Origin of the sequence: Frigoribacterium sp. MCBA15_019 (assembly GCF_001864945.1) — a bacterium.
Classification (GTDB): domain Bacteria; phylum Actinomycetota; class Actinomycetes; order Actinomycetales; family Microbacteriaceae; genus Frigoribacterium.
Genome location: NZ_MJGS01000017.1, coordinates 68,801 through 124,171, shown reverse-complemented (window position 1 = coordinate 124,171; position 55,371 = coordinate 68,801). Strand labels below are relative to the sequence as shown.

Genomic DNA, 55,371 nt, shown 5'->3' with positions numbered 1-55,371 from the left:
CTCGTGCTCGACGAACCGACCTTCGGGCAGGACGCCCGCACCTGGCGAGAGCTCGTGGCCCTGCTCGCGGAGCTGCTCGACGAGGGCCGGGCGGTCGTCGCCGTGACCCACGACGCCGAGTTCGCGTCGACCCTCGCCGACGACGTGCTCGACCTGAGCGCACACGCTCGCCGCACCGACCCCGTCGTGGTGCGCCGATGAGCGTCCTCACCCCGGTTGTGGCGACCGGCGTGGTCGGGCGCGTGAACCCGGTCGCCAAGCTCCTCGCCGCCGTCGTGCTCGCGATCGCCCTGCTGCTCTCGATCGACTGGGTCTCGGCCGGCACCGCGCTGCTGCTCGAGGCCCTGCTGCTGCCTTTCGCCGGGTTGTCCGCCCGGCAGCTGCTCGCCCGCACGGCACCGCTCTGGATCGCCGCCCCGACGTCGGTCGTCGCCATCTCCCTCTACGGCCGCGACGGCGGGGCGTCGGTGGTCGAGTGGGGGTTTCTGTCGGTGACCGAGGGGTCGCTGGCCCTCGCCGGGGCGATCGGCCTGCGCATCCTCGCCGTCGGGGTGCCCGGCATCGTGCTGTTCGCGACGACCGACCCGACCGACCTCGCCGACGGTCTCGGTCAGGTGCTGCGACTGCCGGCACGCTTCGTGTTGGGGGGCCTCGCCGGGTTGCGTCTGGTCGGGCTGTTCATGGACGACTGGCGGCAGCTCGCCCTGGCCCGTCGCGCCCGGGGCGTCGCGGACTCGGGCGGGCCGATCGGGGCGCTGAAGCGGTTCGGACAGCAAGCGTTCTCGCTGCTCGTGCTGTCGGTCCGACGCGGCAGCAAGCTCGCCACCGCCATGGAGGCCAAGGGCTTCGGCGGCGACACACCGCGTACCTGGGCGCGTCCGTCGTCTTTCGGGCTGCGGGACGGCGTGCTCGTCGCCCTCGGCGTCGTCATCGCCGCCACGTCGGTGACCGCGGCCGTCCTGGCCGGCACGTGGGAGTTCGTCCTTGCCTGAGCGGGTCGCCGTCGACGACGCCGTCGGGGCCCTGCTGCGCCGAGCCGAGGAGGCGCGGGTCGGGTCGCGTCGCGTGGTCATGGTCATCGACGGCCGCTCGGGCTCGGGCAAGACCACGCTCGGCCGTGCGGTGGCCGCCGCGTGGCCCGCCGACCGGCTCGGACCCGTGCGCCTGGTGCACCTCGACGACGTCTACCCGGGGTGGCACGGCCTCGAGGCGGCGTCCCGCGTGGTCGAGACGTCGATCTTGTCGCCGGTCGCCCCGGGATGGCGGCGGTGGGACTGGGAGCACGCCCGCGCGGCGGCGTGGGAGGTGCTCGACCCGGCCGTCTCGCTGATCGTCGAAGGGGCCGGGGCGTTGACCCGCGCCTCCTCGTCGCTCGCCGACGTCCGGGTGTGGCTGGAGCTCGACGCCGTGGCCCGGCGTGCCCGCGCCTTGGCCCGCGACGGTGCGACGTACGAACCGTGGTGGGACGTGTGGGCCGAACAGGAGGACGCCCATCTGGCGGCGGAGGACCCGGCCTCGGTGGCGGACGTGGTGGTGGAGGGTCAGGCCCAGCCGAGTTCGTGCAGTTGGTCGTCGTCGATGCCGTAGAAGTGGGCGATCTCGTGGACGAGCGTGACGTGGATCTCGTCGGCGAGCTGCTCGAGGTCGTCGACGGCCGCGAGGTGCGGTTCACGGTAGAGGATGATGCGGTCGGGTAGCTCGCCGAAGCCGTACTGGCCGCGTTCGGTGAGGGCGACGCCGTCGTAGAGTCCGAGCAGGTCGAGCGTGCCGTCTTCGGGGCGGTCTTCCGTGACGAAGACGATGTTGTCGAGCCCGTCGACCATGTCGTCGGGCAGCAGATCGAGTTGGTCGACGACCATCGCGTCGAACGCCTCCGCGCTCACCTCCGACGGATCGATGCCCGCTGCCTGCCGTTCGTCGTCCACGTCTCCACCCTCCCACGCCGACGCCCCGGCCCCCTGAGTCGACGAGCGAAGCGACGCCTCACCCCGCAATGTCGCGACCGTGACGAGCGAAGCAATGTCGTGACCGTGACGAGCGAAGCGACGTCTCGACCGTGACGAGCGCAGCGACGTCTCGACGTTGACGAGCGCAGCGACGTCTTGACGGTGACGAGCGCAGCGACGTCTTGACCCTCGACGTCGTGGATGCGCTTGCGCATCCACGACCAGAAGGCGCCAGAGCCCGAAAAATCCCCTGCCCATCGGAGGGCAGGGGATTCCATTCGGGTGAGTAACGGGGCTTGAACCCGCGGCCTCCTAGACCACAACCAGGCGCTCTACCAGCTGAGCTATACCCACCATGCGCGACTGCCGAGGCGATCGCAACGAGAAGACTCTACTACAGCCTGGGGGCCCATTCGTCCACGACGGCCTTCGAGATCGCCTGGACGTCGTCGGTGGTGGGGCCGGGGTCGGCGACGAAGCCGGCGCGACGGTAGTACTCGAGTTCGCGAATGGATTCGAGGATGTCGGCGAGGGCGCGGTGGCCGCCGTGTTTCTGGGGGGCGTTGAAGTACACGCGGGGGAACCAGCGGCGGGCCAACTCTTTGATGGACGAGACGTCGACGCTGCGGTAGTGCAGGTGGCCGTCGACGCGGGGCATGTACTTCGCGAGGAAGGCCCGGTCGGTGCCGATGGTGTTGCCGGCGAGGGGGGCGTGCTGCTCGGTGGGGACGTACTTGAGGATGTACTCCAGCACCTCGAACTCGGCCTCGGCGAGGCTGACGCCGTTCGGGATCTCGTCGATGAGGCCCGACGAGCGGTGCATCTCGGTGACGAACTCGCCCATGTTGTCGAGGGCGGACTGGTCGGGTTTGATGACGATCGTGAAGCCCGGGTGCACGGGCGTCAGGTCGAAGTCCGTGACGACCACGGCCACCTCGACCAGTTCGTCGACCGAGAGGTCGAGCCCGGTCATCTCGCAGTCGATCCAGACCAGTCGGTCGTTGCTCGTAGCCATTCCGCGAGTCTAGTCCGGTGCCCTTCCGGCACCGCGCCTCCTGCCCCGGGCCCGTGCAGGAGGCGCGGTTCGGGTCGGTCAGATCGCCTCGCCGGCTCCGATGGCCTCCGCTTCGACCCGAGCAGGCTCGGGGCCGTCGTCGACCCGGCGCAGGGCCCCGCGCGCGGCCACCACCACCACGAAGGCGACGGCGACGCTCGAGGCCGCGAACACGTAGGCGGCGCTCGGGGCGATGGTGTCGGCGAGCAGGGTCGCGACGGGCGGGGCGACGGCGCCGCCGAGGAAGCGCACGCCCGAATACGCGCTGGACGCGACCGACCGGGGCAGGTCGGTGGCCTCCATGACGGACTCGGTCAGCACCGTGTTGAGCACGCCGAGCACGAGGCCGCCGACGACGACGCAGACCACGAGGGCGGCCGGCGTCGCGACGACGATCGCGGCGGCGACGAGGTCGAGCGCGAGCAGTGGAAGGGCGATGCGCAGGACGGTCGTCCGGCGCAGGCGTGCGGTCAGCAGCGGGGCGACCCAGACCGAGGTGATGGCGAGGCCGACGCCCCAGCCGAAGAACGTGAACCCGATGCCGAGTGCTCCGAAGCCGAGCGGGTACGGCGTGTAGGCGAGCAGGACGAAGAAGCCGATGTTGTAGAAGAGCGCGGTCGCGGCGAGGGCGCCGAGCGCCGGGTTGCCCAAGGCGCGGAACGGTGCCGAGAGCGCCGTCGGCGTGGGTTTCTCCGTCGCGCCGCCCTTGAGGAACAGCACGATCGCGATGAAGGCGATCGCCATCAGCGTGGTGACGCCGAAGAACGGGCCGCGCCAGCTGACCGAGCCGAGCAGGCCGCCGATCAGCGGACCGATGGCGATGCCGAGGCCGAGCGCCGCCTCGTAGAGGATGATCGCCGATGCCGTGCCGCCGGACGCCGCGCCCACGATGGTCGCGAGGGCGGTCGAGATGAACAGAGCGTTGCCGAGCCCCCACCCGGCGCGGAATCCGATGATCGACCAGACGTCGCCGCTGGTGGCGGCGAGCAGGGCGAAGACGACGATCAGTCCGAGCCCGATCAACAGGGTGCGCTTGGCGCCGAGTCGGCTCGACACCCAGCTGGTGAAGAACATCGCGACGCCCGTGACGGCGAGGTAGCTGGTGAAGAGCAGCTCGGTCTGCGTGGGGCTGGCCTTCAGGGACTCCGCGATGGCGGGGAGGATCGGGTCGACGAGGCCGATGCCCATGAAGGCGACGACGCAGGCGAAGGCGATGGCCCACACGGCCGTCGGCTGCTTCAGGATGCTCGGCTTCGGGGCGTGAGCACTGCCGGCCGAGGCGGGGGCAGGCGCGCTCACGCGAACACCGCCTCGGTGTCGGTGCGTTCGTCGGCACGGGTGCCGACCCGCGAGGCCAGCAGGCGGGTCGCGTGCTCGAGCACGGCCCATTCGTCGTCGTCGAGGTCGGCGAACAGGCCGCCGAGCGAGTCGGCGAGTTGCCCCCGCCATTCGGTGAGGGCCGCCGTGCCCTTGTCGGTGATGGCAATCAACCAGGCCCGGGAGTCGTCGGTGTCGGCGATGCGCCTGACCAGCTCGTCGTCGGCGAGCCCCCGCACGAGCTTGGTCATGGTCGGCTGCGAGACGCGGCTGGCCCGGGCCAGGTCGCCGACGCGCAGCTCGCCGTCCGTCGTCAGGATCGAGAGCGTCCGCCAGACGGCGGGCGAGGTGGTGCGGCCGGTCTCCTGCGCGGCGATGCGCGTCAGGCGATGGGTCGACGTCAGGAGGGATTCCAGGATGTCTGTCGGCTGGGAGGTCATCGGCCAAGTGTATAGCCAAGCTATATAGCTTGGCTATCCTTGTCGGGTGAGCGAAGCTGGGCGCCGACTCCGCGCCTCCTGGTAGACCTGTGGGCATGACAGACAGCAAGCCCACCGTGGCCGAGGGTTCCGAGTACGTCGTCTTCTTCGACGGCGGTCCGAGCGACGGCTCCACCGACACCCGCATCAGCACCGACGGTTCGTACGACGAGCAGATCACCGACTTCGTGTTGATCGACGGCATGGAGACCGGCATCGTCTACACCGCCACCGAGGCGAAGATGGTCGGCGAGCAGCTGCAGGTGCACTACTCGCTCGACGCGAAGGACAGCGACCCCGTCGACGACCCGGAAGACCGCAACGACGACCGCGACAACTGACGTCGGCGGCTCCGGCCGCGACGACGCACGAGACCGCAGGAGGCGCGGGGGAAGTTTCCCCCGCGCCTCCTCGTTGTCCTCGGCATGATGCTGGAGCTGTACACGTCCGCCTTCTGCGGTCCCTGCCACGCGGCCAGGGCGGTCGTGGCCGAGGCGAGCGGGCTCGTGCCCTCCCTCGTCGTCGACGAGGCCGACGTCGCCGCCCGGCCGGAGGCTGCCGAGAGGCGCGACGTCCGCAGCACGCCGACCATCGTGATCATGCGGGACGACGGCGAGGTCGTCTTCCGCTCGCCGGGAGTGCCGACGCTGGACCACCTGCTCGGGGCCCTCTCCCTCGCGATCTGATCACCGCGCACCCGTCATGGAAGGCTCATAGGGTCTCTGCGGCGTCGCCATCGACCGGTGCAAGGCCGCTGATGGGGTGGCGATCGATCGTGGTCCCATGCCCGATACCGACATCCTGCGTCTCGACATCGTGGTGCCCGTCTTCGACGAGGCCACCACCCTCGAGGCCAGCATCACGAGCCTCCATCACCATCTGACCCGCCACGTCACCGAGACCTGGCGCATCACCGTGGCCGACAACGCCAGCACCGACGGCACGCCGGCCCTCGCCGACGACCTCGCCCGACGCCTGCGGGGCGTGACCGTCGTCCACCTCGCCGAGAACGGCCGAGGTCGTGCCCTCAAGCAGGTCTGGGCGGCCTCGCCCGCCGACGTGCTGGTGTACCTCGACGAGGACCTCTCCACCGACCTCTCGGCGCTCGGTCCACTCGTGGCGCCGTTGCTCTCCGGCCACTCCGACCTCGCGATCGGCACCCGGCTGAGCCGGTCGTCGCGGGTCGTGCGGGGCGGCAAGCGGGAGTTCGTCTCGCGCAGCTACAACTTCTTGCTGCGTCGGACGATGGGGGTGGGGTTCAGCGACGCCCAGTGCGGCTTCAAGGCGATCCGGCGCGAGGCTGCCGAGCGACTGTTGCCCCTCGTCGAGGACACCGGGTGGTTCTTCGACACCGAGCTGCTGATCCTCGCCGAACGCTCGGGCCTGCGCATCCACGAGGTCCCGGTCGACTGGGTCGACGACCCCGACAGCTCGGTCGACATCGTCTCCACGGCCGCCGCCGACCTCAGGGGGATGCTGCGGGTGGGCACGGGCATCGCCCGGGGCGCGATCCCGGTCCAGGCGGTGTACGACGCGATCGGGAGGCGTCCGTTCGAGCCGCCCGCGCCTCCCACGTTCTTCTCGCAGGTCGTGCGGTTCGGTGTCGTCGGGGTCGCCTCGACCGCCGCGTACGCGCTGCTCTACCTCGTCGCGCAGCAGGTGATGCCGGCCCAAGCGGCGAACTTTGTGTCGTTGCTCGTGACGGCCGTGTTCAACACGGCCGCCAACCGGCGGTTCACGTTCGGGGTGAGGGGAGCGTCTGGCGTGGCGCGACACCAGCTGCAAGGGCTGATGGTCTTCGTGCTCGCCTGGGTGCTGACCTCGGGGTCGCTCGTCGTGCTGCACGCCGCGGCACCCGCGGCAGGAGCCCAGGCCGAGCTGCTCGTGTTGACGGCCGCGAACCTCGTCGCCACCGTGCTGCGCTTCGTGCTGTTGCGCGTCTGGGTGTTCCGGTCGCAGGCGACGCACGTCACGCCGGGACCGGCCGACGAGCGGGTCGGTGCCACCGACCCCGTGTCCGACCTCACCACCCGCGTCGACGCCGTGGCCGGCGACGACGACGTCACGGCGGTCCGTCGATGAGCGCCGGGACGACGCCGGTGCCGCTGACCGATCGACGCTCGCCGTCCGGGTCGGCCGGCCAGCGCCTCCGTTCGCTCGCTCACCGTCTGGTGCGCGGGCGCGAGGACGCGGCACGGTGGGAGCGACCGGCGTTCCTCGCGCTGCTGGTCGCCACGGGGGCGTTCTACCTGGTGAACCTGTCGGCGAACGGCTGGGCGAACTCGTTCTACTCGGCCGCGGTGCAGGCCGGTTCGCAGAACTGGGAGGCGTTCCTCTACGGCTCGTCCGACGCCGCGAACTCGATCACGGTCGACAAGCCGCCCGCGAGCCTGTGGGTCATGGCCCTGTCGGTCCGGGTGTTCGGGCTGTCGTCGTTCAGCATCCTGCTGCCCGAGGCCCTGATGGGCGTCGCGACCGTCGGACTCGTCTGGGCCACGGTGCGGCGCCACTTCTCGGCCGTCGCCGCGTTCGTCGCCGGCGGAGCCCTGGCGCTGACCCCCGTCGCCGTGTTGATGTTCCGCTTCAACAACCCCGACGCACTGCTCGTGCTGCTGCTGACCCTCGCCACGTACCTGACCCTGCGCGGCGTCGAGACGGGCCGCGTCCGCTGGGTCGTCTGGGCCGGCGTGGCGATCGGCTTCGGCTTCCTGACCAAGCAACTCCAGGCGTTCGTCATCCTGCCCGTGCTGGCCGGGGTGTACCTCGTCGCGGCGCCCGTCCTGCTGCGCAAGCGGGTGCTGCACCTGCTGGCCGCGCTCGGTGCGGTCGTGGTGTCGGCCGGCTGGTGGGTCGCCCTCGTCGAGCTGGTGCCCGCGAGCATGCGGCCGTACGTCGGTGGCTCGCAGACGAACTCGTTCCTCGAGTTGACCTTCGGCTACAACGGCCTCGGACGGCTCACGGGCGACGAGACGGGCAGCGTGACGGGCGGGGGCGGCGGCACCGGCGCGGCCACCACGGGCATGTGGGGTGAGACCGGCATCACCCGGCTCTTCACGGGCGAGTTCGGTGGCCAGATCACCTGGCTGCTGCCGGCCGCACTGGTCCTGGGAGTCTCGGCCCTCGTGCTGTTCGGCTGGCGGCACCGCACCTCGGCCCGTCGAGCCACACTGCTGCTGTTCGGCGGCTGGACGGTGCTCACGGCGCTGGTCTTCAGTTTCATGTCGGGGATCTTCCACGCGTACTACACAGTGGCCCTCGCGCCGGCGATCGCGGTGACCCTCGGGGTCGCGGCCGACGTGCTGTGGCGGCGACGGGCCCGGCTGTGGGTGCGGATCGTGCTGGCGGCGTCGGCTCTGCTCACGGGCGTCTGGGCCTGGGTGCTGCTCGGACGGGCGGAGGCCTGGCACCCCTGGCTCCGGTACGTCGTCGTCGCGCTCGCCGTGGTGGGCGCCGTGCTCGTGCTGCTGCCGCGACGGGGTCGGGCGCTCACGGCGGCGACGCTCGCCGTGCTGGTCGCGGGCGGTTTGCTGGCTCCGGCGGCCTACTCGGTCGAGACCGTGTCGACCGCCCACACCGGCTCGATCGTCACGGCCGGGCCGACCGTCTCGGGCGGCACGGGCGGGTTCGGCGGTGGTGGCGCCGGCGGGTTCGGCGGTGGCGGTGGCCGTGGCGGTGGGGCGGCTGGTGGCGGGCCCGGTGGTACGGCTGGCGGCACGCCCCCGCAGCTGCCAGGCGGCACCGGCGGGGGAGCGGGCACCGCGTTCGGTCCCGGCGCCGGCACCGGCGCCGGCGCGGGAACCGCAGGAGGCGCGGGTACGGCCACGCGCGGATTCCCCGGTGGCGGGGGCGGAGCCGGCTCGTTGCTCGGCTCGGGCTCGGTCAGTGACGAGCTCGCCGCCGTGGTCGGCGCGGACGCGGACCGGTACACCTGGGTCGCCGCAGCCGTCGGGTCGAACACCGCGGCGGGCTACCAGCTCGCGACCGGCGACCCGGTCATGGCGGTCGGCGGGTTCAACGGCAGCGACCCGTCACCGACCCTGGAGCAGTTCGAGCAGTACGTCACCGACGGGCAGATCCACTGGTTCGTCGGAGGGACCGTCGGGCAGTCGAACGGCGGCAGCTCGTCCTCGAGCGAGATCGCGGCGTGGGTCGAGGCGAACTTCAGCCCGACCGAGGTCGACGGGGTCACGCTGTACGACCTGACCAGCCCGCTGGGCTGACCGGCCGGACGACGCGACCGGTCCGCCCGGCCGCCCCGCGCCTCGGGACGCGCGAGTCACTGCATTTCGTGCACCGCACCGCGACTCCTCGGGGTGTGGTGCACGAAACGCGGTGCGGAGCCTGGCTGGACCGCTACCGGGACGGAGGAGCGGGCACGGTATCGTGGACGGGTCCGCCCCCGTAGCTCAGCGGATAGAGCAGGAGCCTTCTAATCTCTTGGTCGCAGGTTCGATTCCTGCCGGGGGCACCACGCCACCGATGATCTACGCGGTGCTTCTCATCTCTTGGTCGCAGGTTCACTGTGGTGATGACGCTGGCTGCCGGGGGCACCAAGCCTCACCCCCCACGACGACGCGCCCCCGACCGAGGTCGGGGGCGCGTCGTCGTCCACGGGATCAGTCGTCCGCGCGTTCGGGTGCCGTGCGGCGGCGGACCTGGCTCGCACTGACCGGCTGTTCGTAGCGCTCGTCGTCCATCGGGTCGTCGCGGGTGTCGTCGTGGGACGCCTCACCCGACGTGACGGCCGGTGCCTCGGGCGCGGAAACCGGCGAGGGGCCCGCCAGCGGGGCGGGAGCCGTGGGTGCCCGGTAGGCCTCGTCGCCACCCCGGACCGGGGCATCGTCGAGGGCCGCGGGGCGGAGCGCTGCCGAGGGTGCGGCACCCGAGGGCGCGGAGGCATCGGTGCGTCGCTTCTCGGTCGCCGACGCGGCGCGCTGCTCGGCCTCCCAGGCCTTCTGCTTCGCGGCCGTGTCGCGGTCGACGTCGGCCTCTTCGTACTTCCAGCGGGCGAGATCGTCGCGGAAGAGCTTCTTGGCTCGCCCGGGACGTTTCTGCCACTCGACGAGACGGTCGCGGAGTTCACCCAGCGTCTGCTCGGACTGGAAGCTGAAGGACGCCGAGTTGCGCTTGATCTCGGCCAGTTCGTGAGCGGCCCAGTCGGCGGCGAGGGTGCTGCCGGTCGCGGGCAGCAACCGCAGGCGGACGTCGGCCTCGTGGCCGAGGTGATCGGCGTAGGCACGCTCCTCGACCCCGAGCGAGCTGTAGACGGCACCCTTGCGGGCCGCCGAGACGAGGGCCGCGACGGCCGCCGCCTTCGCCTCGTCCTCGTGCAACGACACGACGCGTCGCGTGCTCGCGCGGCCGATGAGAGCTGCGACGACGCCGGCCACGACGATGGCGACGAAGGGGATCACCGCATCGGTGACGACGCGCCACCCGTTGTCGGAAGAGAGCCATTCGACCAAACCGTTCCACCACTGCATGGGGCGAACACTACAGCCGAGGTCGAAGGTTGCACGGCTGCGACATGCTGGCGAGCCCGCCGTCGGTAAGGCCGTCACGGCCCCCGGTGGCGTCGTCGGGATCAGGCGAACCGGAAGCAGTCGGTGGCGTCGTCGCGACTCCAGAACTCGCCGATCTCGACGAACCGACGCTGACGGGGCAGGAACCGTTTGGCGCGGTACCGATCACCCTGCGGGTCGTCGAAGCGCTCGACGTAGCCCACGATCTCGCCACCGGGTCGGGTCACCCGGGCGAGGTCGTCGTGCACCTGGACGAGCTGCAGGCCGCCCCGGGTCGAGCGCAGGGCGGGGAGGGGAACGCCTGCGTGAGCGTGCTGGGCAGGCGGGACGATCGCGTGGTCGAGGGTGCTGCTGGTCATGAGGTGCTCCTGAGGTCATCCGGCCGATGCTGTCGAGAACACCCCTGACGCTAGGGGCGACCACCGACATCGACGTCGGACGCCTGGGAGGGCGCGGTGCCCGTCCGGCACCGCGCCGTCCGGTCAGCGGCCGGTGCCGTCGACCGCCAGCGGCTCGATCGCCGCGAGCTCGTCCTCGGTCAGCTCGGCACCGTGGAGCGCGTCCAGGCTGTCGTCCAGCTGGGCCACCGACGAGGCGCCGATGAGGGCGCTGGTCACGGCGGGTTGGCGCAGCACCCAGGTGAGCGAGAGCTGCGCGAGCGACTGGCCCCGCGCCTCCGCGATCTCGTTCAGGCCGCGGACGCGCGAGAGGTAGGTCTCGTCGAAGGCGTCCTCGGAGAACCAGCGGCCCTCGGCCGCGCGCGAGCCCGCGGGAGCGCTGCCCGAGAGGTAGCGGTTCGTCAGGAGGCCCCCGGCCAGCGGCGAGAACACGATCGAGCCGACGCCGCGGGACAGCAAGGTGTCGAACAGCCCTCGCTCGGGCCGGCGGTCGAACATGTTGTACCGCGGCTGGTGGATCAGCAACGGCACGCCCTCGGCCGCCAGGGCGTCGATCGCGGCCTCGGTCTGCGCCGGGTCGTAGTTCGAGATGCCGGCGTAGAGCGCCTTGCCCTGCCGGACGGCCGTCGCGAGCGCCCCCATCGTCTCGTCGATCGGGGTCTCGGGGTCGGGACGGTGCGAGTAGAAGATGTCGACGTGGTCCATGCCGAGCCGCCCGAGGCTGGCCTCGAGCGAGTTCAGCAGGTACTTGCGCGACCCCCCGTCGCCGTACGGCCCGGGGGTCATGTCGTAACCCGCCTTGGACGACACCACGATCTCGTCACGGTAGGGGCGCAGGTTCGCCGCGGCGATGCGGCCGAACTGCTCTTCCGCCGAGCCGTAGGGCGGGCCGTAGTTGTTCGCCAGGTCGAAGTGGGTGACCCCGCGGTCGAACGCGCGGAGCACGATGTCGCGCTGGGTCTCGAGTCCGCGGTCCGAACCGAAGTTGTTCCAGAAGCCCAGCGAGATGCGGGGCAGCTTGAGCCCGCTGCGGCCCGTTCGGACGTAGTCGAGTCGTGAGTACCGTGCGTCGTCGGCGACGTAGGGCGTGAAGGGTGATCTCATGCGGTCAGCCTAGGGCGGGGCCTCGACTCGGGAGTAGGTTCACGGGCATGACGACATTCGTTCTCGCCGGCGGTTGCTTCTGGTGCCTCGACGCGGTCTACCGCACCCTCGACGGCGTCACCGAGGTGGTCTCGGGCTACACCGGCGGAGACACCGTGCAGCCGAGCTACGACGACGTGTGCACCGGCCGGACGGGGCACGCCGAGGCCGTCGCGGTCACCTTCGACCCCGAGAAGCTCCCCGCCGACGTCGTCCTCGACGTCTTCTTCACCCTGCACGACCCGCGTCAGCTGAACCGGCAGGGCGCGGACGTCGGCACCCAGTACCGCTCGGCGATGTTCTTCGCCGACGACGAGCAGGAGGCGCTCTTCCGGGCGGCCCGCGATCGCGCCTCCGAGGCCTGGGACGGCGGTGTCGTCACGACGATCGAGCCGCTGCCCACCTGGTACGACGCCGAGGAGCACCACCAGGACTTCTTCGCCAAGAACCCCGGCCAGGGCTACTGCACGGCCGTCGCTCTGCCGAAGGTCACCAAGATCCGCAAGTCGTACGCGAAGTACGTGCTCGCCTCGTAGACGGGCCGCGCCGACCGGCGCGACCGACCGAGAGAAGAGGAAAGGGGCGCTCGACGATGAGTGACCAGAACACCTTGCACCGACAGACCTGGGTGGCCGTGGGCCCGGCAGGCGCGGTCGGCACCATCCTGCGGACCGACGACGGCTTCGCCGTGCGACTGTCCGCGAAGGGGCAGGACGGCGGCGTCTATCCGACCCTGGCCGTGGCCAAGAGCGCCCTGTTCGCGGCGTTGGGGCCGGGCGCCGACTACCCCGAGTTCCACGAACACTGAGGCTCGGTAGTCGCCGGACGACCTGCAGTCGCGTCGTCCCCCGAGCGGCCCCCGCAGTCTTTCTCCACAAGGAGGCGCGGGTGCCGTCCCGGGGGCGTCCCGCCTTCGCGAGACTCCCGTCATGACAGACACCATCACCCTCACAGGGATCATCGCGACCGACCCCCGGGCCCTCGTCACGCAGTCCGGCCTCTCCATCACGAGCTTCCGGCTCGCCTCGTCGCAACGGCGCTACGACCGCGTCAAGGGCGAGTGGGTGGACGGCGAGACGAACTGGTACACCGTCACGGCCTTCCGCCAGCTCGCCGACAACGTCCTGGCCAGCCTCCGCAAGGGGCAGCGGGTCGTCGTCACCGGGCGGGTGCGCATCCGCTCGTGGGAGTCCGGCGAACGCAGCGGCATGACGGTCGAGATCGACGCCGACGCGATCGGTCACGACCTCGTCTGGGGCAGGTCGACCTTCGAACGGCGGGTCGCGTCCGCCCCGGCCGCCGGGCCGGTGGCGCCGTCGGCCGCGGGTGGTGACGATGCGGACGCGACCCCCGACCAGAGCGGGGCGGCACCCGAGACGGAGGGCGACGGTGGGGCCGGTCAAGGTGGCCCCTCGGACGCTTCCGCGTCGGATGCGTCCGCGTCGGCCCCCGACCGGGTGGCGGTCCCTGACGACGGCGCGGACTGGGGTGCTCCACAGTCCGTCGGCGCCGACGAGGTGTTGGCCCCGTTCTGACCACCCGGGCACCCCCGTGTTCCCGGCCCGCGGGTCGGCACGCCGTAGACTCGACACGGCTGGCCGACCCGCGGCCGCCACCCGCGACGAAGGGCACCCGTGACCGGTTCGAGACCCCCACGCGGCCCGGCGCTCGCCGCGATCCTGCTGGCCGTGGTGGTCCCCCTCGTGGGCTGCACCTCGTCACCCGAGCCGGCGCCGACGACGCCGCCCACGGCGATCTCGACGGGCGCTCCGGCGTTCTCGTCCGAGTCGACGACGGCCGAGGCGCTGGCCCACTTCGACGAGGTGAACGCCGCGACCGTCGCGGCGAACGCCCGCCCGGGCGGGCGTGCGGTCGTCGACGCGCTGGTGGCCGCGGGCTTCGACAAGTCGACGATGCAGGTCACCGCCGACACGACCTCGATCGGCCGTGACGCCGACAGCGTGCAGTTCTCGGTGCTCTGGGGTCAGGACTGCTTGATCGGGCAGGTCTCGGGCGCCGGCTACACGAGCCAGACGGCGCCGGTGCTCGGCACGGGCGCCTGCCTCGTGGGGTCGACCCGAGCCATCGACTGGTGACGTCGGGGGCGGGGCCCCGCCCGATAGACTCGCTGCCATGGCCGAATACATTTACTCGATGGTGCGCGCCCGCAAGGCGGTCGGCGACAAGCTGATCCTCGACGACGTCACCATGTCGTTCATCCCGGGGGCGAAGATCGGTGTCGTGGGGCCGAACGGCGCCGGCAAGTCGACGATCCTCAAGATCATGGCGGGCCTCGACACCCCCAGCAACGGCGAGGCGAAGCTCAGCCCCGGCTACTCGGTCGGCATCCTCATGCAAGAGCCCGAACTCGACGAGACGAAGACCGTCCTCGAGAACGTCCAAGAGGGCGTGGGGCCGATCAAGCAGAAGCTCGACCGCTTCAACGAGGTCTCGGCCGCCATGGCCGAGCCCGACGCCGACTTCGACGCGCTGCTCGCCGAGATGGGCACCCTGCAAGAAGAGATCGACGCCGCCGACGCGTGGGACCTCGACTCCCAGCTCGAGCAGGCCATGTCGGCTCTGCGCACGCCTCCGGGCGATGCCGAGGTCGCGAACCTCTCCGGTGGTGAGAAGCGCCGCGTCGCGCTGTGCAAGCTGCTGCTGCAGAAGCCCGACCTCCTGCTCCTCGACGAGCCCACCAACCACCTCGACGCCGAGAGCGTGCTCTGGCTCGAGCAGCACCTCAGCAAGTACCCCGGCGCCGTGCTCGCCGTGACCCACGACCGGTACTTCCTCGACCACGTCGCCGAGTGGATCGCCGAGGTCGACCGCGGCCGCCTCTACCCCTACGAGGGCAACTACTCGACCTACCTCGAGAAGAAGGGCGAGCGCCTCCAGGTCCAGGGCAAGAAGGACGCCAAGCTCGCCAAGCGCCTCGCCTCCGAGCTCGAGTGGGTCCGCAGCAACGCCAAGGGCCGCCAGGCCAAGTCGAAGGCACGTCTGGCGCGCTACGAAGAGATGGCGAACGAGGCCGAGCGCACGCGCACCTTGGACTTCGAAGAGATCGCGATCCCCGTGGGCCCCCGCCTCGGCTCGCAGGTCATCGACGCCAAGAAGCTGCACAAGGCGTTCGGTGAGCGGGTGCTCATCGACGACCTGTCGTTCACCCTGCCCCGCAACGGCATCGTCGGTGTGATCGGCCCGAACGGCGTCGGCAAGACGACGCTCTTCAAGACCGTCGTCGGTCTCGAGCCGCTCGACGGCGGCGAGCTGAAGGTCGGCGAGACGGTCGACATCTCGTACGTCGACCAGAGCCGTGGCGGCATCGACCCGAACAAGAACCTGTGGGAGGTCGTGTCCGAGGGGCACGACTACATCCAGGTCGGCAAGACCGAGATCCCGTCGCGCGCCTACGTGTCGCAGTTCGGATTCAAGGGCCCCGACCAGCAGAAGAAGGCGGGCGTGCTGTCCGGTGGTGAGCGCAACCGTCTCAACCTGGCGCTGACCCTCAAGCAGGGCGGCAACCTGCTGCTGCTCGACGAGCCCACCAACGACCTCGACGTCGAGACCCTGGGCAGCCTCGAGAACGCGCTGCTCGAGTTCCCCGGCTGTGCCGTGGTCATCACACACGACCGGTGGTTCCTCGACCGCATCGCGACGCACATCCTCTCGTGGGAGGGCCTGAACGACGACGGCACCCCCAACTGGTACTGGTTCGAGGGCAACTTCGAGGCGTACGAAGAGAACAAGATCGAGCGCCTCGGTGCCGACGCGGCGAAGCCGAGTTCGGCCACGTACCGCAAGCTCACGCGCGACTGACCGGCACCGCACCGTCATGACCCGCCTGCACGTGCCGACCCGAGTCCGCTGGAGCGATCTCGACGGGTACCGACACGTGAACAACGCGTCGATGCTGCGCCTCCTCGAGGAGGCGCGCATCGACGCGTTCTGGTCGGCAGACGGGGCGATCGACGAGCGGTCGTCGGCCGCCGTCCTCGACGGCAGTCCGAACGCCATCACGATGACGCTCATCGCCCGGCAAGAGCTCGAGTACCTGATCCCCATCCCGTACCTGCGGGCCCCGCTCGACGTGCAGATCTGGGTCGGTCGTCTCGGCGGAGCGAGCCTCGAGGTCTGCTACGAGGTCTGGTCGCCCGAGGGCGTCGAACCCCGGCAGCTGTTCACCAAGGCCGCCACCACGATCGTGCTCGTCGACTCGGCGAGCAACCAGCCACGTCGCATCTCCGATCTCGAGCGCGACGCCTGGTCGCCGTTCGTCGAAGAACCCCTGGTCTTCCGCCGGCGCTGACCCGGCACGCGCCGGGTCAGCCTCGCGGCACCCGCACCATGCCCTCTTGCGCGACGCTGGCCACGAGCGTGCCCGCGCGGTCGTAGATGCGCCCGAGCGAGAGTCCGCGGCCACCGACCGCGTTGGGGCTCTCTTGCACGTACAGCAGCCACTCGTCGACTCGAGCGGGGCGGTGCCACCACATGGCGTGGTCGAGGCTCGCGACCTTGAGCCCGGGGGTGACGAACGCGACGCCGTGGCGGCGGTAGATCGGTTCGAGCAGGGTGTAGTCGCTGGCGTAGAGCAGCGCGGCGCGGTGCAGGTCGGCGTCGTCGGGCAGCGGGCCCGTGGCCTTGAGCCAGACGGCCTGGTGGGCGACGTGGTCGCCCTCGACGCTGAAGAACACGGGTGAGGGCACGTGACGCATGTCGAACGGGCGACGCGCCCACGACTGGGCGACGGGGTTGTCGACGGCCGACAACAGTTCGGCGTCGCTCGGGACGTCCTCGGGGTCGGGCAGCCCGGTGGGCATGTCGACCTGGTGGTCGAGCCCCTCGTCGGGGGTCTGGAAGGACGCGATCATCGAGAAGATCGGCACGCCGTCCTGCGAGGCCTGGGTGCGTCGGGTCGCGAACGAGCGGCCGTCGTGGATGCGGTCGACCGTGAAGGTGATGGGGATCGTGAGGTCGCCGGGCCGCAGGAAGTACGAGTGCAGCGAATGGACGTCGCGTCCGCCCCCGACGGTGCGCTGGGCGGCGACGAGGGCCTGTGCGGCGACCTGTCCGCCGAACACGCGACCGAGCGGCTCGGGCTGTGACCCCCCGGTGAAGACGTCCTGCCCGCCGACGTTGCCCGCCGGCGAGAGGTCGAGGGTGGACAGCAGGCTCTGCAGCGGATCGACGGTCACCCGATGTAGTTTAGGGGGCCGATGAACGACGCATTCACCCTCCCCGACTCCCTGTCCCTCAGCGATCTCGCGACCTATCTCGGGCGTGCCGGCCGGGTGGAGGACGGTTCGGTCCGGCTCATCGCCGGCTCGGGCGTCCTCGCCGTCTACGTCGCCGTCTTCTACCCGATGGGACTGCTCGACTCGAGCCCCACCGTGCTCGGCCTCCGCACCTTCCAGCTCGACGACCGACCCGAGTTCGACGCCGTGGTGCCGGTCCGGTCGCTGAAGGAGCGCCTCGTGCGCCTGCAGAACGACGTCGTCGACCCGACCGCGCCCGTCACCGTGTCCGTGCCCGCCACGGTCAACACGGTGACCTGGGCAGCCATCTCGCCGCCGCGGGGCGGTTGGGCGCGGCTCGAACCGATCGAGGCCGATCGCCTCCGCACGACGGCCGAGGCCGGCATCGCCCGCGTCGCCGAGGCGATCCCCACGGGCACCGGCGAGCAGATCGTGCACCGGGTGCGGGCCGATGTGTGGTCGGCACCCGTCGAGGGCGCCGAAGGAGTCCCCGCCGGCGCCGGCTTCGGTGCGCTCAGCCTGGGCTTCCTCGACGGCGAGGACGAGGTGACCGTCTTCGAAACCGGCACCTGGACGCGCCTCACGACGTCCAAGGGCCACGTCCTCGTCAAACGGCGGTCGTCCTTGCTCTGACGAGCGATCCGACGCCGAACGGTCCGGCGGCGAGCGGTCAGCGCTCGAACGTGTTGACCATGGCCTGGGCGGCACGGTCGAGGTAACCCCAGAGCATCGCGTCGTCGAGGGGCGCGAGTTCCAGTTCGTCGACGGCCACCCGCATGTGCTGCAGCCAGTGGTCACGTGCCTCGGGCGTCACCCGGAACGGCATGTGCCGCATGCGCAGGCGGGGGTGCCCCCGCTCCTCGCTGTACGTGGTGGGCCCACCCCAGTACTGCTCGAGGAACCCCGTCAAGCGCTGGATCGCGCCCTCGAGATCCGTCTCGGGATACATCGGCCAGAGCACCTCGTCGGTCCGGACGCCCTCGTAGAAGCGGCGGACCAGCTTCTCGAAGGTCGGCCTACCGCCGATCTGCTGCCAGAAGTTGCCCTGGACGGCATCGTCACCGAGACCCCGCCGGACGGTGACCGGCACGGCCGACGGCGGGGGAGTCACGGGCTGCGCACTGGACGGGCGCGGCGTCAGCGGGAGGTCGCTCACTTGCGCTTGCTCCGCGGCACGTGGGGCGTCGGCACCGTGCGCGGCGCCCGGGCACCCTGGACCGAGGAGGCGCTGTCGAAGCCGGTCAGGACGACGCTCGTCAACGAGGGCAGCACGATGTCCATGGCGTCCAGGGTCTTCTTGAGCCGTGACCGCAGCTCGCGGTCGACGTTGTCGCGGTCGGAGGACCGGGTCTTGGCGACGATGCGGATCACCACGTGCTCCTCGGCGATCGACTGGATGCCCCAGACCTCGGGCTGGTCGATGATGGCGCGCCTCCACTTGGGGATCGCCGCGAGCTCGTTGGCCGTGTTCAGCATGGCGTCCTGCACCTGGTCCACGTCGGCCGAGTACGGCACGGCGAGGTCGATGACCACGCGCGTCCAGCCCTGCGACATGTTGCCCACCCGCAGGATCTCGCCGTTGCGCACGAACCACAGCACGCCGTTGACGTCGCGCACCTGGGTGACCCTGATGCCCACCGCTTCGACGACACCGGCGGCGGGTCCGACGTCGACGACGTCCCCCACACCGAGCTGGTCCTCGGCGACCATGAAGATGCCGTTGAGCATGTCCTTCACGATGTTCTGGGCACCGAATGCGAGACCCGCCCCCACGACTCCGGCCGCGCTGACGATGGCGACGGCGTTGAAGTTGAGTTCGCCGAGGATCAACACGAGCGCGATGCCCGCGACGACGACCGTGACCACGTTGTTCAGCACGCTGCCGAGGGTCCGAGTGCGCTGCACGACGCGGACCGCCTGGAGCGGCGACGCCATGAGGGCCTGCGTGTCGTCGACGTTCTGCTTCCGCTTGATGCCGTTCACGACCTGGTCGACCACCCGACGGATGGTGAAGTGCAGGGCGACGCGCAACAGCACCGCGACGAGCAGGATCGCGGCGATCCGGATGGGAACTCGCCACATCGTCCAGAAGGCGTCCCAGTCGAAGGCGATCGGGGCGGCGGGGTCGGTGGCGGCAGCGAGAAGAACGTCCATATGAGCGACAAGTCAAGCATGCCCCCGCAACCCCACCCGGGAGGCGCCTGGACGCCGGAACGGCGGGCCCTGTGATAGGGTCCGCCGTCCGGGTCGGTCGTCGGGTCGCAGCGCGACCCGGGACGTGACTACTGCTGGTCGACCGCCTGCACCCGCAGGGCCCGCTCGACGCCCGCGACGCTCTCGCTCACGATGCGGCGCAGGGCCGGCGTCTCGGGGTTCGCCTCGAGCCACGCGTACGACGCGTCGACGAGCGCCTGGTCGGCGAGGCCGGCCGGGTACAGCCCCGAGACGAGGGTGTCGGCGATGTGGTAGCTGCGCGACTCCCAGATGCCGGTGAGCGACGAGAAGTAGCGCTCGACGAGGGGCTGCAGGATCGCCGGGTCGTTCGTGTGCTGGAACCCGAGGGTCGTCGCGCGGACGATGGCGTTGGGCTGTTCGGCGCTGTCGACGACCGACGCGAAGGCGGCGAGCTTGCCCTCGGTGGTCGCGATCGTCGCACGGGCCCGTGCGGCCGCCTGGGCGCCGTTCGCCGTGTTGTCCTCGGCGAGGGCGGCGTCGATCTCGGCATCGCCGGCACCGCCGACGAGCACGAGGCCCTCGAGCAGCTGCCAGCGCAGGTCGGTGTCGACGGTGAGGCCCTCGAGGGCGAGCGATCCGTCGAGCAGACCGGCCAGCGCCTCCTCGTGCGCCTCGGTGGACGCGATCGCGGCGAAGAAGGTGACGAACTGGAACTGTGCGTCCGACCCGGCCTCGGCACCTTGGGCCAGGGCCCAGAGGCCGTCGCCGACCTCGGTGATCGTGGAGGCGCGGCGTGCGGGGGCGACGTAGCTGCGGGCGGTCTGCAGCAGCTGCGAGAGCGTGGTGCGGATCGTCGTCGACTCGGTCTCGGTCGCGATGTTGTCGAGCACGAGTCGCACGTAGTCGGAGGCCGAGGTCTCGGCGTCGCGCGTCGCGTCCCAGACCGAGCCCCAGACGAGGGCGCGGGCCAGCGGGTTCGAGATCTTCGACAGGTGCGCGATCGCGGTGGCGAGCGACACCTCGTCGAGGCGGATCTTCGCGTAGGCGAGGTCGTCGTCGTTGATCAGCACGAGGTCGCCGCGGTTCAGGCCGACCAGTTCGGGCACCTCGGTGCGGGTGCCGTCGACGTCGATCTCGACGCGGTCGGTGCGCACCAGGGCGTCGCCCTGCAGGGCGTAGAGGCCGATGGCGAGGCGGTGCGGGCGGATGGTGGGGTAGTCGGCGGGTGCCTCCTGCAGCACGGCGAACGACGTGATGACGCCGTGCTCGTCGACCTCGAGCTCGGGACGCAGGGTGTTGACGCCCGCGGTCTCGAGCCAGAGCTTCGACCAGCTGGTCAGCTCGCGGCCCGAGGTCGCCTCGAGCTCCACGAGCAGGTCGCTCAACTCGGTGTTGGAGTGGTGGTGCTTCTTGAAGTAGGCGGCGACGCCGGCGTAGAAGGCGTCGATGCCGACCCAGGCGACGAGCTGCTTGAGGACCGACCCGCCCTTGGCGTAGGTGATGCCGTCGAAGTTGACCTGGACGTCCTCGAGGTCGGTGATCGTGGCGACGACGGGGTGGGTCGAGGGCAGCTGGTCCTGGCGGTAGGCCCAGCTCTTCTCCATCGCCTGGAAGGTGGTCCAGGCCTCGGTCCACTCGGTCGCCTCGGCGGTCGAGATGGTCGAGGCCCACTCGGCGAACGACTCGTTCAGCCAGAGGTCGTTCCACCACTTCATCGTGACGAGGTCGCCGAACCACATGTGGGCGAGCTCGTGCAGGATCGTGACGACGCGGCGCTCCTTGATGGCGTCGGTCACCTTGCTGCGGAAGACGTAGGTCTCGACGAAGGTGACGGCACCCGCGTTCTCCATGGCGCCGGCGTTGAACTCCGGCACGAAGAGCTGGTCGTACTTCTCGAAGGGGTACGCGTAGTCGAACTTCTCTTCGTAGTAGGCGAAGCCCTGACGGGTCTTCTCGAAGATGTAGTCGGCGTCGAGGTACTCCGTGAGCGAGCGACGCGTGAAGATGCCCAGCGGGATCGTGCGGCCGTCGGAGCTGGTGAGGTCGCTGCGGACGACGTCGTACGGGCCGGCGATGATCGCCGTGACGTAGCTCGAGAGCACGGGCGTGGGCGAGAACGTCCAGGTGCCGGTCTCGCCGTCGACGACGGGTTCGGGGGTGGTCTGGTTGCTGACGACCTGCCAGCGTGCGGGCGCGGTGACCGTGAACCGGAACGTCGCCTTGAGGTCGGGCTGCTCGAAGACCGCGAAGACGCGGCGGCTGTCGGGCACCTCGAACTGCGAGTAGAGGTAGACCTCGCCGTCGACCGGGTCGACGAAGCGGTGCAGGCCCTCGCCGGTGTTGGTGTACTCGGCGTCGGCGACGACCTCGAGCACGTTGTCGGCGGCCAGCTCGGCGAGCTGGATGCGGACGCCGTCGGAGACCGCGTCGACGTCGAGCGCGGTGCCGTTGAGCGTCACCGAGTGCACGGTGCGGGTGAGCGCGTCGATGAAGGTCGACGCACCGGGGGTGGCGGTGAAGCGCACGGTGGTCGAGCTGCCGAACACCTCGTCGCCGCGGGTCAGGTCGAGGGCGATCTCGTACGACTGCACGTCGACGACGTTCTTGCGCTCTTGCGCCTCGACGCGGGTGAGGTTCTCTCCGGGCACGCTGGCTCCATCCGTCTGGGGGGTGAGGGGGGACTCGTGGTCCGCTGAAAGCCTAGACCGGCTGTACGACGCCGGGGTGTTGACTGAGGGCATGACCGACACCCCCGCCCCCGCGTCCCACACCGTCGTCGACTTCTGGTTCGACCCCTCGTGCCCCTGGGCCTGGATGACCAGTCGCTGGGTCGACGAGGTCGCGCAGCACCGCGACCTCGACGTCACCTTCCACGTCATGAGCCTCGCGGTGCTCAACGAGGACGCCGACGTCAGCGACGAGTACAGGGCGAACTTCGCCCGCATGCTGCGCTACACGCGTCTCGTCACGGCCGCGGGCGAGCTCCACGGTCAGCAGATCGTCAAGCCGCTGTACGACGCCCTCGGCACCCGCATCCACCACGAGGGCGAGAAGGACGGCGACGTCGTCATCGCCGGGGCCGTGGCCGAGGTCGGGCTGCCCGCCGACTTCGCGCGGTACGCCGACGGCGACGAGTTCGACGAGCAGATGCGTGCCAGCCACTTCGACGGCATCGGCCGCGTCGGCCAGGACGTCGGCACCCCCGTGATCGCGGTCGACGGCGTGGCCTTCTTCGGCCCCGTCATCTCGCCCGCACCGAAGGGCGACGAGGCCGTTCGCCTCTGGGACGGCGTCGTCGCCGTGGCGTCGTACCCCGGGTTCTTCGAGATCAAGCGCTCTCGCACGGTCGGGCCGATCTTCGACTGAGGACCCGCGCCTCCTCGGGTCCCGACGCGGACCACGAGGAGGCGCGGTGCCGGTCGGCCCCGTCGTGGCCCGGTTCTAGGATGGTCACCATGCGCATCCACGTGGCGACCGATCACGCCGGCCTCGACTTCAGCACGACCGTCATCCAGCACCTCACCGACGCGGGCCACGACGTGACCGACCACGGTCCGACGAGCTACGAGCCGCTCGACGACTACCCCTCGTTCTGCATCGCGGCGGCGCGGGCGACCGTGCGTGACCAGCGTGCCGGCCACGAGGCGCTCGGCGTCGTCTTCGGCGGCTCGGGCAACGGCGAGCAGATCGCCGCGAACAAGGTCGAGGGCGTCCGGGCGGCCCTGGTCTGGAACGACTCGACCGCGAAGCTCGCCCGTCAGCACAACGACGCCAACGTCATCGCGATCGGGGCACGTCAGCACACCGAGGCCGAGGCGCTCGCCTTCATCGACGCCTTCGTCGCCGAGCCGTTCAGCCACGACGAACGCCACGTGCGCCGCATCGCGCAGGTCGGCGAGTACGAGACCACGGGCGCGATCGCCGGTCACCCGGTCGACTGACGACGTAACGTCGAGAGCGGCGGGACCCCCACCGGGGCCTCGCCGCTCCGTCGTCTCCGCCGTCACGCGTGAGACCGTCACCATCGACCACCGAGAGAGGTGTCGCCGTGCCCGAAGGCCATTCCGTCCACCGCATCGCCAACCAGTTCGAGCAGAGCTTCGTCGGTCACCGCGTCGAGCTGAGCTCACCCCAGGGTCGGTTCGCCGACGGGGCGACCCGGCTCGACGGCGCCACGATGGTCGATGCGAAGGCCGTCGGCAAACAGATGTTCCTCGAGTTCGACAACGGTCTGTGGTTGCACGTGCATCTCGGGCTCTACGGCGCGTGGGACTTCGCCGGCGACATCGCCACGGGCCATTCGATGGCCGAGTCGCGCACCCGTCGGGCGGCCACCCGCAAGGCCGAGAACGCTCCCGACGACGACGGCGAGGACTCCATGGCGAGCATCGGTGCCCCTCGCAGGACACGCGTGCGCATGGCCGAGCAGGAGAAGACCGAGGACGACATCGAGTCGTTCCCGCCCGAGCCCGTCGGGCAGGTGCGCGTGCGGTTGCTGACCGACACCGCCGTCGGCGACCTCCGTGGCCCGACGAAGTGCGAGGTCCTCGATGCGGCGGGTGTCGACCTGGCGATCTCGAAGCTCGGCCCCGACCCCCTGGTCGACTCGCCCAAGAAGGGCAGCGACCGCTTCGTCACGACCGTCCGCAAGAAGCGCACCCCGATCGGCCTGCTGTTGATGGACCAGAGCGTCGTCAGCGGCATCGGCAACATCTACCGCGCCGAGTTGCTGTTCCGGGCCCGGCTCGACCCGCACACGCCCGGCAACCAGGTGCCCGAAGACGTCCTGCGGGCCCTGTACAAGGACTGGACGAAGCTGCTGAAGAGCGGCGTCGAGATCGGCCAGATGATGACGATGGACGGCCTCACGAAGGCCCAGCACGCCAAGGCGCTCCGCAGCCGGGCCGACCGGCACTGGGTCTACCACCGCGAGGGCCTGCCGTGCCGGGTCTGCGGGACGAACATCGTCATGGAGGTGGCCGCGGGCCGCAAGCTGTACTGGTGCCCGACCGACCAGGTGTGAGCGGGCCCGTCGTGTTACGTGCGTGTCACAGCTTTCAGTCGCGGCTGAAACCTGTGACAGGGTGACACCATGCGACACACCCCCACGTTCGTCCTGTCCGACGTCGGCGAGGTCAAGCGGCTGGTCCGCGAGAACCCGTGGGCCACGATCGTCTCGCACACGGCGGCCGGTCTCGTCGCGTCCCACTACCCCGTCGTCCTCGAAGAGGACCCCGCCGACCCCGAGGCGATCGTGCTCGTCAGCCACGTCGGCCGCCCCGACGAGCGCTCGCACGAACTGGGCGAGCACGAGGTCCTGGTCATCGTCCAGGGCCCGCACGGCTACGTCTCGCCCGGCTGGTACCCGGCCGAGCAGATCATCCCCACCTGGAACCACGTCACGGCGCATCTCTGGGGCACGCCCGAGATCCTCTCCGACGACGAGAACTTCCGGGTGCTGGGCGAGCTCGTCGACCACTTCGAGCGCGTCATGCCCGAGCCGTCCACGCTCACCCTCGACGACGCGGGCTCGCGACGCGTCGCCAAGGGCACCGTCGGCATCCGCCTGCGGGTGACCCGGTTCGACGCCCGCGCGAAGCTCAGCCAGAACAAGGCGCCCGAGGTCGTCGACCGCATCGTCGACGAGCTCGAGCACGGAGAGCACTACGCGCAGCCGGCGCTCGCCGCCGAGATGCGCCGGGTGCGCGACCGATGACGGTCGGCGGCGGCACCCCGGCCGAGGAGGCGCGGCGCACGCTGCTGAGGGACGTCCGCCTGGTCGGCGGCGGGCCCGCCCCCATGGACGTCCTGCTCGACGGCGGCCGCGTCGTCGCCCTCGCGTCCGGTCTCGCCCCCGACGGTGCCGAGGTGGTCGACCTCGACGGCCGCTGGCTCGCCCCCGGCCTCTGGGACTCCCACGTCCACATGGACCAGTGGGCGCTGGTGCGCCGTCGGCTCGACCTGTCGCGGGCGCGGTCCGCCGCCGAGGCGGCCTCGATCGTGGGGGAGCGCCTGCGCGCCGAGCCGGTCGAGGCGGGTGGCACCCTCGTCGGCTACGGCTTCCAGGACGCACTCTGGCCCGACGGCCCGGGCCGTGCGCTGCTCGACTCGGTGGCCGGCGACGTGGCGGTTGTCCTGGTCAGCAACGATCTGCACTCCGTCTGGCTCGACTCGTCCGCCCTGGCCCGTCACGGTCACGCCGACCACCCGACCGGCCTGTTGCGCGAGCAGCCGGCCTTCGACGTCAGCGCCGCCGTGAGCGTCGTGCCGGACGAGCAGCTCGACGGGTGGGTCGCCGAGGCCGTCGACGCGGCCTCCGCGCGGGGGGTCGTCGGCGTCGTCGACCTCGAGATGACGCTGTCGCTCGACCGCTGGAGCCGGCGCGTGGCCGGCGGGACCCGCGGGCTGCGCATCCGTCCCGGGGTCTACCCGCGCGACCTCGACGCCGTCGTCGCCCGCGGGCTGCGCACCGGCGACGTGATCCCGGGCACCGACGGCCTCGTCACCATGGGACCGTTCAAGATCATCACCGACGGCTCCCTCGGCACGCGCACCGCGTGGTGCCACGACCCGTACCCCGGGCTCGAGGGCGACCCCGCGGCCCGGGGGGTGCGCATCTACGAGACCGACGAGCTCGTCGGGTGGCTGCGCCGCGCCTCCTCGGCGGGGTTCGTGCCGGCCGTGCACGCGATCGGCGACGCCGCGAACGCCCAGGCGCTCGACGCCCTCGAGCAGGTCGGCTGCGGCGGCAGCATCGAGCACGCGCAGTTGCTCGACGCGCGCGACGTCGACCGGTTCGCGCGCCTCGGCATCGTGGCCAGCGTGCAGCCCGAGCACGCCATGGACGACCGCGACGTGGCCGACCGGCTTTGGGCCGGCCGGACCGACCGCGCCTACGCGTTCGAGAGCCTGGTCGCCGCCGGCGTTCGGCTGCAGCTCGGCTCGGACGCGCCGGTGGCCCCGCTCGACCCCTGGGTGGCGATGGCCGCGGCGATCTCGCGGTCGCGCGACGGACGCGAGCCATGGCACCCCGAGCAGCGCCTGGTCGCCTCGGCGGCGCTCGCGGCCTCGACGGGCGGACGGGCGAGGGTGGAGGTCGACTCCGTCGCAGATCTCGTCGTCACCGAGGCCGACCCGCTCACCGCGACCGACGACGTCCTGCGCGCCCTCCCCGTCGTGGGCACGTTGCTGGCCGGTCGGTGGACCCACCGGACCTTCTGACCCCTGGCCCGGGTGTTTCCTCGATGTTTCGTGGCCATGAAGGTTTCAAAAAGTAGTGAAACTTTTGACGCCCAGGTCTTTCGCCGGGCGGCCACCCTCTTTAGCGTGGCGTCACACCGTCTCGTCACGGCATCGGAGTGCACCACCCGACCCGCCCCGCCCCGGGCGCTGGAGGACACATGAGAGCCACCCGTACGACCCTCGTCACCGCCGCCGCCACCGTCGTGGCCCTCACCCTCGGAGGCTGTGCCGCCGGAGGCGACAGCTCGTCCGCCGACGCGGGCGGCACCTTCGTCTACGCGACCGGAGAGCCGGACCACCTGACCCCCGGGCGTCAGACCGTCGCCTTCACCCAGGTGATGAGCCTGTTCGCTCCACTCGTCTCGGTCGACGCGGACAACGCGATCACCTACGTCCAGGCCGAGTCGGTCGAATCCGACGACAACGTGACCTGGACCATCACCCTGCGCGACGGCTGGACCTTCCAGGACGGCACCACCGTCACGGCCACGAGCTACGTCGACGCGTGGAACTACACGGCCGACGCCGCCAACGCCTTCGAGAACAGCGGCCAGCTCGCCGGCATCGTCGGCTACACCGACCTCAACCCTGCCGAGGGCGAGCCCACGGCGAGCACCATGAGCGGCCTCACCGTCGTCGACGACACGACCTTCACGGTCGAGCTGACGCACGCCGACAGCCAGTTCCCCCTGCAGATCAGCCAGGCCCAGACCGGCTTCTACCCGATGCCCGAGTCGGCGTACGACGACATGGACGCGTACGACCGCGAGCCCGTGGGCAACGGCCCCTTCGAGATGACCGAGCCCTGGGTGGACGACGCCGAGTTCACGGTAGAGAAGTACGCCGACTACCAGGGCGACGATGCCGCCCAGGTCGACAGCATCACCTACCGCAGCTACAGCGACCAGAACACCGCGTACACCGACGTGCTCGCGGGCAACGCCGACGTGCTGTTCCTCCCTGCATCCAAGATGACCTCGGCCGAGGCCGACTTCGGCGACCGGCTGTACTCGTTCGACGCCCCGGGCATCGACTACCTCGGCTTCCCGCTGACCGACGAGCGCTACTCGGACGTCCGCGTGCGACAGGCCATCTCGATGTCGATCGATCGCGACGCCGTGAACACCGCCATCTACGGCGGCCTCTACGAGCCGGCCACGGCCTTCACTCCGTCCGCCATGACGGGCACGCCGGACGGCCTCTGCGGAGAGTACTGCGAGTTCGACCCCGACGCGGCGAAGGCCCTGTTGGCCGAGGCCGGGGGCTTCGACGGCACCATGGAGATCGTCTACCCCGGCGGCAGCGGCGTCGACTCGCTCTTCGAGGCCTACGCGAACCAGATCCGCCAGAACCTCGGCATCGACGACGTCGTGGCCAAGCCGAGCACCGACTGGGCCGAGTACTACCAGGGGCTCGTCGATCGCACCACGGCCGGGCCGCACTTCGGCCACTGGGGTGCCCTCTACGTCAGCCAGCAGAACACGCTGCGGTCGCTGTTCACCGAGGCCGGCGGGTGCCACGACTGCACCTGGTACAGCTCGCCCGACGTCGACGCGCTGCTCGACGCGGCCGACCAGGCCGCGACGCCCGAGGCCGCTACCGAGGCCTACCGGGCCGTGCAGGAGCGGGTGCTCGAGGACTTCCCGGTCGCGCCCACTTTCTCCGACAAGTACTCCTACGTGACCAGCGAGAAGATCGCGACGCTGCCGCAGGCCGCGGGCAGCCCGATCGTGCAGGGGATCACCCTGCAGTGACGATCCACGACCGCGTCACCCGCACCTCCTCCGCCGTCGTCGGCTCGACGGACGACATCGTCCGTCGGGCCGGGGCGGTGCCGCCGCTCGACGGGTTCCCCACCCTCGACGACCTCTGCCGGCACTTCGCCCGCCTCGAGCGCGAGAACCCCGGTCTCGTCTCGAGTCGGCGGGTGGCGACGAGCCGCCTGGGCGAGCCGATCCATGCGTACTCCATCGGCTCGGGCTCGCGCGACCACCTCATCGTCGGCGGGGTCCACCCCAACGAGCCGATCGGGTCGTGGACGGCGATCCACCTCGCCGAGACGCTCTGCGCCGACGGCGACCTGCGGACTGCGCTCGACGCCACCTGGCACATCGTGCCGAGCATCGACCCCGACGGCGGCCGCCTCAACGAGGGCTGGTTCGCCGACCCGGGCGACCGGGGCCACTACGCACGGCGCTTCTACCGGCCGGCACCCGACGAGCAGGTCGAGTGGACCTTCCCGACCTCGTACAAGGACGCCTACTTCGACCGCGTGATGCCCGAGACGCTCGGGTTGATGCGCCTGATCGACGAGCTGCGGCCCGATCTCTACGTGAGCCTCCACAACGGCGAGATGGGCGGCGTCTACTACTACCTGAGCCGCCCCGTGCCCGAGTTGACCGAGGTGTTGCACGCGGTGCCCGCGTCCTTCGGGCTGCCGCTCGACACGGGCGAGCCCGAGTCGCCGTTCCTCGAGCGGTACGCGCCGGCGGTGTTCGGCACCGGCACGATCGCCGACGCCTACGACTACCTCGAGTCGCTCGGGGTGGACCCCGCGCTCGAGATCGCCGGCTCGTCGTCGAGCGAGTACGCGAGCCGACACGGCACCCTCGGGGTCGTGGCCGAGCTGCCCTACTGGAAGCACCCCGACGCCGACGACGGGTCGCCGACCGACGAGTCGTACGCCGACCTCTTGCGGCGGACGGGCGGTGAGATGACCGCCACGGGGGAGGCGCTCGTCGACCTCCTCGCGCGGGCGGAGCCCCTCCTCACGTTCGAGTCGCCCTTCCTGCGGGCCTCGCGCGCCTTCGTCCCGATGCTCGTCCGCATGGGGGCCGTCGACCGTGCGCGGGCCGCGAGCCCGGAGTCCGCCCGTCCCGCCACCGTCGCCGAGCGCTTCTCGTGCGAGGACCTCGTGCACTGCTTCCGGCTGCGCTACGGCGGCATGCTCCTGCGTGCGGTCGAGGCCGAGGCGGTCGCCGGCACGGCGACGGCGCCCCTGCGTCGCCTGGTCGACGAGACCGCGGTGCTCTACGCCGCCTGGCAGGCCGAGGCAGCAGCCGCCGACCGGGCCGAGGTCATCCCGATCTCGAGCCTGGTGGGCGTCCAGTACGGCGCCGTGCTGGCGGCCGCGGCCCACCTCGCGGCCGGGGACACCGCCGGGAACGCGACCGGGCCGGCCCCGCGATGAAGACCGTCCTGGCCGTGGTCGAGCGCGTCGGCGGCCTCGCCGTCGTCTTCGTCGGCGTGACCTTCGTGATCTACGTCATGGTCTTCGCCCTGCCCGGCGACCCGATCAGGGCGCTCGGCGGGGACCGTCCGCTCAGCGACGCGGTCGTCCGCGCCCTGCGCGCCGAGTACCACCTCGACGAGCCGCTCTGGCAGCAGTACACGCGCTACATCGGCGGGCTCTTCCGGGGCGACTTCGGCACGACCTTCACCGGGCAGTCGGTCGCCGACCAGATGGCCAGCCGGTGGCCGGTCACCGTCACGCTCGCCCTGTCGGCCTGGCTGCTCGAGATCGTCGTGGGCATCGGCCTCGGCGTGGTGTCGGCGCTGAAGCGCGGCACGCTGGTCGACCGGACCATCCTCGGCGGCACCATCGTCGCCAGCGCGATCCCGGTCTTCGTGGTGGGCGTGACGCTGCAGCTCGTCTTCGCGGTCCGGCTCGACTGGTTCCCCGTCGCCGGCGTGACGACCGGGTGGCCGACGGCCTACGTGCTGCCCGCCATCGTGATCGCGCTTTTCGGCCTGGCCTCGGTGTCGCGCCTGACCCGCGCCTCCGTGCTCGAGAACCTGAGCTCGGACTACGTCCGGACGGCTCGGGCCAAGGGGCTCACGCCGCGGCGGGTCATCGGGGTGCACGTGATGCGCAACTCGTTGATCCCGACCGCGACCTTCCTCGCGACCGACCTCGGCTACCTGCCCGGCGGCACGGTCATCATCGAGGGCATCTTCAACCTGCCGGGTGTCGGCAACCTGCTCTTCGGGGCCATCCGCAGCCACGAGGGCGCCACGGTGGTCGGCATCTCGACCGCGCTGATCCTCGTCTTCCTCGTCACCAGCCTCCTGGTCGACGCGATCCATGCCCTGCTCGACCCGAGAGTGCGCCGATGACCGAGAGCTTCACCACCCCCGTCGCCCCGTCCCTCGCCGACGGTCGTCGTCACCCCTTGAGGCGTGCCGTCCGGCGTCCGGGGTTCTTCGTGCCGGCCGCCGTGATCGCCGTGCTGGCCCTGATCGCGATCTTCCCCGGTCCCTTCGCCGGCCTGTTCGGTCACGGCGACCCGCGCGTCTGCGACCTCAACCTCAGCGGTGCCGACCCGACGGGCGGTCACCCCTTCGGGTTCGACCTGCAGGGCTGCGACGTCTACGCCAACGTGATCCACGGCACCCGCGCCTCCTTGTCCGTCGGCCTGCTGACCACGGTGCTCTCGATGGTCGTGGCGATCGTCGTGGGCACGATCGCCGGCCTGTACGGCGGCATCGTCGACGCGGCCCTGTCGCGCCTGACCGACGTCTTCCTCGGCTTCCCCCTGCTGCTGGGCGCCGTCGTGGTGCTCAACAGTGCCGGTGAGCGGTCCGTGCTGACGGTCTCGCTGGTGCTCGCCCTGTTCGGCTGGCCGACGATGGCGCGCCTCGTCCGGGGCTCGGTGCGCTCGGTGCGGCAGGCGGACTTCGTGCTCGCCGCGCGCACCATGGGCCTCTCGACCTGGCGAATCGTGACGCGCTACGTGCTGCCGAGCTCGCTCTCGCCGGTCTTCGTCGTCGCGACCATCACGGTCGGCGGCGTGATCGTCGCCGAGAGCTCGTTGACCTATCTGGGCATCGGCCTCGAGGCTCCCGCCATCTCGTGGGGCCTGCAGCTCTCGAGCGCGTCGAGCCAGTTCCAGAACGCACCGCACCTGCTCGTCTTCCCGGCGCTGTTCCTGGCCGTGACCGTGCTCAGCATCATCAGCCTCGGCGACACCCTGCGTGCCGCCCTCGACCCCCGCCGCCAGCAATGACGCCCCCCACCGGAGGACCCGTGACCCCCTCGACCGCCACCCCCGCCCTCACCGCGCAGCAGGTCACCGACCTGCGGTCCGCCCTGCCCTACGTCGACGGGTGGCTGGCCTATCGCCGCTGGCGCGAGCGGGTCCCCGGGGTGCAGACCGCGGTCTGGTTCGACGGAGGCCTACAGCTGTCGTCCGCCCACGGCCTGGCGGACGAGGAGGCGCGGGTCCCGCTGACCACGGAGCACCTGTTCCGCATCGCCTCGCACTCGAAGACCTTCACCGCCACGGCCGTCCTGCAGCTCGTCGAGCGGGGAGCCCTCCGACTCGACGACCCCGTGGGGACGTTCGTGCCGCGGCTGGCCGAGTCGGGGTCGTCACTGGCCGACGCCACCGTCCGCGAGCTGCTCGAGCACGGTGCCGGGGTCGTCCGGGACGGCCTCGACGGCGACTACTGGCAGCACGGCCGTCCGTTCCCCGACGAGGACGAGCTGCTCGACATGCTGCTCGACCACGGCGACAAGGCGCCCGCGGGGTCCGCCTTCAACTACAGCAACCTCGGGTACTCGCTGCTCGGCCTGGTCATCGCGGCGGCGTCCGGTCGGTCGTACGGCGAGTTTGTGACCGAGTCGATCGTCGACCGCCTCGGCCTCACCCACACGGGGCCCGAGTGGGACGACGCACGCGCCGCCGAGTACGCGGCGGGCCACAGCGGCCGCCACGTGTCGCAGACCCGGGTGAGGCTCGACCACGTCGACACGCGGGCCATGGCGGCAGCGACGGGTTTCTACGGCACGGCCTCCGACCTGGTCCGCTACGCCTCTGCGCACTTCGACGGCGACGAGCGCCTGCTGAGCGAGCACAGCAAGCGGCTCGCCCAACGGGAGGCCTGGCAGTCCGACGCGTCGCAGCCGGCCTCGGCGCACTACGGACTCGGGTTCGTGATCGACCGCGTCGGCGGGCACCGCGTGGTCGGGCACTCCGGCGGGTACCCCGGACACATCACCCGCACGCTCTTCGATCCCTCCATCGGGCTGGCCGTCTCGGTCCTCACCAACGCCGTCGACGGACCCGCCACCTCCCTCTCGTCGGGCGTGCTGCGCCTGCTCGACCTGGCTCGGGAGGCGGCCCCCGCCGGGTTGGCGACCCGCGCCTCCTCGTCCGGTGTCGACCCGGCTCGGTTCACCGGCCGGTTCGCGGGCGAGTTCGGCATCGTCGACGTCGCCCTGCTGGGCGAGAACCTGGTCGCGCTGCACCCCGGTACCCCCGATCCCGTCGACGGGCTCGACCGCCTGCGGGTGACCGGGCCCCGCGAGGTGCTCATCGCGCAGGGCAACGGCTTCGGGTCGGTGGGCGAGACCATGCGCTACGAGTTCGACGGCGACGGCCGGGTCACGCTGCTGCGCGGCTCCGGAGGCATGAGCATGCGCCCGGTGACGGAGCTCGACGGATGACGACGTCCGCGACCGTCGATCTAGGCTGGCGGCGAAGCGCCCGCCCTGCCGAGACGGGACCCCACGGATCGAGAGAACGCATGCCGAGCGACGACGCCACGACCGCCACGACCGTCACCCCCGTCGGCGACGCCGCCCGCCGCGAGTTCGTCGAACAGTTCGCCGTCATGTGGGAGATGGCCGGTTCGGCCCTGATGGACGGGCGCATCCTCGGCTACCTGATGATGATGCGCGAGCCCTTCGTCTCGTCGGCCGACCTGGGCTCGGCCCTCAGCGCCAGCGCCGGCTCCGTCTCGATGTCGACGCGACGCCTGGTCGACTCGGGGTTCATCAAGAGGCACGTCGTGCCCGGCGACCGCAGCCACTACTTCCGGGCCGAGGACGACATCTGGGGCAGCTGGCTCGCGGGCGAGCGCCGCTACCTCGACCGGCAGCGCATCACGATCGAGCAGGGACTCTCGGTGCTCGACCCCGCGAACGGACAGGACGAGGAGGTGCGGCGCCGATTGGTCAACGGCCGCGATTACATGGCCTGGATCTCGCAGTACCACCGCAAGATGCTCGCCGATTGGGAGGCCTTCAAGGCCGACCGCGACCAGACGGCCCCGGAGGCCGAGCCCACGCCGCCCGACCCGAACCAGGAGCCCCGATGACCGACCCGCTGCTGAGCGTCCGCGACCTCACCATCCGCTTCGACGTCGACGGGGTCGACCAGGTCGCCGTCCAGGGGGCCTCGTTCGACGTGCGCCGCGGGGAGGTGCTCGCCGTGGTGGGCGAGTCCGGCTCGGGCAAGAGCGTCAGCGCCATGTCGGTGCTGGGTCTGCTGCCCGCCAACGCCACCGTCGGCGGGTCGATCGTGTTCGACGGCGACGAACTGGTTGGGCGGCCCGAGAGCGCCGTGCGCCACCTGAGGGGTGAGCGGATCGCCATGATTTTCCAGGACCCCTCGGCGGCCCTCAACCCCGTCTTCACGGTCGGGTTCCAGATCGAGGAGGCCGTGCGGCGGCACGACCCCACCGTGAGCCGGGCGGCCGTGCGGGCCCGCGCGGTCGAGCTGCTGGCGAGCGTCGAGATCCCTGAGCCCGAGGAGCGGCTGAGGTCCTTCCCGCACCAGCTCTCGGGCGGCCAGTGCCAGCGGATCATGATCGCGATGGCCCTGGCCTCCGACCCGGCCCTGCTGATCGCTGACGAGCCCACGACCGCCCTCGACGTGACGGTGCAGGCCGAGGTGCTCGACGTGCTCCGCCGCCTCCAGCGCGGCTCGGGCACCAGCATCCTGCTGATCACGCACGACATGGGGGTGGTGGCCGACCTCGCCGACCGCGTCGTCGTGATGCGCTCGGGCGAGGTCGTCGAGACGAACGACGTCGGACCCCTGTTCGCCGCCCCGGCGGCCGACTACACGCGCGACCTGCTCGACGCCGTGCCCCGGGTGGGCGACCGGGTCGCGGTCGAGCCGCGTCCGGCCGACCCGGCGACGCCCGATGCGGAGGTGACGGGCGAGGCAGTCCCGGCGCTCGCCGTGCACGACCTCGTCGTCGAGTACGGCAACCGCCTCGTGGGCCGGTTCCGCGCCGTCGACGCGGTGAGCTTCGAGGTCGCCCGTGGTGAGATCCTGGGCCTGGTCGGCGAGTCGGGCAGTGGCAAGACGACGATCGGGCGGGCGGCGATCGGCCTGGCTCCGATCTCGGCGGGGAGCGTGCAGGCGACGGGGGTCGACCTGAGCACGGCCCGACGACGCGAGATCGCCGCCATGCGTGAGCGGGTCGCCGTCGTCTTCCAGAACCCGACGACGTCGCTCAACCCGAGGTACAGCATCGCCCAGACGGTCGCCGAGCCGCTGCAGGTGCGGCGGCGCCTCCGCGGCTCCGAACTGACCGACCGGGTCGACGCCCTGCTGGCCGACGTCGGGTTGGGTGGCGCGTGGCGGGAGCGGTACCCGCACGAGTTGTCCGGCGGGCAACGTCAGCGCGTGGCGATCGCCCGAGCGGTGGCGCTCGACCCCGAGCTGCTCATCGCCGACGAGCCGACGAGCGCTCTCGACGTCTCGGTGCAGGCCCGGGTGCTGGACGTCTTCCGCTCGCTGCAGAGCCGGCTGGGCTTCGCCTGCCTGTTCATCAGTCACGACCTCGCCGTCGTCGACTCGCTCTGCGACCGGATCGCCGTCCTGCGCTCCGGCCGCCTCGTCGAGATCGGTGACCGCAGCGAGATCCTGACCTCACCCTCGGACGACTACACCCGCCGCCTGATCGCCTCGGCACCGGTGCCCGACCCGGTCGAGCAGCGCCGACGTCGTGAGGAGCGCCTGAGCGCCTGAGCGCCTGAGCGTCTGACGGGTCGGCGCCGCGAGGCCGCTGCACGGCGAAGGCCGCCACCCCGGGCGGGGTGGCGGCCTTCGTCTGTCCGGCGAGGAGGGTCAGCCGGCGACGTGCGCGGCGAGGAACCAGCGGTCCTTCTCGAGGCCACGCGAGATCTCGATGGCGACGTCCTGGCTCGAGGCGTCGAGCTCACCGAGCTCGTCGATCGCCTCCCGGACGGCGACGAGGGACGCGTCGATCTGGGCGACCAGCTCGGCGATCGTCACGTCGATCTGGTTGAAGCCGGGGGAGGTCGGGGGGATGACCGTCTTGGCGGCGACGGTCTCGATGCGTCCGTCGACCGGCAGGCCGAGGGCGACGACGCGCTCGGCGGCGAGGTCGGCCCATTCGCGGGCGTGGTCGACGACCACGTCGATGAGTTCGTGGACGGCGACGAACGCGATGCCGCGCACGTGCCAGTGGGCCTGCTTGCCGTTGACCGACAGGGCCGTCATGTCGGTGACGATCTGGCTGAGGAACTGGGCGACGCCGGCGGCGACGTCGGGGTCGACGGAACCCTGGGGGACGGTGCGGGTGATGTCGGTCATGACGTGGTCCTTTCCTAGACGATGGAGGCAACGCTAGACGTCTGGGAGAATTCCGCAAGCAAGCTGAGGCTCGGCTCACCTAGGCCAGCCTCACCTCACCCGGCTCGCAAGGGGGGATAACCCCACCGGCGTTCCGGGCGCTGGCACCATGGGGTGGACGCCCCGCTCGGACCAGGCTCGAAGGCATGATCCAGGAGACCACAATCACCGCCGCGAACCCCTACCTCTCACCGCCGTCCCGCCCCGGCGGCTACCGACGACGCTGGCGCGAGCTGCCCCGCGAACTCGGCTACGTCGCGCTCTCGGCCGTCCTCGTCGTCATCGTGACGGTGGCCGCCGCGTTGTTCCTGCACACGGTCAGCGGGTCGAGCGACTCGCTCTTCACCCTCGTCTTCCTGGCGGTCGTCGTCTTCGGCGCGCTCTGGATCGCCCGGTGGTTCGGCACCTTCGAGGTGCTCCGCCTGGGCTGGGCCAGCGACCGTCCGATCCGACCCGTCGACTGGACGCCGAACACCGAGTGGGGCCGGTCGACGAACCGCTTCGTGCGGGCCGTCTCGGTCTTCGCCAACCCGCACTACTGGCTCTACCTGCTCTACGGCGTCGTGGTCTTCCCGATCGTGGCGGGCTTCACGACCTTCGTCCTCGTGGGCCTGCTGGCCGGCCCGGTGCTCGCGGTCCTGGGGGTCGTGCTCGTCTTCCAGGCGCTGCCGCCGTTCGACACCTTCAACTGGGCGTCCGCGATCGGCAACGGCGGAGGCGCGGTGCTCGTCGTCCTCGCACTGGCCCTTCTCGCCGGCGTCGTGCTGGTCTACCCCTACGTCGTCCACGGCTTCGTGGTCATGCACCAGGCGATCGCCGCCGTCATGCTCGGCGGGTTCCGCAGCGAGCAGCTCGAGGTCGAGCTCGCCGACCGCGAGATCTCGCGGACGGCTGCCCTGTCCGCCGAGGGCACGGCCCTCCGACGGCTCGAGCGCGACATCCACGACGGCCCGCAGCAGCGCCTCGTCCGCCTGCAGATGGACCTCGCCGCGGCCTCCCGCGCCGTCGACACCGACCCCGAGAAGAGCAAGACCCTCATCGAGGAGGCGCGGGTGCAGTCTCGCGAGGCCCTCGAGGAGCTGCGCGCCCTGTCCCGCGGTTTCGCGCCTCCGTTGCTCTTGGACCGCGGCCTCGTCGCCGCCCTCGAGTCGCTCGTCGACCGCTCGGTGGTTCCGACGACGATGCTCAACCGGGTGCCCGCGCACGTCGTGATCCCGAGCGACATCGAGCGCAACGCGTACTTCATCGCGTCCGAACTGGTGACGAACACGGGCAAGCACGCCGAAGCGGCCAGCGCCGACCTGGTGCTGCGCACGCGACAGGCTCCCGACGGCATCGGCACGCTGCTCGAGCTCGTCGTGACCGACGACGGGCGCGGCGGCGCCGGCCTGCGCGACGGCCACGGTCTCGCCGGGGTGCAGGAGCGCCTCGTGGGACTCGGCGGCTTCCTCGACATCAGCAGCCCGCAGGGCGGGCCGACCATCGTCACGGTGAGCATCCCGATGACGATCGAGGTGCCGAGCAACCCGACGCTGCCACTGCCGACCGAGCCGCTGCCGCCGTTCTCGTCGACGGCCGTGACCGAGCCGCTGCCCGACGCGGCGCTGCCCGACGGCACGCTGCCCGACGGGCCGCTCGACCCGCCGGCCGGGCCGCCCGCGCGCCCGTGATCGGTGGGCCGCGCCCGTAGTCTGGACGCGTGAGTCTCGAGAGCCCCTCCCGTCAGCCCCTCCGTGTCGTCGTCGCCGACGACTCGGTCCTGCTGCGAGAGGGGCTCGTTCGACTGCTCGACGAGATCGGGGTCGAGGTCGTCGGGGCGTACGGCGACGCCGACTCGTTGCTGGCCGACCTCGAACAGGTCCGTCCCGACATCGCCGTGCTCGACGTCCGCATGCCGCCCACGCACACCGACGAGGGCGTCCGGGCCGCGATCGAGGCGCGACGCCGTCGGCCCGACCTCGGCATCCTGCTGCTGTCGCAGTACGTCGAGGTGGCCTACGCCCGCGACCTGCTCGAAGCGGGCTCGGGCGGGGTCGGCTACCTGCTCAAGGACCGCATCGCTTCGTTCGACGAGTTCCGTGACGCGCTCGGCCGGGTGTCCGACGGCGGGACGGTCCTCGACCCGCAGGTGGTCTCGCAGTTGCTGGGACGCCGCAGCGATCCGCTCGCCGCGCTCACGCCGCGTGAGCGAGAGGTGCTGACGCTGATGGCCGAGGGGCGCACGAACGCCGCCATCGCGGCCGAGCTGGTCATCGGCACGGGTGCGGTCGAGAAGAACGTCACCTCGATCTTCCAGAAGCTCCTGCTCGAGGACAGCGGCACCGACCATCGTCGGGTGCTGGCGGTGCTCGCCTTCCTGCAGCACTGACTCGGCTCGTCCCCGGTTCGGCGGAGTTCCCGCGACCGGCTGCCGGACCGTCCGACGGATGTCGTCAGCTGGTGGTGCCCGGAGCGGCGTCGGCCGGGTCGGCGGGGGAGTCCGCCTGCGGGGCGACGGCCCGCGGGCCCGCCACGTCGAGGACGGCGTCACGCAACGCATGGCCGAGGGCTTTGTAACCGGCCGTCGTGGGATGGATGCCGTCGACGGTCGTGCCGGCGGCGAAGACGTCGCCCGCCCGGGCGAAGCCCCAGGGATCGGTGAAGGTCCAGCCCTTGTCGGCGACGTAGCGCTCGAGTTGCCCCTCGTACCGCGCCGCGGCCCGGGGTGCACGGTCGTAGGGCGGGATCGCGGCCACGACGACGTGCTCCGGCCGGATCGTGTCGACGATCGCGTCGTAGGACGCGGCGGACTCGGCGAAGGTCAGCCCGAGGCGCACGTCGTTCGTGCCGGACATCAGCACGAGGACGTCGACGTCGTCGACCGGCCGCACCGCAGCGGCCTGCTCCTGCACCGTCGAACCGCCCTTGGCGTAGCCGCCCACGTAGTCGACCCCGTTGCCCTGGGCGTAGGTCATCCAGGTGTCGGCGGTGAGTCCTTCGCTGAGCAGGCGGCCACCGCCGGCGGTCAACGAGTCGCCGACGATCGCGACCCGCACGCCCCCTGAGCTCGGAGCGACGGCCACGCCGGGTGCGGCGGCGGCCTGGACCGACGTGCCGGACCCGGAGGCGCTGGTCGCGTCGGTCGGAGGGGCGGCGCACCCGGCCGCGAGGGTGGCCACGACCGCGCCGACCAGCGCGACCCGTGCGAACGTCGCGCGTCTCATGTGGCCATCTTGGGTCACGTCGCGCCAGGAAAAATCATCCGCCAGCAGGACTTCCCCCCGAGTCGCCCGAGAGACGCCTGAACGGCGCCGACGCCTGCGTGCAGGCTGCGGAGAAGATCTCATCCGAGGCGCCCACCTACGCCGGACGCCTGCGTGCAAGGTGCAGAGAAGATTTCATTGAGGGCGCCTACCGGCGCCGACGCCTGCGTGCAAGGTGCGGAGAAGATTTCATTCGAGGCGCCCACCGGCGCCGGACGCCGGAGGCGTCGAACAAACACAGAGGGGATGACGGGAATCGAACCCGCGTGATCAGTTTGGAAGACTGAGGCTCTACCATTGAGCTACATCCCCGTGAGCGGCCTGGCCGCACGGGTGAGACCAGCATAAGGCATCCGACGAGGTCGCTCAGTCACGGGCCCTCGGCGTCGGCTAGACTCGACGCGGTCTTCACGTACCCGACCTCAACGGGGCTCACGCGTGATGGCCGGTTCCAGGCTGATACACGGGGCGTAGCGTAGTGGCTAGCGCGTCCGTTTTGGGGGCGGAAGATCGCAGGTTCGAGTCCTGTCGCCCCGACGATCGTCTACCTGCTGTCTCGGATGTGAGTTCAGCGCCACCAACACAGGAGAAGCCCCACATTGGTCCAGACCACGGTTGAGAAGCTCAGCCCCACGCGCGTCAAGCTCAACATCGTCGTCACCCCCGACGAACTCAAGCCCAGCGTCACGCACGCCTACGGTCACATCGCCGAGTCGGTCAACATCCCCGGGTTCCGCAAGGGCAAGGTGCCGCCGCCCATCATCGACCAGCGTGTCGGTCGTGAAGAGGTGCTCAACCACGCCGTCAGCGAGAGCCTCGACAAGTTCTACCGCGAGGCCGTGACCGAGACCGAGATCCGCGTTCTCGGTCGTCCCGAGGCCGACGTCGTCGAGTGGCCGAACGTCAAGGACTTCTCGGGTGACCTGAAGATCGCCGTCGAGGTCGACGTGCGTCCCGACTTCGACCTGCCCGAGTACGACGGCCTCGAGCTGACGGTCGACACGGTCGACATCACCGACGACGAGATCGCCGAAGAGCTGACGAACCTGCGTACCCGCTTCGGCACGCTGGTCACCGTCGACCGCCCCGCCACCACGGGTGACTTCGCGCAGATCGACCTGACGGCGACCATCGGCGACGACGTCGTCGACACCGCCAAGGGCATCTCCTACGAGCTCGGCTCGGGCGAGCTGATCGAGGGCATCGACGAGGCCCTCGAGTCGCTCACCGCGGGCGAGAGCACCACCTTCGAGTCAAAGCTGCTCGGCGGCGACCGCGAGGGCGAGACCGCCCTCATCGCCGTCGACGTCACGGCCGTCAAAGAGCGCGAGCTGCCCGAGGCCGACGACGACTTCGCCCAGATCGCCAGCCAGTTCGACACCATCGACGAGCTCAAGGGTGACCTGAAAGAGCAGCTGGCCAAGTCGAAGACCTTCGGTCAGGGTGCCCAGGCACGCGACCAGGTCGTCGAGAAGCTGCTCGAGGCCGTCGAGATCCCCGTCCCCGAGAAGCTCGTCGAGGACGAGGTCCACCGTCACCTCGAGCAGGAGAACCGCCTCGAGGACGACGAGCACCGCGCCGAGGTGAAAGAGAGCAGCGAGAAGGCCTTCCGCAACCAGATCCTCCTCGACGCCATCGCCGAGAAAGAGGCCGTCAAGGTCGAGCAGGACGAACTGACGCAGTACCTCATCCAGGGTGCGGCCCAGTACGGCATGGACCCCGGCGAGTTCATCAAGGTCCTCGACCAGAACGGCCAGATCCCCGCCATGGTCGGCGAGGTCGCTCGCAGCAAGGCCCTCGCGGTCGTGCTCAGCAAGGCCAAGGTCGTCGACGGCAAGGGCGACTCGGTCGACCTGTCCGCCTTCACCGCGACCGCGGGCGTCGGCGGCGACGACGACCACGCGGGTCACGACCACGCGTAAGCAGCAGGGGCGGGTCGGCTGACCCGTCACGTCGAGAGGGCCGGGTGCGAAAGCGCCCGGCCCTCCGTCGTTCCCGGCACCGCGCCTCCCGGGCTCTCGGGTGTGTTCGCGGAGCCGTGGAGGCGCGGTATCTGCCGTGGGCGAACAGCCCGGAACCCGTGCGTTGGCTCCGATAGATTCGACGACAAGCGACAACGAATGGGAGCTCCACCATGGCCGACGTGACACTGCCCAACAGTGTTTTTGACCGACTGCTCAAAGACCGGATCATCTGGCTCGGCTCTGAGGTCCGCGACGAGAACGCCAACGAGATCGCCGCGAAACTGCTGCTGCTCGCTGCGGAAGACAGCGAGAAAGACATCTACCTCTACATCAACTCGCCCGGCGGGTCGATCACGGCGGGCATGGCGATCTACGACGCCATGGAGTTCGTGCCGAACGACATCGTCACCGTCGGCATCGGCATGGCCGCGTCGATGGGGCAGCTGCTCCTGACGGCCGGCACCAAGGGCAAGCGCTACATCACGCCGAACGCGCGTGTCCTCCTGCACCAGCCGCACGGCGGGTTCGGCGGCACCTCGTCCGACATCCAGACGCAGGCGCAGCTCATCCTCTCGATGAAGCGTCGACTGGCCGAGATCACGGCTGCGCAGACGGGCAAGACCGTCGAGCAGATCAACGAAGACGGCGACCGCGACCGCTGGTTCACCGCCGAAGAGGCCCTCGAGTACGGCTTCGTCGACCACATCCGCGGCTCGGCCACCGACGTCGTCGGCGGCGCCGGCACCGACCAGGCCTAGGCCCTTCGCCCCTTCGTCAGAACGAGAAAGAGAAGAACTCATGGAACTCCCGATGATGGGTGGCGCGGGTCGAGTGCAGACCCCCAGCTCCCGGTACATCCTGCCCAGCTTCGAAGAGCGCACGGCCTACGGCTACAAGCGTCAGGACCCCTACGCCAAGCTCTTCGAAGACCGCATCGTCTTCCTCGGCGTGCAGGTCGACGACGCCTCGGCCGACGACATCATGGCTCAGCTGCTCGTGCTCGAGAGCATGGACCCCGACCGCGACATCACGCTCTACATCAACTCGCCCGGTGGTTCGTTCACGGCCATGACGGCCATCTACGACACGATGCAGTACATCCGTCCCGAGATCCAGACGGTCTGCCTCGGTCAGGCGGCGTCGGCTGCGGCCGTCCTGCTCGCCGCCGGCCAGCCCGGCAAGCGTCTCGCGTTGCCCAACGCCCGCGTGCTGATCCACCAGCCCGCGACCGGTGGCAGCAGCGGCGGTCAGGCGTCCGACATCGAGATCCAGGCCGCCGAGGTGCTGCGCATGCGCACCTGGCTCGAAGAGACCCTGTCGAAGCACTCGAACAAGACGCCCGAGCAGGTGAACCGCGACATCGAGCGCGACAACATCCTGGGCGCGCAAGAGGCACTCGCCTACGGTCTCGTCGACCAGGTCCTCGGCTCGCGCAAGAACCAGCCGGCGGCGCTGACGCGCTGATCACGGCATGACGACGAAGGCCCCGGGCACCCGCCCGGGGCCTTCGTCGTAGCGGTGGACGGGCGGGCGGCACGTCGCTCTTCCCCCACCCCGGTCGGATGTGCTCGAACCACCCGGGTCGGTCCGTGAGTGTCGGCGGATCGGGTTAGGCTCGTTGCACGAGGCGACCGGTCCCGGTCGACGACCTCAGCCAATCAGGGAGGCCGAGCATGGCGCGCATAGGTGAGAGTGCCGATCTGCTCAAGTGCTCGTTCTGCGGCAAGAGCCAGAAGCAGGTCCAGCAGTTGATCGCCGGTCCCGGCGTGTACATCTGCGACGAGTGCGTCGAGCTCTGCAACGAGATCATCGAAGAGCGCCTCGCCGAGGCCGGTGACGAACCCGCGAGCGAGTTCGACCTGCCCAAGCCCCGCGAGATCTACTCGTTCCTCGAAGAGTACGTGATCGGGCAGGACGCGGCGAAGCGTGCGCTCTCGGTGGCCGTCTACAACCACTACAAGCGCATCCGTGCCGCTTCGACCCTCACGGCCGCCGAGTCGCTCGCCGACGAGGTCGAGATCTCGAAGTCGAACATCCTGTTGATCGGCCCGACCGGCTGCGGCAAGACCTATCTGGCCCAGACCCTCGCCAAGCGGCTCAACGTGCCGTTCGCCGTCGCCGACGCCACGGCCCTCACCGAGGCCGGTTACGTCGGCGAAGACGTCGAGAACATCCTGCTCAAGCTGATCCAGGCCGCCGACTACGACGTCAAGCGGGCCGAGACCGGCATCATCTACATCGACGAGATCGACAAGATCGCCCGCAAGGCCGAGAACCCGTCGATCACCCGCGACGTCTCGGGCGAGGGCGTGCAACAGGCGCTGCTCAAGATCCTCGAGGGCACCGTCGCCTCGGTGCCGCCGCAGGGTGGACGCAAGCACCCTCACCAAGAGTTCATCCAGGTCGACACGACCAACGTGCTCTTCATCGTCGCCGGGGCGTTCGCCGGGCTCGAAGACATCATCTCGAACCGCGCCGGCAAGCGCGGCATCGGTTTCGGTGCCCCGTTGCACAGCAAAGAAGACGAAGCAGCCCTCTTCAGCGAGGTCCTGCCCGAAGACCTGCACAAGTTCGGTCTGATCCCCGAGTTCATCGGTCGTCTGCCTGTGGTGACCACGGTCACGCAGCTCGACCAGCCCGCCTTGATGCAGATCCTCACCGAGCCGAAGAACGCCCTCGTGCGGCAGTACCAGCGCATGTTCGAGATCGACGGGGTCGAGCTCGAGTTCGATCGCGGCGCCCTCGAGGCGATCGCCGACCTGGCCGTCCTGCGTCAGACCGGCGCCCGCGGGCTCCGAGCCATCCTCGAAGAGGTCCTCGGTCCGATCATGTTCGACGTCCCGTCGGACGACACCGTCGGCCGAGTCGTCATCACTCGGGCCTCGGTGCTCGAGAACGCCGCGCCCACGATCGTGCCGCGTCTCGTCGAGCAGCGCACCGAGAAGTCCGCCTAGCAGCGACGTCAGAACGCCCCCGCCGGTTCGGCGGGGGCGTTCTCGCGTCAGGCGACGCCGTGTCAGGCGAGACCGCGGCGTGCCAGCAAGGGCTCGACCCGGGCGTCCCGACCGCGGAAGTCGCGGTAGGCCTCGAGCGGGTCCTTCGAGCCGCCGACGCCCAGCAGGCGTGAGCGGAACCGGTCACCGTTCTCGCGGGTGAGCCCTCCGTTCTGCTCGAACCACTCGACCGTGTCGGCGTCGAGCACCTCGCTCCAGATGTACGAGTAGTAGCCGGCGTCGTAGCCGCCCGAGAAGGTGTGGGCGAAGTACGTGCTCGAGTAGCGGGTGGGGACCGACGCGAGGTCGAGGCCCACCGCGGCCAGCGCCTCCTGCTCGAACGCCTCGACGTCGGTGACCGCTGCGGCCTCGGCCGACGACAACGCGTGCCACGCCTGGTCGAGCAAGGCAGCAGCGAGGTACTCGCTCGTCTCGAAGCCCTGGTTGAACCCCTGCGAGGCGATGAGTGCGTCGACCAGCGGCTGCGGGAGCCTCTCGCCGGTCTCGTGGTGCACCGCGTAGTTCGCGAGCGCCTCGGGCCAGAGCATCCACATCTCGTTCACCTGGCTGGGGAACTCGACGAAATCGCGGAAGACGTTCGTGCCCGAGAAACTCGGGTAGGTCACCCGGGCGACGAGACCGTGCAGGGCGTGCCCGAACTCGTGGAAGAACGTCGTCACCTCGTCGAGCGTCAGCAGGGTCGGCTGGCCGGCCGGCGGTTTCGGCACGTTGAGGTTGTTGACCACCACCGTCGGCAGTCCGGTCAGGGTGGACTGCGAGACGAGCGGGTTCATCCAGGCCCCGCCGCGCTTGCTGTCGCGCGTGTACAGGTCGAGCACGTAGAGGCCGACCTCGCCGCCGTCGGCGTCGGTCACCTCGAAGACCCGCGCGTCGGGGTGGTACGCGACCAGGTCGGGGCGCTCGGCGAACCGCAGGCCGTAGAGCAGCCCCGCGGCGAAGAAGACGCCGTCGTGCAGCACGCGCTCGGCCTCGAAGTACGGGCGCATCGCGGCCGTGTCGACGTCGTGCTTCTCGGTGCGTACGCGTTCGGCGTAGAAGGCCCAGTCCGAGGCCCGGATCGTGCGGCCGGCGACGCGCTCGAGCTCGGCCTGTTCGGCGCGCGCGTTGCGGGCGGCAGGAGGCGCGAGTCGCCCGAGCAGGTCGGCCACCGCCTCGGGGGAGCCCGCGGTCTCGCCCGCCGTGACGTAGGCGGCGTGCGACCGGAACCCGAGCAGTTCGGCCCGCTCGGCGCGCAGTCGGGCGATCTCGAGCACGAGCTCGCGGTTGTCGTGCTCGCCTCCGCGGCGTCCGCGCGAGAGCGACGCCTGCATGATGCGATCGCGCAGCGCCTCGTCGGTCAGGCTCGCCAGGTAGGGGTGGCCGCTGAACAACACGAGGGTGATGACGTGGCGCCCCTCGTGCCCACGCTCTCGAGCCGCCTCGGCGGCGGCGGCGATCGCCCCGGCGTCGAGTCCGTCGAGTTCGGCGACGTCGTCGACCACGACCGCGAGGTCGTTCGTGTCGGCCAAGAGGTTCTTCTCGAACCGCGTGGTCAGGGTCGAGAGCCGGCCGTTGAGGTCACGCAGGCGGTCTTTGGCGTCGTCGCCGAGGGCAGCCCCCGATCGAGTGGCCTCGGCGACGAGTCGCTCGACGAGGTAGCGCTGCTCGGCGGTCAGGTCGAGGGTGTCCCGGCGCTCGTGCACGCTGCGGAGCCGGGCGAAGAGACGCGGGTCGAGGCGGATGGCGTCGGCGTGTGCCGCGAGTCGCGGAGCCAGCTCGAGTTCGAGGGCGTCGGTGGCCTCGGTCGAGTCCGACGAGGTCTTGTTGAAGAAGACGTGCTCGACGCGGGTGAGCGTGGCGCCGCTGCGTTCGAGGGCGGCGACCGTGTTCTCGAAGGTCGGCTCCTCCGGGTCGGTCGCGATGACCTCGACCTCGGCCAGCTGCTCGGCGAACCCGGCCTCGAACGCGGGGCCGTAGTCGTCGTCGGTGATGCTCGCGAACGGCGGCAGCGAGTACGGCAGCGTGCTGGGGGAGAGGAACGGGTTCGTCATCAGCCCACACTAGGAGGCGCGCTAGGGTCGCCGCATGAGCGAACGCCCCGAGACGCACGCCCGGTACACCCACGGCCACCACGAGAGCGTGCTGCGCAGCCACTCGTGGCGGACGGTCGAGAACTCGGCCGCGTACCTCGAGCCGCACCTCGTGCCCGGGGTCAGCGTCCTCGACGTCGGATCGGGGCCGGGGACCATCACCGTCGACATCGCCGGACGCGTCGCGCCCGGTCGGGTGATCGGCATCGACGCCGCAGCCGGCATCGTCGAACAGGCGACGTCCCTCGCGGTCGAGGCCGGGCTGCACAACGTCCACTTCGAGACGGCCGACCTGTTCGCGCTGCCGTTCGACGACGACGCGTTCGACGTCGTCCACGCGCACCAGGTGCTGCAGCACGTGGGCGATCCGGTGGCCGCCCTGCGCGAGATGCGTCGGGTGACTCGCCCCGGGGGAGTCGTGGCCGTCCGCGACGTCGACTACCACGGCTGCGTCTGGGCTCCGGAGAACCCCGGTCTCGACCGGTGGATGGACGTCTACCAGGCCGTGCACCGCGGCAACGGCGGCGAACCCGACGCGGGGAGGCGCCTCAAGGGCTGGGCGCTCGAGGCGGGCTTCGTCGAGGTCGCGAGCAGCGCCTCCGTGTGGTGCTTCGCCTCCGACGAGGACCGCACCTGGTGGGGCGACAGCTGGGCGGCCCGGGCGACGGAGTCGGCGTTCTACGCCGACGCGATCGAGAAGGGCGCGGCCACGCACGACGAGCTGCACGCGATCGCCGACGCCTGGCACACCTGGCGCGACGCCCCCGACGGCTGGTTGATCATGCCGCACGGCGAGCTGCTCGCCCGCGCCTGACCACGACCGACAGCCGGCGACCGGCGAGTGATCGAGGAAGCACGACATGCCGCTCACCTCCGAAGGTGAGCGGCATGTCATGACATCTCGGCCGACGTGGCGCTAGTCGTCGTCGTCGCCGCCCTCGGCGTCGACGGGCTCGTGGATGCGGGCCTCGCCGGTGACGGCGTCGACCCGGATGACCGTGCCGTCGTCGAGCTCGACGACGGGGCGGTGCTCGAGCCAGGTGAGCGTCCAGCGCCAGGACGCCGCGTCGACCTTCTGGTCGGCGAGTTCACGCTCGACCTGCGCGACCGCTCCGAGGACCGCGGCGGGCAGGTCGGCCGGAGCCGCGCCTCCTACGCTCCACCGCGTGCCGAGCTGCATCAGGCACCCGCCGTCGGGGCAGGAGCGGCAGCGGCGCCCGCACCGGAGGCCGACCCGGCTGCACCGGCGTCGGCCGGCACCTCGGCGAACACGATGTCACCGACCGCCAACTCGTCGCCCTCGGCGAAGGACAGCTCGGCGATCTTGCCCACCGCCGCGAGGTCACCCGCCGCGAGCTTCACGAGCTCGAGCTGGGCCGAGGGGCCCGTGATGACGGCCGAGGCGACCGGGGTCTTCTGCGAGGCCTTGGCGTCGGACTTGGCCCGGCGCACGAAGATCAGGGCCTGACCGACGAGGCCGACGAGACCGGACGAGGTCTCGCCCTCGGTGAGGCCGAGCTCGTCGACGGTCGGCCACGCGGCCCGGTGCACCGAGTCGTCGTGCGTCCAGGACCAGACCTCTTCGGTGGCGAACGGCAAGTAGGGCGCGAGCAGCCGCAGCAGGCCCTCGAGGACCGTGCGCAGCGCGAGCACGGCCGAGGCCTGCTCGGCCGGCGTCGTGGCACCGTAGGCGCGTTCCTTCACGAGCTCGAGGTAGTCGTCGCAGAACGTCCAGAAGAACTTCTCGGTCGTCTCGAGTGCCCGGGCGTGGTCGTACGCCTCGAGCGCCTCGGTCGCGGTCTCGATCACAGCGGCGAACGACGCGAGCAGGTCGCGGTCGAGCGGCTGCGTGATCTCGAACTCGCCCGAGGGCAGCTCGAACGAGTACACGAACTTGGCTGCGTTGAGCACCTTGATCGCCAGGCGGCGGCCGATCTTGATCTGCTTGGGGTTCTGCGGGTCGAACGCCGCGTCGGTGCCCAGCCGGCTCGACGCCGCCCAGTAGCGCACCGAGTCCGAGCCGTGGTCGTCGAGCATGGCGGCCGGGGTGACCACGTTGCCCTTCGACTTCGACATCTTCTTGCGGTCGGGGTCGACGATGAAGCCCGAGATCGACGCGTTCTTCCACGGCACGGTGCCCGACTCGAGCTGCGACCGGAGCATCGTCGAGAACAACCAGGTGCGGATGATGTCCTGACCCTGGGGGCGCACGTCGTAGGGGAACACGAGGTCGAACAGCTCGGGGTCGCGCTCCCACCCGCCGGCCAGCTGCGGGGTGAGCGACGAGGTGGCCCACGTGTCCATCACGTCGACCTCGCCGACGAAGCCGCCGGGCACGCCGCGCTGCGACTCGTCGTAGCCGGGGGCCGCCTGGGACGCCGGGTCGATGGGCAGCTGTGCCTCGGTGGGCACGATCACCTCGTCGAAGACGGGGTTGCCGTCGCCGTCGAGCGGGTACCAGACGGGGATCGGCACGCCGAAGAACCGCTGGCGCGAGATCAACCAGTCGCCGTTCAGGCCGTTGACCCAGTTGTCGTAGCGGACGCGCATGAAGTCGGGGTGGAACGCCACCTGACCGCCGCGCTCGAGCAGCGAACCCTTGAGCTGCTCGTCGCGGGCGCCGTTGACGACGTACCACTGGCGGGTCGAGACGATCTCGAGCGGCTTGTCGCCCTTCTCGAAGAACTTCACGGGGTGCGAGATCTTGCGGATCTCGCCCACGAGCTCGCCCGACGCGGTCAACTGCTCGACGACGGACTGCTTGGCGCTGAACACCGTCTTGCCGGCCAGCTGGGCATAGGAGGCGCGTCCCGCCTCGGACGTGATCGCCTCGGGGGCCTCGCTGACGAAGCGGCCGTCGAAGCCGATCACGGCGCGGTTCGGCAGCTGCAGCTCGCGCCACCAGACCACGTCGTTGGTGTCGCCGAAGGTGCAGACCATGGCGATGCCGGAGCCCTTGTCGGGCTGGGCGAGGTGGTGGGCCACCACGGGCACCTCGACGTCGAACAGGGGCGAGCGCACGGTCGTGCCGAACAGAGCCTGGTAGCGCTCGTCGTCGGGGTGCGCGACGAGGGCCACGCAGGCCGGCAGGAGCTCGGGCCGCGTGGTGTCGATCAGCACGTCGCCCTGGCCGTCGGTGCGGTGGAAGGCGAGCTTGTGGTACGCCCCGGGCATCTCTTTGTCCTCGAGCTCGGCCTGGGCCACGGCCGTGCGGAACGTGACGTCCCAGAGCGTGGGCGCGTCGGCCTGGTAGGCCTCGCCGCGGGCCAGGTTGCGGAGGAAGGCCTTCTGCGCGATGGCCTGCGAGTCGTCGTCGATGGTGCGGTAGCTCTGGGTCCAGTCGACCGAGAGGCCGAGCTTCCGCCAGACGTCCTCGAACTGCTTCTCGTCCTCCACCGTGAGGCGCTCGCACAGCTCGATGAAGTTGCGACGCGAGATCGGCACCTGGTCGGCGGCCTTCGACGACTTGTTGTCGCCACCCTCGAAGGGCGGGGTGAAGTCCGCGTCGTAGGGCAGCGACGGGTCGCAACGCACGCCGTAGAAGTTCTGCACGCGACGCTCGGTCGGCAGGCCGTTGTCGTCCCAGCCCATCGGGTAGAACACCCGCTTGCCGCGCATGCGCTCGAACCGGGCCTTGACGTCGGTGTGCGTGTAGCTGAACACGTGGCCGATGTGCAGGCTGCCCGAGGCGGTCGGCGGCGGGGTGTCGACCGAGAACACGGAGGCGCGGGTCGCGTCGGTGCGGTCGAAGCGGTAGGTGCGGTCGGCCTCCCAGACCTGACCCCAACGGGCCTCGAGTCCTTCGAGGGCGGGCTTCTCGGGCATCGCTGACGTCATGGTCTTCTCCGGTTCTGTGGACGGCACCGTGTCGGTGGGGAGGTGCCTGGTTGTGGGACTCCGACCAGTGTACGCACCCTCGCGAGGGCTCCTCGGGAACCGCCACCGCGCCTCCTGGGCGCTGCGCCCACTGCACCCCTGCGCACGCTGCACTGGTACTGACATGGCGGTTCTGCTAGGCTCGACCGGTTTTTTGCCGACGCTGGGGTCGACTGCCACCGCCCGACGACCTGGAGGCCTCATCCGATGTCAGCCAAGAAGAACGACAGCAAGAATCCCGCCCGCCGGAAGCTCACCACCGACGACGTCACCGTCGTCGAAGAGGGTCTGCTCAAGCGCGCGGTCAGCGCCGCCGCCCTCGGCAACGCCATGGAGTGGTTCGACTTCGGCGTCTACGCCTACATCACGACGACGATCGCCCAGGTGTTCTTCCCGCCGGGCAACGACGCGTTGAACATCCTGTTCACCTTCGGCACGTTCACCGCCGCCTTCATCGTGCGCCCGATCGGCGGCGCGTTCTTCGGCCCGCTCGGCGACCGCATCGGACGCCAGAAGGTGCTCGCGCTCACGATGATCCTCATGGCCGCGGGGACGCTCGCCATCGGCCTGATCCCGTCGTACGCGACCATCGGCCTCTGGGCGCCCGTCCTGCTGCTGCTGGCGCGCCTCCTGCAGGGCTTCTCGACCGGTGGCGAGTACGGAGGCGCGGCCACGTTCATCGCGGAGTACTCGCCCGACAAGCGCCGCGGCTTCATGGGCTCGTGGCTCGAGTTCGGCACGCTCGCCGGCTACGTTCTCGGTGCCTCGCTGGTCACCGGTCTGCAGCTCGGCATGAGCGAGGAGGCGCTGCTCGCCTGGGGGTGGCGCATCCCGTTCCTGATCGCCGGGCCGCTCGGCCTGATCGGGCTCTACCTGCGCCTCAAGCTCGAGGAGACGCCGGCGTTCCAGAAGCAGCAGGAAGAAGCCGCCGGACGCGAGCACGTCAAGGTGCCGTTCGTGAAGCTCTTCGCCGAGAACTGGCGTGCGCTGATCGTCTGCATCGGCCTGGTGCTGGTCTTCAACGTGACCGACTACATGCTCCTGTCGTACATGCCGACCTACCTCACCAACACGCTCGGCCGCAGCGCGACCTCGGGGCTGCTGCTCGTGATCGTCGTGATGGTCCTGATGATGATCGTCATCACGTTCAGTGGGCGGCTGAGCGACCGGTTCGGGCGACGTCCCGTGCTGTTCGCCGGCTGCATCGGGTTCCTGGTGCTGTCGTGGCCGGCCCTCAAGCTCGTGCAGTCCGAGAGCACGCCGCTCGTCTTCGTCGGCCTGCTGGTGCTCGGCCTAGTGCTCGTCACGTTCACGTCGACCATGCCGTCGACGCTGCCCGCGTTGTTCCCGACGATCATCCGCTACGGCGCCCTGGCCATCGCGTTCAACGTGTCGGTCTCGCTGTTCGGCGGCACCACGCCCCTGGCCACCGAGGCGCTGGTCGTCTGGGGCGAGGGCAAGGGCTTTTCGTGGGCCCACGACATCCCCGCCTTCTACCTGATGGCCGCGGCCGTGATCGGCCTCGTCGCCGTGTGGTTCACGAAGGAGACCGCCAACGAGCCGCTGCTCGGCTCGGGCCCGTCGGTCGCGACCGACGACGAGGCGCGCGAACTGGTCGAGGCCTACGCCGACGAGTCGAGCGACGTCGCGAAGTCGGACTGGGCGCTCGAGTGGGCGCAGTCCGGGCTGATCGACGTGGTCGACCCGAAGGCCGCCGAGGCCGACGCCGCCCGCCGCGCCCGTCCCTAGTCCCACCCTCCGCGTTCGAGACGACACGACGTGCCGCTCACCTTCGGAGGTGAGCGGCACGTCGTGTCATCCGGCCGGGCCGGTCGGGCGGGGTCAGGGGCGAGCGGCGAGCAGAGCGCGGGTGTGGGCGTGCTGCGGGGCGCCGAACACGTCCGCCGTGCGGCCCTGCTCGACGATCCGGCCCTCGTGCATGACGGCGACCCGGTCGGACATGTGCTCGACGACGTCCAGGTCGTGCGAGATGAAGACGTAGGCGAGCCCGTCCTGTCGCTGCAGATCGTCCAGCAGGTCGAGCACCTGGGCCTGTACCGAGACGTCGAGCGCCGAGACCGGCTCGTCGCAGACGATCACGCGGGGCCGCGGGGCCAGGGCGCGCGCGATCGCCACCCGCTGCCGTTGACCGCCGGACAACGTGTCGGGCCGTCGCGCCACCGTGTCGGCGTCGAGTCCGACCCGTGCCAGCAGGGCGACGACCTCGGGCTCGACGGGGCCGACGCGCGTGCTGCGGCCCGACGTCAGCGCGTCGGCCAGCAGGCGGCCGACCGTGACGCGCGGGTCGAACGAGCTCGCGGGGTCCTGGTAGACGGCCCCGAGGTCGCCGCGGCGGGGACGGCGATCACGCTCGCGCGCCGGGGCCCAGGGCATGCCGAGCAGGTCGACCGTTCCGGCGTCGGGATCGTCGAGGCCGAGCAGCAGGCGGGCCGTCGTCGTCTTGCCCGAGCCCGACGCTCCGACCAGGCCGAGCGTCTCGCCGGCCCGCAGCGAGAGCGAGACGTCGTCCACGGCGACCCGGTCCGGCCCTCGGCGCCCCGCGAAGACACGGCGCAGGCCCAACGCCACGAGGACGGGGCCGGGCGGGGGAGTCGCCGACGTGACGGGCGTCGACGGGCCGCCCGCGCCTCCTGACCGGGGTGTGCCGGAGGCGACCGGCGTCGTCGACGCGGGTGCGCCTCCGGTGTCGGGGCCGGCGGGCGTCACGGGCGCGGACAGGCGCCGACCCCGCGGGGCCCCACCCGGCAGCGCGGCCAGGAGCATGCGCGTGTAGTCGGCCCTCGGCGAGTCGAGCACGGTCGCCGTGGCGCCCTGCTCGACCACGCGCCCGTCGCGCATCACGACGACGCGGTCGGCGAGGCGGCGCACGACCCCGAGGTCGTGACTGATCGCGAGGACGGCCGTGCCCGTGTCGCGCAGGGCGGCGAGCCGGTCCACGACGAGGCGCTGCACCTCGGCGTCCAGGGCGGTGGTGGGCTCGTCGGCGACGATCAGGCCGGGCCGCAGGGAGAGGGCCGCGGCGATGAGCGCCCGCTGCCGCAGCCCTCCCGAGAGCTCGCCCGACCGCAGGCCACGGCGCACCTCGGGGTCGGGCATGCCGACCTCGGCGAGGACCTCGAGCACACGGGCCCGACGCGCGGTCGGCGAGAGTCGCGTGTGCAGTCGTAGGGCGTCGTCGATCTCACGGCCGACCGGGCGAAGGGGGTCGAGCGAGACCAGGGCGTCCTGCAGCACGAGCCCGATGCGCGGTCCGCGCAGCCGACGCCAGCGCCGTTCGGTCAGCGTGAGCAGGTCGTCGTCACCGAGTCGCAGGGTGTCGGCCGTCACCGTGCCACCGGTCAGTCCGAGCAGGGCCCGGGCGGTCACGCTCTTGCCCGAGCCGGACTCACCGACCAGGGCCACGCATTCACCGGGACGCAGCGAGAACGACACGTCGTCGACGGCGGTCACCCCGTCGAACGCGACGTGCAGGCGGTCGACGACGAGGTCGTCCGAGGAGGCGCGGTGGAGGTCGCCGAGAGCGGCGCCGGTCGGCGGCGGGTCCGTGGTCATCGCCGTCCTCCTCGTCCACGTCGTGCCAGACCGCGCCCCAGCACCGTGGCCGACGCCGCCGTCACCACGACGGCCAGCCCCGGGAAGACGGTCATCCACCAGGCGACCGCGAGGTACGTGCGCCCGGCCGAGAGCATCGCGCCCCACTCGGGCGCCGGGGGCGGCGACCCCAGCCCGAGGTAGCTGAGCGACGAGGCCCAGACCACGGCCTGACCGAGGCCCAGCGTGGCGAGCACGACGACGGGGGCGAGGGCGTTCGGCAGCACGTGGCGCAGCAGGACGACCCCGGGGCGGCGACCGAGCACGGTCGCGGCCTCGACCATGGGCGACCGGCGGACGGCCGCCACCTGGCTGCGGACGATGCGGGCGTACCCGGGGGCGGTCGCGAGGCCGACGGCGATCGTCGCCGGCACGGCCCCGGGTCCGGTGAACGCGATGACGACGAGTGCCAGCAGCAGGCCGGGCAGGGCGAAGAGGACCTCGAGCACGCGACTCACGCCCGCGTCGGTCGCCCGGCCGACGAGGCCGCGACCGCCGAGGCCCGCCAGGACGCCGAGGGCCACACCCAGCCCCGTGCCGATCAGCGTGGCGACGAGCCCGATCGTCAGCGAGGCGCCGGCCCCGTGGACGACGCGGGTCCACACGCCTCGCCCCGACTCGTCGGTGCCGAACGGGTGCGCGGGTGACGGACCGGCGAACGCGTCGGTCGGTGACACGGCGAGCGGATCGGCGGGTGCCAGCAGGCCCGGCGCGACGGCCATGAGAACCACGCCCAGCAGCAGGACGGCTGCGACGAGTTCCGCCGGTCGGAGGGGGAGGCGACGCCGGACGGCGCGGGACGAGGAGGCGCGGGTCGGGTGGGCGCCCCGGGGCAGGTCGGGCAGCACGGTCATGCCGCGCGTCCTCTCGGGTCGACCGCGCGCTCGGCCAGGTCGCCGAGCGCCACCACGACGACGTAGGCGAGGGCCGAGACGAGGGCGACGCCGGTCACGAGCGGGATGTCACGCAGTGTGACCGCCCCGAGCAGGGTGCGGCCGAGGCCCGGTCGGGCGAAGACCGACTCGACCACGACCGCGCCGCTGAGGAGTGAACCGAACGCCCAACCCGACAGGGCGAGCCCGGGCAGGGCCGCGTGTCGGAGCAGGTGGCGGACGAAGAGTCCCGACGGGCCCTCGCCCCGGGCGCGAGCCGAGAGGGCGAACGGTGTGGCTGCGGCGTCGAGGAGCGAGTCGCGGGTCACCTGGCCGAGGAACCCCGCGACGGGGATCGCGAGCGTGACGACCGGCAGGACGAGCCCCGCGGGGGTGCCCGTGCTCACCGGGGGAAGAAGCCCGAGCTCGGTGCTGAAGACCAGGATGAGCAGGCTCGCCAGCCAGAAGTGCGGCACGGCCGAGGCGACGACCTCGAGCCCCGACGACACCGCCGAGGCGATCCGACCGCTGAGGGTCGCCCACCAGGCCGTCGCGACCGCCAGCAGCCAGGCCACGACCAGGGCCAGCAGGGCCAGGCCGATCGTGCCCGGCAACTGGTCGAGCAGCAACCGGCCGACGTCGGTGCGCAGCGAGTACGAGGTGCCGAGGTCGCCCGTGGCGAGCCGCCCGAGCTGCGCGAGGTACTGGACGAGCAGCGGCTGGTCGAGGCCGTACTGGCGGCGGACAGTGACGAGCGCCTCGGCCGACGCCTGCGACCCCGGACCGCCGAGGATCGCCT

53 protein-coding genes and 4 tRNA genes (2 of these 57 only partly in view) are annotated in these 55,371 nt (G+C 70.9%); 36 read left to right on the top strand and 21 right to left on the bottom strand.

The genetic code is table 11. The annotated features are described in order from the left end of the window. The 3 genes in view from BIV04_RS12750 to BIV04_RS12740 are tightly spaced (each overlapping or abutting the next) and all read left to right on the top strand, a layout consistent with a single transcriptional unit that may run on beyond the window. Positions 1-201: the 3' portion of an ABC transporter ATP-binding protein gene (locus BIV04_RS12750; protein WP_177174824.1), read on the top strand. Its footprint begins 1,311 nt before the window's first position; only the last 201 of its 1,512 coding nucleotides appear in the window; its start codon lies beyond the left edge, outside the window; the stop codon is at positions 199-201. Continuing rightward, on the top strand, positions 198-992 hold the full coding sequence (locus tag BIV04_RS12745) for an energy-coupling factor transporter transmembrane protein EcfT (RefSeq protein ID WP_071256668.1): 795 nt from the start codon (positions 198-200) through the stop codon (positions 990-992). The genes BIV04_RS12750 and BIV04_RS12745 overlap by 4 nt, the downstream gene beginning before the upstream one ends. Continuing rightward, positions 985-1,587 carry a hypothetical protein gene (locus BIV04_RS12740; RefSeq protein ID WP_255364286.1) on the top strand — a complete coding sequence of 201 codons (603 nt, stop codon included), beginning with the start codon at positions 985-987 and terminating at the stop codon, positions 1,585-1,587. Before BIV04_RS12745 ends, BIV04_RS12740 begins: the two co-directional genes overlap by 8 nt. On the opposite strand, the gene BIV04_RS12735 is transcribed toward BIV04_RS12740, so the two are convergent. The 5 genes from BIV04_RS12735 to BIV04_RS12715 all read right to left on the bottom strand — a co-directional run bounded on the left by BIV04_RS12735 (position 1,542) and on the right by BIV04_RS12715 (position 4,757). Beyond that, positions 1,542-1,859, bottom strand: a complete 318-nt coding sequence (locus tag BIV04_RS12735; protein WP_071256854.1) for a metallopeptidase family protein — start codon at positions 1,857-1,859, stop codon at positions 1,542-1,544. The two genes, BIV04_RS12740 and BIV04_RS12735, sit on opposite strands and share 46 nt — an antisense overlap. Before the next feature lie 368 nt (positions 1,860-2,227). Further along, a tRNA-His gene (locus BIV04_RS12730) sits at positions 2,228-2,300 on the bottom strand. 40 nt (positions 2,301-2,340) lie between these two features. Continuing rightward, positions 2,341-2,961 carry an oligoribonuclease gene (gene orn, locus BIV04_RS12725; protein WP_043596986.1) on the bottom strand — a complete coding sequence of 207 codons (621 nt, stop codon included), beginning with the start codon at positions 2,959-2,961 and terminating at the stop codon, positions 2,341-2,343. Between the two features lie 78 nt (positions 2,962-3,039). Continuing rightward, positions 3,040-4,299, bottom strand: coding sequence for an MFS transporter (locus tag BIV04_RS12720; RefSeq protein WP_071256666.1), 1,260 nt, complete (start codon positions 4,297-4,299; stop codon positions 3,040-3,042). Beyond that, entirely contained in the window at positions 4,296-4,757 is a 462-nt protein-coding gene (locus BIV04_RS12715) for a MarR family winged helix-turn-helix transcriptional regulator (RefSeq protein WP_071256664.1), read from the bottom strand. Before BIV04_RS12715 ends, BIV04_RS12720 begins: the two co-directional genes overlap by 4 nt. A 95-nt stretch (positions 4,758-4,852) precedes the next feature. On the opposite strand from BIV04_RS12715, the gene BIV04_RS12710 reads away from it, so the two are divergent. The 5 genes from BIV04_RS12710 to BIV04_RS12690 all read left to right on the top strand — a co-directional run bounded on the left by BIV04_RS12710 (position 4,853) and on the right by BIV04_RS12690 (position 9,267). Next, complete coding sequence (locus BIV04_RS12710; RefSeq protein ID WP_043597121.1) at positions 4,853-5,137, top strand: hypothetical protein; 285 nt, start codon at positions 4,853-4,855, stop codon at positions 5,135-5,137. 84 nt (positions 5,138-5,221) lie between these two features. Next, positions 5,222-5,482: a thioredoxin family protein gene (locus BIV04_RS12705; RefSeq protein ID WP_071256662.1), complete on the top strand. Its 261-nt coding sequence runs from the start codon at positions 5,222-5,224 to the stop codon at positions 5,480-5,482. Between the two features lie 97 nt (positions 5,483-5,579). Further along, complete coding sequence (locus tag BIV04_RS12700) at positions 5,580-6,878, top strand: bifunctional glycosyltransferase family 2/GtrA family protein (RefSeq protein WP_071256852.1); 1,299 nt, start codon at positions 5,580-5,582, stop codon at positions 6,876-6,878. Next, complete coding sequence (locus BIV04_RS12695) at positions 6,875-9,016, top strand: glycosyltransferase family 39 protein (RefSeq protein ID WP_071256661.1); 2,142 nt, start codon at positions 6,875-6,877, stop codon at positions 9,014-9,016. The genes BIV04_RS12700 and BIV04_RS12695 overlap by 4 nt, the downstream gene beginning before the upstream one ends. A 175-nt stretch (positions 9,017-9,191) precedes the next feature. Then, positions 9,192-9,267, top strand: a tRNA-Arg gene (locus BIV04_RS12690). Between the two features lie 145 nt (positions 9,268-9,412). Here the strand turns inward: BIV04_RS12690 and BIV04_RS12685 are convergent. The 3 genes from BIV04_RS12685 to BIV04_RS12675 all read right to left on the bottom strand — a co-directional run bounded on the left by BIV04_RS12685 (position 9,413) and on the right by BIV04_RS12675 (position 11,820). Continuing rightward, complete coding sequence (locus tag BIV04_RS12685) at positions 9,413-10,279, bottom strand: hypothetical protein (protein WP_071256660.1); 867 nt, start codon at positions 10,277-10,279, stop codon at positions 9,413-9,415. A gap of 101 nt (positions 10,280-10,380) precedes the next feature. After that, entirely contained in the window at positions 10,381-10,677 is a 297-nt protein-coding gene (locus BIV04_RS12680; protein ID WP_255364285.1) for a hypothetical protein, read from the bottom strand. A 123-nt stretch (positions 10,678-10,800) separates the two neighbouring features. Beyond that, positions 10,801-11,820, bottom strand: a complete 1,020-nt coding sequence (locus BIV04_RS12675) for an aldo/keto reductase (RefSeq protein WP_071256659.1) — start codon at positions 11,818-11,820, stop codon at positions 10,801-10,803. Positions 11,821-11,867: 47 nt separating this feature from the next. On the opposite strand from BIV04_RS12675, the gene msrA reads away from it, so the two are divergent. From msrA to BIV04_RS12645, 6 genes are all read left to right on the top strand, one after another. Continuing rightward, positions 11,868-12,395: a peptide-methionine (S)-S-oxide reductase MsrA gene (msrA, locus tag BIV04_RS12670; protein ID WP_071256658.1), complete on the top strand. Its 528-nt coding sequence runs from the start codon at positions 11,868-11,870 to the stop codon at positions 12,393-12,395. Between the two features lie 56 nt (positions 12,396-12,451). After that, positions 12,452-12,667 carry a hypothetical protein gene (locus tag BIV04_RS12665; RefSeq protein ID WP_071256657.1) on the top strand — a complete coding sequence of 72 codons (216 nt, stop codon included), beginning with the start codon at positions 12,452-12,454 and terminating at the stop codon, positions 12,665-12,667. 121 nt (positions 12,668-12,788) lie between these two features. Further along, complete coding sequence (locus BIV04_RS12660; RefSeq protein WP_071256656.1) at positions 12,789-13,394, top strand: single-stranded DNA-binding protein; 606 nt, start codon at positions 12,789-12,791, stop codon at positions 13,392-13,394. A 99-nt stretch (positions 13,395-13,493) separates the two neighbouring features. Continuing rightward, positions 13,494-13,955 (top strand): hypothetical protein, encoded by a 462-nt coding sequence (locus BIV04_RS12655; RefSeq protein ID WP_071256655.1) that lies wholly within the window; start codon positions 13,494-13,496, stop codon positions 13,953-13,955. 37 nt (positions 13,956-13,992) lie between these two features. Further along, complete coding sequence (gene ettA, locus BIV04_RS12650; RefSeq protein ID WP_071256654.1) at positions 13,993-15,678, top strand: energy-dependent translational throttle protein EttA; 1,686 nt, start codon at positions 13,993-13,995, stop codon at positions 15,676-15,678. 16 nt (positions 15,679-15,694) lie between these two features. Then, entirely contained in the window at positions 15,695-16,168 is a 474-nt protein-coding gene (locus tag BIV04_RS12645; RefSeq protein WP_071256653.1) for a thioesterase family protein, read from the top strand. Between the two features lie 16 nt (positions 16,169-16,184). Here the strand turns inward: BIV04_RS12645 and BIV04_RS12640 are convergent, their stop codons facing one another. Continuing rightward, on the bottom strand, positions 16,185-17,054 hold the full coding sequence (locus BIV04_RS12640; protein WP_043597010.1) for an acyl-CoA thioesterase II: 870 nt from the start codon (positions 17,052-17,054) through the stop codon (positions 16,185-16,187). 21 nt (positions 17,055-17,075) lie between these two features. Here BIV04_RS12640 and BIV04_RS12635 point away from each other — a divergent pair, with 21 nt between their 5' ends. Continuing rightward, entirely contained in the window at positions 17,076-17,747 is a 672-nt protein-coding gene (locus tag BIV04_RS12635; RefSeq protein ID WP_071256652.1) for a hypothetical protein, read from the top strand. A gap of 37 nt (positions 17,748-17,784) precedes the next feature. On the opposite strand, the gene BIV04_RS12630 is transcribed toward BIV04_RS12635, so the two are convergent. The 3 genes from BIV04_RS12630 to pepN form a co-directional block, all read right to left on the bottom strand. Then, positions 17,785-18,204 (bottom strand): globin, encoded by a 420-nt coding sequence (locus BIV04_RS12630; RefSeq protein WP_071256851.1) that lies wholly within the window; start codon positions 18,202-18,204, stop codon positions 17,785-17,787. A gap of 62 nt (positions 18,205-18,266) precedes the next feature. Continuing rightward, on the bottom strand, positions 18,267-19,268 hold the full coding sequence (locus BIV04_RS12625; RefSeq protein WP_071256651.1) for a mechanosensitive ion channel family protein: 1,002 nt from the start codon (positions 19,266-19,268) through the stop codon (positions 18,267-18,269). Between the two features lie 128 nt (positions 19,269-19,396). Next, a complete protein-coding gene (pepN, locus tag BIV04_RS12620) occupies positions 19,397-21,937 on the bottom strand; it encodes an aminopeptidase N (protein ID WP_071256650.1) in 2,541 nt (846 codons plus the stop codon). Positions 21,938-22,028: 91 nt separating this feature from the next. Between pepN and BIV04_RS12615 the strand changes: the two genes are divergently transcribed. The 12 genes from BIV04_RS12615 (at position 22,029) to BIV04_RS12560 (ending at position 35,296) form a co-directional block, all read left to right on the top strand. Next, entirely contained in the window at positions 22,029-22,655 is a 627-nt protein-coding gene (locus BIV04_RS12615; RefSeq protein ID WP_071256649.1) for a DsbA family protein, read from the top strand. A gap of 89 nt (positions 22,656-22,744) precedes the next feature. Next, positions 22,745-23,230, top strand: a complete 486-nt coding sequence (locus BIV04_RS12610; protein ID WP_043597130.1) for a ribose-5-phosphate isomerase — start codon at positions 22,745-22,747, stop codon at positions 23,228-23,230. Positions 23,231-23,337: 107 nt separating this feature from the next. Then, the gene (locus BIV04_RS12605) at positions 23,338-24,312 is read left to right on the top strand and encodes an Fpg/Nei family DNA glycosylase (protein WP_071256648.1); all 975 of its coding nucleotides are present in this window, start codon (positions 23,338-23,340) and stop codon (positions 24,310-24,312) included. Between the two features lie 69 nt (positions 24,313-24,381). Then, positions 24,382-25,005 (top strand): FMN-binding negative transcriptional regulator, encoded by a 624-nt coding sequence (locus BIV04_RS12600; RefSeq protein WP_071256647.1) that lies wholly within the window; start codon positions 24,382-24,384, stop codon positions 25,003-25,005. After that, positions 25,002-26,510 (top strand): amidohydrolase, encoded by a 1,509-nt coding sequence (locus BIV04_RS12595; protein WP_071256646.1) that lies wholly within the window; start codon positions 25,002-25,004, stop codon positions 26,508-26,510. The genes BIV04_RS12600 and BIV04_RS12595 overlap by 4 nt, the downstream gene beginning before the upstream one ends. Positions 26,511-26,689: 179 nt before the next feature. Next, positions 26,690-28,285 (top strand): ABC transporter substrate-binding protein, encoded by a 1,596-nt coding sequence (locus tag BIV04_RS12590; RefSeq protein ID WP_071256645.1) that lies wholly within the window; start codon positions 26,690-26,692, stop codon positions 28,283-28,285. Continuing rightward, complete coding sequence (locus tag BIV04_RS12585; RefSeq protein ID WP_255364284.1) at positions 28,282-29,721, top strand: M14 family zinc carboxypeptidase; 1,440 nt, start codon at positions 28,282-28,284, stop codon at positions 29,719-29,721. Before BIV04_RS12590 ends, BIV04_RS12585 begins: the two co-directional genes overlap by 4 nt. Further along, on the top strand, positions 29,718-30,647 hold the full coding sequence (locus BIV04_RS12580; RefSeq protein ID WP_071256644.1) for an ABC transporter permease: 930 nt from the start codon (positions 29,718-29,720) through the stop codon (positions 30,645-30,647). Before BIV04_RS12585 ends, BIV04_RS12580 begins: the two co-directional genes overlap by 4 nt. Further along, on the top strand, positions 30,644-31,537 hold the full coding sequence (locus tag BIV04_RS12575) for an ABC transporter permease (protein WP_071256643.1): 894 nt from the start codon (positions 30,644-30,646) through the stop codon (positions 31,535-31,537). The genes BIV04_RS12580 and BIV04_RS12575 overlap by 4 nt, the downstream gene beginning before the upstream one ends. A 20-nt stretch (positions 31,538-31,557) precedes the next feature. Further along, positions 31,558-32,979 (top strand): serine hydrolase, encoded by a 1,422-nt coding sequence (locus BIV04_RS12570; protein ID WP_255364283.1) that lies wholly within the window; start codon positions 31,558-31,560, stop codon positions 32,977-32,979. 80 nt (positions 32,980-33,059) lie between these two features. Beyond that, the gene (locus BIV04_RS12565; RefSeq protein WP_083396439.1) at positions 33,060-33,632 is read left to right on the top strand and encodes a GbsR/MarR family transcriptional regulator; all 573 of its coding nucleotides are present in this window, start codon (positions 33,060-33,062) and stop codon (positions 33,630-33,632) included. Then, positions 33,629-35,296: an ABC transporter ATP-binding protein gene (locus BIV04_RS12560; RefSeq protein WP_071256641.1), complete on the top strand. Its 1,668-nt coding sequence runs from the start codon at positions 33,629-33,631 to the stop codon at positions 35,294-35,296. Before BIV04_RS12565 ends, BIV04_RS12560 begins: the two co-directional genes overlap by 4 nt. A 99-nt stretch (positions 35,297-35,395) precedes the next feature. On the opposite strand, the gene BIV04_RS12555 is transcribed toward BIV04_RS12560, so the two are convergent. Beyond that, a complete protein-coding gene (locus tag BIV04_RS12555; RefSeq protein WP_043597026.1) occupies positions 35,396-35,884 on the bottom strand; it encodes a Dps family protein in 489 nt (162 codons plus the stop codon). A 185-nt stretch (positions 35,885-36,069) separates the two neighbouring features. Here BIV04_RS12555 and BIV04_RS12550 point away from each other — a divergent pair, with 185 nt between their 5' ends. Together BIV04_RS12550 and BIV04_RS12545 are read left to right on the top strand one after the other, a co-directional pair. Next, positions 36,070-37,593: a sensor histidine kinase gene (locus BIV04_RS12550; protein WP_071256640.1), complete on the top strand. Its 1,524-nt coding sequence runs from the start codon at positions 36,070-36,072 to the stop codon at positions 37,591-37,593. Between the two features lie 29 nt (positions 37,594-37,622). Next, positions 37,623-38,291 (top strand): response regulator transcription factor, encoded by a 669-nt coding sequence (locus BIV04_RS12545; protein WP_071256639.1) that lies wholly within the window; start codon positions 37,623-37,625, stop codon positions 38,289-38,291. Positions 38,292-38,355: 64 nt separating this feature from the next. Here BIV04_RS12545 and BIV04_RS12540 read toward each other — a convergent pair whose 3' ends face one another. Together BIV04_RS12540 and BIV04_RS12535 are read right to left on the bottom strand one after the other, a co-directional pair. After that, on the bottom strand, positions 38,356-39,126 hold the full coding sequence (locus BIV04_RS12540) for an SGNH/GDSL hydrolase family protein (protein ID WP_071256638.1): 771 nt from the start codon (positions 39,124-39,126) through the stop codon (positions 38,356-38,358). 280 nt (positions 39,127-39,406) lie between these two features. Continuing rightward, positions 39,407-39,477 (bottom strand) — tRNA-Gly (locus BIV04_RS12535). Positions 39,478-39,629: 152 nt separating this feature from the next. On the opposite strand from BIV04_RS12535, the gene BIV04_RS12530 reads away from it, so the two are divergent. From BIV04_RS12530 to clpX, 5 genes are all read left to right on the top strand, one after another. Then, positions 39,630-39,702, top strand: a tRNA-Pro gene (locus tag BIV04_RS12530). Between the two features lie 62 nt (positions 39,703-39,764). Then, positions 39,765-41,087: a trigger factor gene (gene tig / locus BIV04_RS12525; RefSeq protein WP_071256637.1), complete on the top strand. Its 1,323-nt coding sequence runs from the start codon at positions 39,765-39,767 to the stop codon at positions 41,085-41,087. Between the two features lie 212 nt (positions 41,088-41,299). Further along, positions 41,300-41,887: an ATP-dependent Clp protease proteolytic subunit gene (locus BIV04_RS12520; protein WP_043597035.1), complete on the top strand. Its 588-nt coding sequence runs from the start codon at positions 41,300-41,302 to the stop codon at positions 41,885-41,887. A 40-nt stretch (positions 41,888-41,927) separates the two neighbouring features. Next, positions 41,928-42,593, top strand: a complete 666-nt coding sequence (locus tag BIV04_RS12515; RefSeq protein ID WP_055973728.1) for an ATP-dependent Clp protease proteolytic subunit — start codon at positions 41,928-41,930, stop codon at positions 42,591-42,593. A gap of 209 nt (positions 42,594-42,802) precedes the next feature. Beyond that, positions 42,803-44,083 carry an ATP-dependent Clp protease ATP-binding subunit ClpX gene (clpX, locus tag BIV04_RS12510; protein WP_043597039.1) on the top strand — a complete coding sequence of 427 codons (1,281 nt, stop codon included), beginning with the start codon at positions 42,803-42,805 and terminating at the stop codon, positions 44,081-44,083. 62 nt (positions 44,084-44,145) lie between these two features. Here clpX and BIV04_RS12505 read toward each other — a convergent pair whose 3' ends face one another. Continuing rightward, positions 44,146-46,173 carry a M3 family metallopeptidase gene (locus tag BIV04_RS12505; RefSeq protein WP_071256636.1) on the bottom strand — a complete coding sequence of 676 codons (2,028 nt, stop codon included), beginning with the start codon at positions 46,171-46,173 and terminating at the stop codon, positions 44,146-44,148. Between the two features lie 34 nt (positions 46,174-46,207). Here BIV04_RS12505 and BIV04_RS12500 point away from each other — a divergent pair, with 34 nt between their 5' ends. After that, on the top strand, positions 46,208-47,026 hold the full coding sequence (locus BIV04_RS12500) for a methyltransferase domain-containing protein (protein WP_071256635.1): 819 nt from the start codon (positions 46,208-46,210) through the stop codon (positions 47,024-47,026). A 102-nt stretch (positions 47,027-47,128) separates the two neighbouring features. Here the strand turns inward: BIV04_RS12500 and BIV04_RS12495 are convergent, their stop codons facing one another. Both BIV04_RS12495 and valS read right to left on the bottom strand, forming a co-directional pair. Then, positions 47,129-47,392: a hypothetical protein gene (locus BIV04_RS12495; RefSeq protein WP_071256634.1), complete on the bottom strand. Its 264-nt coding sequence runs from the start codon at positions 47,390-47,392 to the stop codon at positions 47,129-47,131. Further along, on the bottom strand, positions 47,392-50,049 hold the full coding sequence (valS, locus tag BIV04_RS12490) for a valine--tRNA ligase (RefSeq protein ID WP_255364282.1): 2,658 nt from the start codon (positions 50,047-50,049) through the stop codon (positions 47,392-47,394). Before valS ends, BIV04_RS12495 begins: the two co-directional genes overlap by 1 nt. A 246-nt stretch (positions 50,050-50,295) precedes the next feature. On the opposite strand from valS, the gene proP reads away from it, so the two are divergent. Continuing rightward, positions 50,296-51,837 carry a glycine betaine/L-proline transporter ProP gene (gene proP / locus BIV04_RS12485; RefSeq protein WP_071256633.1) on the top strand — a complete coding sequence of 514 codons (1,542 nt, stop codon included), beginning with the start codon at positions 50,296-50,298 and terminating at the stop codon, positions 51,835-51,837. Between the two features lie 93 nt (positions 51,838-51,930). Here the strand turns inward: proP and BIV04_RS12480 are convergent, their stop codons facing one another. The 3 genes in view from BIV04_RS12480 to BIV04_RS12470 are tightly spaced (each overlapping or abutting the next) and all read right to left on the bottom strand, a layout consistent with a single transcriptional unit that may run on beyond the window. After that, a complete protein-coding gene (locus tag BIV04_RS12480) occupies positions 51,931-53,661 on the bottom strand; it encodes an ABC transporter ATP-binding protein (protein WP_083396436.1) in 1,731 nt (576 codons plus the stop codon). Beyond that, the gene (locus BIV04_RS12475; RefSeq protein ID WP_083396435.1) at positions 53,658-54,554 is read right to left on the bottom strand and encodes an ABC transporter permease; all 897 of its coding nucleotides are present in this window, start codon (positions 54,552-54,554) and stop codon (positions 53,658-53,660) included. Before BIV04_RS12475 ends, BIV04_RS12480 begins: the two co-directional genes overlap by 4 nt. Then, positions 54,551-55,371 carry the 3' portion of an ABC transporter permease gene (locus BIV04_RS12470; RefSeq protein WP_071256632.1) on the bottom strand. 130 nt of this gene lie beyond the right edge of the window, so the window shows 821 of its 951 coding nt (coding positions 131-951); its start codon lies beyond the right edge, outside the window; its stop codon occupies positions 54,551-54,553. Before BIV04_RS12470 ends, BIV04_RS12475 begins: the two co-directional genes overlap by 4 nt.

What these genes read in the sequence shown, in the direction of transcription:
- BIV04_RS12745 (WP_071256668.1), top strand. Translation starts at nt 198, where the DNA reads ATGAGCGTCCTCACCCCGGTTGTGGCGACCGGCGTGGTCGGGCGCGTG.
- BIV04_RS12735 (WP_071256854.1), bottom strand. Translation starts at nt 1,859, where the DNA reads ATGGTCGTCGACCAACTCGATCTGCTGCCCGACGACATGGTCGACGGG.
- orn (WP_043596986.1), bottom strand. Translation starts at nt 2,961, where the DNA reads ATGGCTACGAGCAACGACCGACTGGTCTGGATCGACTGCGAGATGACC.
- BIV04_RS12715 (WP_071256664.1), bottom strand. Translation starts at nt 4,757, where the DNA reads ATGACCTCCCAGCCGACAGACATCCTGGAATCCCTCCTGACGTCGACC.
- BIV04_RS12710 (WP_043597121.1), top strand. Translation starts at nt 4,853, where the DNA reads ATGACAGACAGCAAGCCCACCGTGGCCGAGGGTTCCGAGTACGTCGTC.
- BIV04_RS12705 (WP_071256662.1), top strand. Translation starts at nt 5,222, where the DNA reads ATGATGCTGGAGCTGTACACGTCCGCCTTCTGCGGTCCCTGCCACGCG.
- BIV04_RS12700 (WP_071256852.1), top strand. Translation starts at nt 5,580, where the DNA reads ATGCCCGATACCGACATCCTGCGTCTCGACATCGTGGTGCCCGTCTTC.
- BIV04_RS12695 (WP_071256661.1), top strand. Translation starts at nt 6,875, where the DNA reads ATGAGCGCCGGGACGACGCCGGTGCCGCTGACCGATCGACGCTCGCCG.
- BIV04_RS12685 (WP_071256660.1), bottom strand. Translation starts at nt 10,279, where the DNA reads ATGCAGTGGTGGAACGGTTTGGTCGAATGGCTCTCTTCCGACAACGGG.
- BIV04_RS12680 (WP_255364285.1), bottom strand. Translation starts at nt 10,677, where the DNA reads ATGACCAGCAGCACCCTCGACCACGCGATCGTCCCGCCTGCCCAGCAC.
- BIV04_RS12675 (WP_071256659.1), bottom strand. Translation starts at nt 11,820, where the DNA reads ATGAGATCACCCTTCACGCCCTACGTCGCCGACGACGCACGGTACTCA.
- msrA (WP_071256658.1), top strand. Translation starts at nt 11,868, where the DNA reads ATGACGACATTCGTTCTCGCCGGCGGTTGCTTCTGGTGCCTCGACGCG.
- BIV04_RS12665 (WP_071256657.1), top strand. Translation starts at nt 12,452, where the DNA reads ATGAGTGACCAGAACACCTTGCACCGACAGACCTGGGTGGCCGTGGGC.
- BIV04_RS12660 (WP_071256656.1), top strand. Translation starts at nt 12,789, where the DNA reads ATGACAGACACCATCACCCTCACAGGGATCATCGCGACCGACCCCCGG.
- ettA (WP_071256654.1), top strand. Translation starts at nt 13,993, where the DNA reads ATGGCCGAATACATTTACTCGATGGTGCGCGCCCGCAAGGCGGTCGGC.
- BIV04_RS12645 (WP_071256653.1), top strand. Translation starts at nt 15,695, where the DNA reads ATGACCCGCCTGCACGTGCCGACCCGAGTCCGCTGGAGCGATCTCGAC.
- BIV04_RS12635 (WP_071256652.1), top strand. Translation starts at nt 17,076, where the DNA reads ATGAACGACGCATTCACCCTCCCCGACTCCCTGTCCCTCAGCGATCTC.
- BIV04_RS12625 (WP_071256651.1), bottom strand. Translation starts at nt 19,268, where the DNA reads ATGGACGTTCTTCTCGCTGCCGCCACCGACCCCGCCGCCCCGATCGCC.
- BIV04_RS12615 (WP_071256649.1), top strand. Translation starts at nt 22,029, where the DNA reads ATGACCGACACCCCCGCCCCCGCGTCCCACACCGTCGTCGACTTCTGG.
- BIV04_RS12610 (WP_043597130.1), top strand. Translation starts at nt 22,745, where the DNA reads ATGCGCATCCACGTGGCGACCGATCACGCCGGCCTCGACTTCAGCACG.
- BIV04_RS12600 (WP_071256647.1), top strand. Translation starts at nt 24,382, where the DNA reads ATGCGACACACCCCCACGTTCGTCCTGTCCGACGTCGGCGAGGTCAAG.
- BIV04_RS12595 (WP_071256646.1), top strand. Translation starts at nt 25,002, where the DNA reads ATGACGGTCGGCGGCGGCACCCCGGCCGAGGAGGCGCGGCGCACGCTG.
- BIV04_RS12590 (WP_071256645.1), top strand. Translation starts at nt 26,690, where the DNA reads ATGAGAGCCACCCGTACGACCCTCGTCACCGCCGCCGCCACCGTCGTG.
- BIV04_RS12580 (WP_071256644.1), top strand. Translation starts at nt 29,718, where the DNA reads ATGAAGACCGTCCTGGCCGTGGTCGAGCGCGTCGGCGGCCTCGCCGTC.
- BIV04_RS12575 (WP_071256643.1), top strand. Translation starts at nt 30,644, where the DNA reads ATGACCGAGAGCTTCACCACCCCCGTCGCCCCGTCCCTCGCCGACGGT.
- BIV04_RS12565 (WP_083396439.1), top strand. Translation starts at nt 33,060, where the DNA reads ATGCCGAGCGACGACGCCACGACCGCCACGACCGTCACCCCCGTCGGC.
- BIV04_RS12560 (WP_071256641.1), top strand. Translation starts at nt 33,629, where the DNA reads ATGACCGACCCGCTGCTGAGCGTCCGCGACCTCACCATCCGCTTCGAC.
- BIV04_RS12555 (WP_043597026.1), bottom strand. Translation starts at nt 35,884, where the DNA reads ATGACCGACATCACCCGCACCGTCCCCCAGGGTTCCGTCGACCCCGAC.
- BIV04_RS12550 (WP_071256640.1), top strand. Translation starts at nt 36,070, where the DNA reads ATGATCCAGGAGACCACAATCACCGCCGCGAACCCCTACCTCTCACCG.
- BIV04_RS12540 (WP_071256638.1), bottom strand. Translation starts at nt 39,126, where the DNA reads ATGAGACGCGCGACGTTCGCACGGGTCGCGCTGGTCGGCGCGGTCGTG.
- BIV04_RS12520 (WP_043597035.1), top strand. Translation starts at nt 41,300, where the DNA reads ATGGCCGACGTGACACTGCCCAACAGTGTTTTTGACCGACTGCTCAAA.
- BIV04_RS12515 (WP_055973728.1), top strand. Translation starts at nt 41,928, where the DNA reads ATGGAACTCCCGATGATGGGTGGCGCGGGTCGAGTGCAGACCCCCAGC.
- clpX (WP_043597039.1), top strand. Translation starts at nt 42,803, where the DNA reads ATGGCGCGCATAGGTGAGAGTGCCGATCTGCTCAAGTGCTCGTTCTGC.
- BIV04_RS12505 (WP_071256636.1), bottom strand. Translation starts at nt 46,173, where the DNA reads ATGACGAACCCGTTCCTCTCCCCCAGCACGCTGCCGTACTCGCTGCCG.
- BIV04_RS12500 (WP_071256635.1), top strand. Translation starts at nt 46,208, where the DNA reads ATGAGCGAACGCCCCGAGACGCACGCCCGGTACACCCACGGCCACCAC.
- BIV04_RS12495 (WP_071256634.1), bottom strand. Translation starts at nt 47,392, where the DNA reads ATGCAGCTCGGCACGCGGTGGAGCGTAGGAGGCGCGGCTCCGGCCGAC.
- valS (WP_255364282.1), bottom strand. Translation starts at nt 50,049, where the DNA reads ATGACGTCAGCGATGCCCGAGAAGCCCGCCCTCGAAGGACTCGAGGCC.
- proP (WP_071256633.1), top strand. Translation starts at nt 50,296, where the DNA reads ATGTCAGCCAAGAAGAACGACAGCAAGAATCCCGCCCGCCGGAAGCTC.
- BIV04_RS12480 (WP_083396436.1), bottom strand. Translation starts at nt 53,661, where the DNA reads ATGACCACGGACCCGCCGCCGACCGGCGCCGCTCTCGGCGACCTCCAC.
- BIV04_RS12475 (WP_083396435.1), bottom strand. Translation starts at nt 54,554, where the DNA reads ATGACCGTGCTGCCCGACCTGCCCCGGGGCGCCCACCCGACCCGCGCC.